The 57,671-nt window shown below is 64.9% G+C and carries 48 protein-coding genes and 1 pseudogene; 28 read left to right on the plus strand and 21 right to left on the minus strand.

The features are described from left to right. On the minus strand, nt 1-484 hold a 484-nt coding region (locus WN73_RS31420), incomplete at its 3' end, for a 2-dehydropantoate 2-reductase N-terminal domain-containing protein (RefSeq protein WP_333937993.1). A 193-nt stretch (nt 485-677) separates the two neighbouring features. On the opposite strand from WN73_RS31420, the gene WN73_RS31425 reads away from it, so the two are divergent. The 3 genes from WN73_RS31425 (at nt 678) to WN73_RS31435 (ending at nt 5,947) form a co-directional block, all read left to right on the plus strand. Further along, nucleotides 678-1,745 carry an acyltransferase family protein gene (locus WN73_RS31425; protein ID WP_271556138.1) on the plus strand — a complete coding sequence of 356 codons (1,068 nt, stop codon included), beginning with the start codon at nt 678-680 and terminating at the stop codon, nt 1,743-1,745. A 216-nt stretch (nt 1,746-1,961) separates the two neighbouring features. Further along, nucleotides 1,962-5,036, plus strand: coding sequence for a DNA polymerase I (gene polA / locus WN73_RS31430; protein WP_271556140.1), 3,075 nt, complete (start codon nt 1,962-1,964; stop codon nt 5,034-5,036). A 275-nt stretch (nt 5,037-5,311) separates the two neighbouring features. Beyond that, nucleotides 5,312-5,947: a LysE family translocator gene (locus tag WN73_RS31435; protein ID WP_028176044.1), complete on the plus strand. Its 636-nt coding sequence runs from the start codon at nt 5,312-5,314 to the stop codon at nt 5,945-5,947. Between the two features lie 170 nt (nt 5,948-6,117). Here WN73_RS31435 and WN73_RS31440 read toward each other — a convergent pair whose 3' ends face one another. Further along, the gene (locus WN73_RS31440) at nt 6,118-6,744 is read right to left on the minus strand and encodes a glutathione S-transferase family protein (RefSeq protein ID WP_011090855.1); all 627 of its coding nucleotides are present in this window, start codon (nt 6,742-6,744) and stop codon (nt 6,118-6,120) included. A 184-nt stretch (nt 6,745-6,928) separates the two neighbouring features. Between WN73_RS31440 and pyrE the strand changes: the two genes are divergently transcribed. Both pyrE and WN73_RS31450 read left to right on the plus strand, forming a co-directional pair. Next, nucleotides 6,929-7,492, plus strand: coding sequence for an orotate phosphoribosyltransferase (gene pyrE / locus WN73_RS31445; protein WP_027547500.1), 564 nt, complete (start codon nt 6,929-6,931; stop codon nt 7,490-7,492). Between the two features lie 313 nt (nt 7,493-7,805). After that, entirely contained in the window at nt 7,806-8,582 is a 777-nt protein-coding gene (locus WN73_RS31450) for a DUF2865 domain-containing protein (RefSeq protein WP_162185897.1), read from the plus strand. A gap of 118 nt (nt 8,583-8,700) precedes the next feature. On the opposite strand, the gene WN73_RS31455 is transcribed toward WN73_RS31450, so the two are convergent. Further along, entirely contained in the window at nt 8,701-9,132 is a 432-nt protein-coding gene (locus WN73_RS31455; RefSeq protein WP_271556143.1) for a hypothetical protein, read from the minus strand. A gap of 190 nt (nt 9,133-9,322) precedes the next feature. On the opposite strand from WN73_RS31455, the gene WN73_RS31460 reads away from it, so the two are divergent. Continuing rightward, entirely contained in the window at nt 9,323-9,613 is a 291-nt protein-coding gene (locus WN73_RS31460) for a GIY-YIG nuclease family protein (RefSeq protein WP_271556145.1), read from the plus strand. A gap of 126 nt (nt 9,614-9,739) precedes the next feature. Here WN73_RS31460 and WN73_RS31465 read toward each other — a convergent pair whose 3' ends face one another. Next, nucleotides 9,740-9,970 (minus strand): hypothetical protein, encoded by a 231-nt coding sequence (locus tag WN73_RS31465; protein WP_271556147.1) that lies wholly within the window; start codon nt 9,968-9,970, stop codon nt 9,740-9,742. 206 nt (nt 9,971-10,176) lie between these two features. Between WN73_RS31465 and WN73_RS31470 the strand changes: the two genes are divergently transcribed. Both WN73_RS31470 and WN73_RS31475 read left to right on the plus strand, forming a co-directional pair. After that, on the plus strand, nt 10,177-12,693 hold the full coding sequence (locus tag WN73_RS31470) for a glycogen/starch/alpha-glucan phosphorylase (RefSeq protein ID WP_271556148.1): 2,517 nt from the start codon (nt 10,177-10,179) through the stop codon (nt 12,691-12,693). Nucleotides 12,694-12,860: 167 nt separating this feature from the next. Continuing rightward, nucleotides 12,861-13,676: an acyl-CoA thioesterase gene (locus WN73_RS31475; RefSeq protein ID WP_271556150.1), complete on the plus strand. Its 816-nt coding sequence runs from the start codon at nt 12,861-12,863 to the stop codon at nt 13,674-13,676. A 169-nt stretch (nt 13,677-13,845) separates the two neighbouring features. Here WN73_RS31475 and WN73_RS31480 read toward each other — a convergent pair whose 3' ends face one another. The 3 genes from WN73_RS31480 to WN73_RS31490 all read right to left on the minus strand — a co-directional run bounded on the left by WN73_RS31480 (nt 13,846) and on the right by WN73_RS31490 (nt 19,155). After that, nucleotides 13,846-15,462: a phosphoenolpyruvate carboxykinase gene (locus WN73_RS31480; protein WP_011090863.1), complete on the minus strand. Its 1,617-nt coding sequence runs from the start codon at nt 15,460-15,462 to the stop codon at nt 13,846-13,848. A gap of 284 nt (nt 15,463-15,746) precedes the next feature. Then, nucleotides 15,747-18,341 (minus strand): CHAT domain-containing tetratricopeptide repeat protein, encoded by a 2,595-nt coding sequence (locus WN73_RS31485; protein ID WP_271556153.1) that lies wholly within the window; start codon nt 18,339-18,341, stop codon nt 15,747-15,749. Between the two features lie 64 nt (nt 18,342-18,405). Continuing rightward, the gene (locus WN73_RS31490; RefSeq protein WP_271556154.1) at nt 18,406-19,155 is read right to left on the minus strand and encodes a HugZ family pyridoxamine 5'-phosphate oxidase; all 750 of its coding nucleotides are present in this window, start codon (nt 19,153-19,155) and stop codon (nt 18,406-18,408) included. A 241-nt stretch (nt 19,156-19,396) separates the two neighbouring features. On the opposite strand from WN73_RS31490, the gene WN73_RS31495 reads away from it, so the two are divergent. The 5 genes from WN73_RS31495 to WN73_RS31515 all read left to right on the plus strand — a co-directional run bounded on the left by WN73_RS31495 (nt 19,397) and on the right by WN73_RS31515 (nt 23,391). Next, a complete protein-coding gene (locus tag WN73_RS31495; RefSeq protein ID WP_008542552.1) occupies nt 19,397-20,098 on the plus strand; it encodes a response regulator transcription factor in 702 nt (233 codons plus the stop codon). Nucleotides 20,099-20,215: 117 nt separating this feature from the next. Then, a complete protein-coding gene (locus tag WN73_RS31500; protein WP_028175918.1) occupies nt 20,216-22,021 on the plus strand; it encodes a sensor histidine kinase in 1,806 nt (601 codons plus the stop codon). Further along, a complete protein-coding gene (locus tag WN73_RS31505) occupies nt 22,018-22,542 on the plus strand; it encodes an HPr kinase/phosphorylase (protein ID WP_011090867.1) in 525 nt (174 codons plus the stop codon). Before WN73_RS31500 ends, WN73_RS31505 begins: the two co-directional genes overlap by 4 nt. A gap of 133 nt (nt 22,543-22,675) precedes the next feature. After that, entirely contained in the window at nt 22,676-23,077 is a 402-nt protein-coding gene (locus WN73_RS31510) for a PTS sugar transporter subunit IIA (protein ID WP_011090868.1), read from the plus strand. Beyond that, a complete protein-coding gene (locus WN73_RS31515; protein ID WP_011090869.1) occupies nt 23,074-23,391 on the plus strand; it encodes an HPr family phosphocarrier protein in 318 nt (105 codons plus the stop codon). The genes WN73_RS31510 and WN73_RS31515 overlap by 4 nt, the downstream gene beginning before the upstream one ends. A 128-nt stretch (nt 23,392-23,519) precedes the next feature. Here WN73_RS31515 and WN73_RS31520 read toward each other — a convergent pair whose 3' ends face one another. Further along, nucleotides 23,520-25,145, minus strand: coding sequence for a glycosyltransferase family 39 protein (locus WN73_RS31520; RefSeq protein ID WP_028175919.1), 1,626 nt, complete (start codon nt 25,143-25,145; stop codon nt 23,520-23,522). A 114-nt stretch (nt 25,146-25,259) separates the two neighbouring features. Here WN73_RS31520 and lepA point away from each other — a divergent pair, with 114 nt between their 5' ends. Beyond that, the gene (gene lepA / locus WN73_RS31525; RefSeq protein WP_028175920.1) at nt 25,260-27,071 is read left to right on the plus strand and encodes a translation elongation factor 4; all 1,812 of its coding nucleotides are present in this window, start codon (nt 25,260-25,262) and stop codon (nt 27,069-27,071) included. Between the two features lie 330 nt (nt 27,072-27,401). Then, a complete protein-coding gene (locus tag WN73_RS31530) occupies nt 27,402-29,264 on the plus strand; it encodes a caspase family protein (protein ID WP_028175921.1) in 1,863 nt (620 codons plus the stop codon). A gap of 337 nt (nt 29,265-29,601) precedes the next feature. Here the strand turns inward: WN73_RS31530 and WN73_RS31535 are convergent, their stop codons facing one another. The 3 genes from WN73_RS31535 to WN73_RS31545 all read right to left on the minus strand — a co-directional run bounded on the left by WN73_RS31535 (nt 29,602) and on the right by WN73_RS31545 (nt 32,341). Then, complete coding sequence (locus WN73_RS31535; protein ID WP_271556158.1) at nt 29,602-30,018, minus strand: SRPBCC family protein; 417 nt, start codon at nt 30,016-30,018, stop codon at nt 29,602-29,604. A 182-nt stretch (nt 30,019-30,200) separates the two neighbouring features. Then, a complete protein-coding gene (locus WN73_RS31540) occupies nt 30,201-31,454 on the minus strand; it encodes a serine hydrolase domain-containing protein (protein ID WP_271556160.1) in 1,254 nt (417 codons plus the stop codon). Nucleotides 31,455-31,651: 197 nt separating this feature from the next. After that, nucleotides 31,652-32,341 (minus strand): aspartate/glutamate racemase family protein, encoded by a 690-nt coding sequence (locus WN73_RS31545; RefSeq protein ID WP_271556162.1) that lies wholly within the window; start codon nt 32,339-32,341, stop codon nt 31,652-31,654. Between the two features lie 139 nt (nt 32,342-32,480). Between WN73_RS31545 and WN73_RS31550 the strand changes: the two genes are divergently transcribed. Further along, entirely contained in the window at nt 32,481-32,780 is a 300-nt protein-coding gene (locus WN73_RS31550; RefSeq protein WP_271556164.1) for a hypothetical protein, read from the plus strand. A gap of 138 nt (nt 32,781-32,918) precedes the next feature. Next, nucleotides 32,919-34,070, plus strand: a complete 1,152-nt coding sequence (locus WN73_RS31555) for an acyl-CoA dehydrogenase family protein (protein ID WP_271556166.1) — start codon at nt 32,919-32,921, stop codon at nt 34,068-34,070. 251 nt (nt 34,071-34,321) lie between these two features. Here the strand turns inward: WN73_RS31555 and WN73_RS31560 are convergent, their stop codons facing one another. Beyond that, nucleotides 34,322-36,493 carry a putative bifunctional diguanylate cyclase/phosphodiesterase gene (locus WN73_RS31560; RefSeq protein WP_271556176.1) on the minus strand — a complete coding sequence of 724 codons (2,172 nt, stop codon included), beginning with the start codon at nt 36,491-36,493 and terminating at the stop codon, nt 34,322-34,324. A gap of 389 nt (nt 36,494-36,882) precedes the next feature. Then, nucleotides 36,883-37,299 carry a L,D-transpeptidase gene (locus tag WN73_RS31565; RefSeq protein ID WP_271556350.1) on the minus strand — a complete coding sequence of 139 codons (417 nt, stop codon included), beginning with the start codon at nt 37,297-37,299 and terminating at the stop codon, nt 36,883-36,885. A 165-nt stretch (nt 37,300-37,464) separates the two neighbouring features. On the opposite strand from WN73_RS31565, the gene mepA reads away from it, so the two are divergent. From mepA to modC, 5 genes are all read left to right on the plus strand, one after another. Further along, on the plus strand, nt 37,465-38,409 hold the full coding sequence (gene mepA / locus WN73_RS31570) for a penicillin-insensitive murein endopeptidase (RefSeq protein WP_271556178.1): 945 nt from the start codon (nt 37,465-37,467) through the stop codon (nt 38,407-38,409). A gap of 520 nt (nt 38,410-38,929) precedes the next feature. Next, a complete protein-coding gene (locus WN73_RS31575; protein ID WP_271556180.1) occupies nt 38,930-39,433 on the plus strand; it encodes a hypothetical protein in 504 nt (167 codons plus the stop codon). A gap of 210 nt (nt 39,434-39,643) precedes the next feature. Continuing rightward, nucleotides 39,644-40,426, plus strand: a complete 783-nt coding sequence (modA, locus tag WN73_RS31580) for a molybdate ABC transporter substrate-binding protein (protein WP_271556181.1) — start codon at nt 39,644-39,646, stop codon at nt 40,424-40,426. A gap of 13 nt (nt 40,427-40,439) precedes the next feature. Then, a complete protein-coding gene (gene modB / locus WN73_RS31585; RefSeq protein ID WP_011090882.1) occupies nt 40,440-41,135 on the plus strand; it encodes a molybdate ABC transporter permease subunit in 696 nt (231 codons plus the stop codon). Between the two features lie 2 nt (nt 41,136-41,137). Then, on the plus strand, nt 41,138-41,800 hold the full coding sequence (gene modC / locus WN73_RS31590) for a molybdenum ABC transporter ATP-binding protein (RefSeq protein WP_028175932.1): 663 nt from the start codon (nt 41,138-41,140) through the stop codon (nt 41,798-41,800). 37 nt (nt 41,801-41,837) lie between these two features. Here the strand turns inward: modC and WN73_RS31595 are convergent, their stop codons facing one another. From WN73_RS31595 to WN73_RS31615, 5 genes are all read right to left on the minus strand, one after another. Beyond that, nucleotides 41,838-42,875 (minus strand): glycosyltransferase family 4 protein, encoded by a 1,038-nt coding sequence (locus WN73_RS31595; RefSeq protein WP_028175933.1) that lies wholly within the window; start codon nt 42,873-42,875, stop codon nt 41,838-41,840. After that, nucleotides 42,875-43,744 carry a UDP-2,3-diacylglucosamine diphosphatase gene (locus WN73_RS31600; protein WP_028175934.1) on the minus strand — a complete coding sequence of 290 codons (870 nt, stop codon included), beginning with the start codon at nt 43,742-43,744 and terminating at the stop codon, nt 42,875-42,877. Before WN73_RS31600 ends, WN73_RS31595 begins: the two co-directional genes overlap by 1 nt. 239 nt (nt 43,745-43,983) lie before the next feature. Then, nucleotides 43,984-44,643, minus strand: coding sequence for a DedA family protein (locus tag WN73_RS31605; RefSeq protein WP_011090886.1), 660 nt, complete (start codon nt 44,641-44,643; stop codon nt 43,984-43,986). 10 nt (nt 44,644-44,653) lie between these two features. Beyond that, complete coding sequence (locus tag WN73_RS31610; protein WP_028175935.1) at nt 44,654-45,232, minus strand: class I SAM-dependent methyltransferase; 579 nt, start codon at nt 45,230-45,232, stop codon at nt 44,654-44,656. A gap of 516 nt (nt 45,233-45,748) precedes the next feature. Further along, on the minus strand, nt 45,749-47,542 hold the full coding sequence (locus WN73_RS31615; RefSeq protein WP_028175936.1) for a potassium/proton antiporter: 1,794 nt from the start codon (nt 47,540-47,542) through the stop codon (nt 45,749-45,751). A gap of 208 nt (nt 47,543-47,750) precedes the next feature. Here WN73_RS31615 and WN73_RS31620 point away from each other — a divergent pair, with 208 nt between their 5' ends. After that, the gene (locus tag WN73_RS31620; RefSeq protein ID WP_028175937.1) at nt 47,751-49,067 is read left to right on the plus strand and encodes a mechanosensitive ion channel family protein; all 1,317 of its coding nucleotides are present in this window, start codon (nt 47,751-47,753) and stop codon (nt 49,065-49,067) included. 116 nt (nt 49,068-49,183) lie between these two features. Next, nucleotides 49,184-50,002 (plus strand): type I methionyl aminopeptidase, encoded by an 819-nt coding sequence (map, locus tag WN73_RS31625; protein ID WP_011090891.1) that lies wholly within the window; start codon nt 49,184-49,186, stop codon nt 50,000-50,002. Between the two features lie 130 nt (nt 50,003-50,132). Here the strand turns inward: map and WN73_RS31630 are convergent, their stop codons facing one another. After that, nucleotides 50,133-50,729 carry a bifunctional transcriptional activator/DNA repair enzyme AdaA gene (locus WN73_RS31630; RefSeq protein ID WP_028175938.1) on the minus strand — a complete coding sequence of 199 codons (597 nt, stop codon included), beginning with the start codon at nt 50,727-50,729 and terminating at the stop codon, nt 50,133-50,135. Nucleotides 50,730-50,859: 130 nt separating this feature from the next. Here WN73_RS31630 and WN73_RS31635 point away from each other — a divergent pair, with 130 nt between their 5' ends. Then, on the plus strand, nt 50,860-51,816 hold the full coding sequence (locus WN73_RS31635; protein ID WP_028175939.1) for a DMT family transporter: 957 nt from the start codon (nt 50,860-50,862) through the stop codon (nt 51,814-51,816). A gap of 40 nt (nt 51,817-51,856) precedes the next feature. Next, entirely contained in the window at nt 51,857-52,570 is a 714-nt protein-coding gene (radC, locus tag WN73_RS31640; RefSeq protein ID WP_271556188.1) for a RadC family protein, read from the plus strand. A gap of 120 nt (nt 52,571-52,690) precedes the next feature. On the opposite strand, the gene WN73_RS31645 is transcribed toward radC, so the two are convergent. Continuing rightward, nucleotides 52,691-53,719, minus strand: coding sequence for a hypothetical protein (locus tag WN73_RS31645; protein ID WP_028175098.1), 1,029 nt, complete (start codon nt 53,717-53,719; stop codon nt 52,691-52,693). A 559-nt stretch (nt 53,720-54,278) separates the two neighbouring features. Here WN73_RS31645 and WN73_RS31650 point away from each other — a divergent pair. Both WN73_RS31650 and WN73_RS44755 read left to right on the plus strand, forming a co-directional pair. Next, on the plus strand, nt 54,279-56,528 hold the full coding sequence (locus tag WN73_RS31650; RefSeq protein ID WP_028175099.1) for an ABC transporter substrate-binding protein: 2,250 nt from the start codon (nt 54,279-54,281) through the stop codon (nt 56,526-56,528). A gap of 33 nt (nt 56,529-56,561) precedes the next feature. Then, nucleotides 56,562-56,648 (plus strand): annotated as a pseudogene (locus tag WN73_RS44755) (RadC family protein); the annotation flags it as partial. A gap of 93 nt (nt 56,649-56,741) precedes the next feature. On the opposite strand, the gene WN73_RS31655 reads toward WN73_RS44755, so the two are convergent. Continuing rightward, nucleotides 56,742-57,605, minus strand: a complete 864-nt coding sequence (locus tag WN73_RS31655; protein WP_231166616.1) for a hypothetical protein — start codon at nt 57,603-57,605, stop codon at nt 56,742-56,744. Nucleotides 57,606-57,671: the final 66 nt, after the last annotated feature.

Below are 57,671 nucleotides of genomic sequence, written 5' to 3' on the forward strand. Positions count from 1 at the left end.
AGTCGCGGATCGCCGCGCCCTCGCGCAGGAATTCGGGGTTGGAGGCGACGACGACGTCGGCGTTGGGATTGGTTTCGCGGATGATGCGCTCGACCTCGTCGCCGGTGCCGACCGGCACGGTCGACTTGGTCACGACGACGGTGAAGCCCGACAGCGACTGCGCGATCTCTTTCGCGGCGGCGTAGACGTAGGACAGATCGGCGTGCCCGTCACCGCGGCGCGACGGCGTGCCGACCGCGATGAAGACGGCATCGGCGTCCGCGACCGGCTTCGACAGGTCGGTGGTGAAGTCGAGCCGCTTGGCCTTGACGTTGGTCGCGACCAGCTCGTCGAGCCCGGGCTCGTAGATCGGGATCTCGCCGCGATGGAGCGCCGCGATCTTCTTCTCGTCCTTGTCGACGCAGGTGACGTCGTGACCGAAATCCGCAAAGCAGGCTCCGGACACCAGTCCCACATAGCCCGTTCCGATCATCGCGATTCGCATGAGAAACCCTGTCTTGGCTTGGTTAACGAAACCCCAATGCGGGGCGGTTTAGCATTTTCCCGATGGAAGGGAACAGTCTGCGAGCAAAAACCGGCACGCGAATTGAACCGGTAAAGAAGTCGTAAGCCGCAAGGCCCCACACTGCATCACGCCCGCACAGAGCCGGGTGGAACACGCCTCGAAACGGGACACCATGGCACCATCAGGCACAATCCTTGGGAACGGGGGCGTTAACGCCCCTTCTGCCGCACGTGTCGACTGGGTCGACTATGCCAAGGGCATCTGCATCGTCATGGTCGTGATGATGCATTCGGTGCTGGGGGTCGAGCTCGCCGCGGGCGAGACCGGTTTCATGCATGTCGCCGTGGCCTTCGCAAAGCCGTTCCGGATGCCGGATTTCTTCCTGATTTCGGGCCTGTTCCTGTCATTGGTGATCGACCGCGACTGGCGAACCTATCTCGACCGCAAGGTGGTGCATTTCGCCTATTTCTATGTCGTCTGGGTGACAATCCAGTTCGGCTTCAAGGCGCCCGCCTTCGCGGCGGAGACGAGCTGGCGCGAGGTCGGCCTCTTGTATCTCGAATCCTTCATCGAGCCGTTCGGCACGCTCTGGTTCATCTACCTGCTGCCGGTCTTCTTCGTCGTCACAAAGCTGACACGGCGCGTCCCGCCGCTCGCGATCTGGCTGATCGCCGCGGCGCTGGAGACGGCGCGCATCGCGACCGGCTGGACCGCGATCGACGAGTTCTGCGCGCGCTTCGTCTATTTCTATTCGGGCTATCTGTTCGCGCCGTACGTGTTCGCGCTGTCGGATCGCGCGCGCAGCCAGCCTGGGCCTGCACTCGCAGCGCTCGCGACCTGGGCGCTGATCAATGCCGGCCTTGTCGCGTATGGGGCCAGCGAATGGAAGGTCGTCTCGCTCCTGCTCGGCTTTGCAGGCGCCTGCGCCATCATCACCATGGGCACGCTGCTCGCGCGCGCGCAGTGGCTGAACTTCTTCCGCTTCTGCGGCGAGCACTCGATCGTGATCTATCTCGCCTTCTTCCTGCCGATGGCGGCAACGCGCACGCTGCTGCTGCGCACCGGCGTCATTCCCGACATCGGCACGGTGTCGCTGATCGTCACTATCGCCGGCGTGCTCGGCTCGCTCGCGATCTGGCAGGCCGCCCTGCGGCTCGGTGCCGATTTCCTGTTCGAGCGGCCGGATGCGTTCTGGATCGCGCCGAAGAAGGCGGGCGTGCGGTTGCAGGCGGCGGAGTAGCTGCACTCTCGGTGTCGTCGCCCGGCTCGACCGGGCGTCCCAGTACGCCGGGACACCAGTGATTGAGCCGAGTAGCCGCGGCGTACTGGATTCCCCGCCTTCGCGGGGAATGACAGTGGGGATGCGAGGAATGACAGCGGGGGATAGTCGCGCCGTCAGCCCAAAAATCCCCCTCCAAAGGCTGTCAAAGCCCGCAAAAATTCATACATTGCGGCCATGCCCAAGACATCCCCGAAGACCACCGCCAAAGCTGACACCAAGGCTGCCGCGCCCAAGACGGCCGCCGACAGCAAATCCGCTGCTGCCACAGCTGCTGCCAAACCGGTGGCGGCGAAGGCGGCCGGCAAGGGCGACCATGTCTTCCTGGTCGACGGTTCCTCCTACATCTTCCGCGCCTATCACGCGCTGCCGCCGCTGAACCGCAAATCCGACGGTCTTCAGGTCAATGCCGTGCTCGGCTTCTGCAACATGCTGTGGAAGCTTTTGCGCGACATGCCAGCCGACAACCGGCCGACGCATCTGGCCATCGTGTTCGACAAGTCGGAGGTCACCTTCCGCAACAAGATCTACCCCGAGTACAAGGCGCACCGGCCGCCGGCGCCCGACGATCTGATCCCGCAATTCGCGCTGATCCGCGAGGCCGTGCGCGCCTTCGACCTGCCCTGCCTGGAACAAGGCGGCTTCGAGGCCGACGATCTGATCGCGACCTATGCGCGGGAGGCCAGCGACCGCGGCGCCACCACGACCATCGTGTCCTCCGACAAGGATCTGATGCAGCTCGTGAACGACAGGATCACGATGTACGACACCATGAAGGATCGCCGGATCGGCATTCCCGAGGTGATCGAGAAATTTGGCGTTCCGCCGGAGAAGGTGGTCGAGGTGCAGGCGCTCGCCGGCGATTCCACCGACAACGTGCCGGGCGTCCCCGGCATCGGCATCAAGACCGCGGCGCAGCTGATCGTCGAATATGGCGACCTCGAGCAGCTCCTGTTCCGCGCGACCGAAATCAAGCAGCCGAAGCGGCGCGAGGCGCTGATCGAGAATGCCGAAAAGGCGCGGATCTCGCGCAAGCTGGTGCTGCTCGACGACAAGGTCGAGCTGGAGGTGCCGCTCGACGACCTCGCCGTCCACGAGCCCGACGCGCGCAAGCTGATCGCCTTCCTGAAGGCGATGGAGTTCTCCACGCTGACGCGCCGCGTCGCCGACTATTCGCAGATCGATCCCGCCAATGTCGATGCCGATGTGGCGAACAGCAGCGAGGCCCGCGGCGGCGACAGCGCGGCCCGGACGACCTCGTCCGCGACGTCCGGCGATCTCTTCGCCGCCCCTGCGGTTACGGCAACGGGCGGCGACAAAGGCGGCAAGTCGGCCAGCATCAAGGGCGCGCCGATCTCGCTCGCCGCCGCGCGCGAAGAGGCGCTGCGCAAGCTTCCGGTCGACCGCGGCAAGTACCAGGCGATCAAGACGCTCGCCGAATTGAACGCCTTCATCGCGCGCATTCACGATGCCGGCCATGTCGCGATCGAGATCAGGGCGAACTCGATCGATCCGATGCAGGCCGATCTCTGTGGCGTCGCGCTGGCGCTCGCGCCGAACGATGCGTGTTACGTGCCGCTGGCGCACAAGCAGTCCGGCGGCGGCGCCGGCCTGTTCGATGCGGGCCTTGCGCCCGATCAGGTCAAGCATGCCGACGCGATCGACGCGTTGCGGCCGGTGCTGGAATCATCGGGCATCCTCAAGATCGGCTTCGACGTCAAATTCACCGCCGTCATGCTGGCGCAGCACGGCATCACCTTGCGCAACACCGACGACGCCCAGCTGATCTCTTATGTGCTCGACGCCGGCCGCGGCTCGCACGGACTGGAATCGCTCGCCGAGCGCTGGTTCGGCCACGCCATGCTGAAGGAGGGCGAGCTGCTCGGCAGCGGCAAGGGCAAGATCACCTTCGACCAGGTGCCGATCGACAAGGCCGCGCCGCTGTCGGCCGAAGGCGCCGACATGGCCTTGCGGGTCTGGCGCGTGCTGAAGCCGCGACTCGTCGCCGAGCACATGACGACGGTCTATGAGACATTGGAGCGGCCGCTGGTCGCGGTGCTCGCGCGCATGGAGCGGCGCGGCATCTCGATCGATCGCCAGGTGCTGTCGCGCCTGTCCGGCGACTTCGCCCAGACCGCAGCGCGCGTCGAGGCCGAGATCCAGGAGATCGCGGGCGAACCGATCAACGTCGGCAGCCCAAAGCAGATCGGCGACATCCTGTTCGGCAAGATGAGCCTGCCGGGCGGCACCAAGACCAAGACCGGCGCATGGTCGACCACCGCACAGGTGCTCGACGAGCTCGCCGAGCAGGGCCACGACCTTCCGAAAAAGATTCTGGAGTGGCGCCAGGTCTCGAAACTGAAATCGACCTACACCGACGCGCTGCCTGAATACGTCAATCCGCAGACCCATCGCGTGCATACGACTTACGCGCTGGCCGCAACCACGACGGGCCGGCTGTCGTCGAACGAGCCGAACTTGCAGAACATCCCGGTGCGCACCGAGGACGGCCGCAAGATTCGCCGCGCTTTCATCGCGACGCCCGGACACAAGCTCGTCTCCGCCGACTATTCGCAGATCGAATTGCGGCTGCTGGCCGAGATCGCCGACATCCCCGTGCTGAAGCAGGCGTTCCGCGACGGGCTCGACATTCACGCCATGACCGCGTCGGAAATGTTCGGCGTGCCGATCAAGGGCATGCCGAGCGAAATCCGCCGCCGTGCGAAAGCAATTAATTTCGGCATCATCTACGGCATCTCGGCGTTCGGCCTCGCCAACCAGCTCGGCATCGCGCGCGAGGAGGCGTCGGCCTACATCAAGAAGTACTTCGAGCGCTTCCCCGGCATCCGCGCCTATATGGACGAGACGCGCGACTTCTGCCGGAGCCACGGCTATGTCACGACGCTGTTCGGCCGCAAGTGCCATTACCCCGACATCAAGGCGTCCAACGCCTCGGTGCGCGCCTTCAACGAGCGCGCCGCGATCAACGCGCGTCTTCAGGGCACCGCAGCCGACATCATCCGCCGTGCCATGACGCGGGTGGAGGACGCACTCGCCGAGAAGAAACTCTCGGCGCAGATGCTGCTCCAGGTGCATGACGAATTGATCTTCGAGGTGCCGGACGCCGAGGTCGAGGCGACGCTGCCGGTCGTGCAGCACGTCATGCAGGACGCGCCGTTCCCGGCCGTGCTGCTGTCAGTGCCGCTGCATGTCGATGCACGCGCGGCGAAGAATTGGGACGAGGCGCATTGACGGCTCTTCACCTCGGCTCACTTGCGCTTCGCTGACGCCACAAACACGGTGTCGTCCCGGCGAAGGCCGGGACCCATAACCACAGGATCGAGTTGGGCGAAGATTGCCCACTACGATCCCGCACCACACTTCTCCCTGGGGGTATGGGTCCCGGCCTTCGCCGGGACGACGCCAGAGAGACACGCACTGTATCGAATTGTCCTCCGAGCAATTGCGCGATGGCCCGGCGGCGCGGCGCATATTAGAACCGTGCCGTCTCCTGCACCGGTTCTCCCATGCCCCACACTTCCGCGCTGCTCGGCTTCGCTCTCGTCTGCCTCGGCCTCGTGCTCACGCCGGGACCGAACATGATCTACCTGATCTCGCGCTCGATCACGCAGGGGCCGGCGGCGGGCATCGTCTCGCTCGGCGGCGTGGCGCTCGGCTTCGTGTTCTACATGCTGTGCGCGGCGTTCGGCATCACGGCGCTGCTGCTCGCCGTTCCCTTTGCCTATGACGCGCTGCGCTTTGCCGGTGCCGGCTATCTGCTGTGGCTGGCCTGGCAGGCGGTGAAGCCGGGCGGGCGCTCGCCGTTCCAGGTGAAGCAGCTTGCGATCGACAGTCCGCGCAAATTGTTCGCGATGGGCTTCGTCACCAATCTGCTCAACCCGAAGATCGCGATGCTGTATCTGGCGCTGCTGCCGCAGTTCATCGATCCCGCAGCCGGCAGCGTGCTGACGCAGTCGGTGGTGCTGGGCGCGATCCAGATCGCGATCAGCGTCAGCGTCAACGCGATGATCGCGCTCGCGGCAGGTTCGATCGCGCTGTTCCTGGCGAACCGGCCGAGCTGGATGCTGGTGCAGCGCTGGCTGATGGGCACGGTGCTGGCCGGGCTTGCGGTCAGGATGGCGGTGGAAGCGCGGAAGGTGTGATTGGCTTTCTTCCTTCTCCCCTTGTGGGAGAAGGTGGCGCGAAGCGCCGGATGAGGGGTTGCTTCCCCGAGCACAGATGCGGATGAGTTCGTGGAGACAGACCCCTCGCCCGTCTCGCCGCTACGCGGCGAGCCACCCTCCCCCACAAGGGGGGAGGGAAAAAGGCCCAATCAATCCAGCTTCGCGTCCATGCCCCGCTTCACCGCAGGCCGCGCCATCAGGGCCTCGTACCAGCGCTTGACGTTGGGGAAGTCGGCCAGCTCAACCTTGTGGCGTGGATGGCGCCAGGCCCAGCCCAGGATGGCAAAATCGGCAACCGAGAGGTCGCCGGCGACGAAGTCGCGGTCCGCCAGCCGGCGGTCGAGCACGGCGTAGAGCCGGCGGGTTTCGGCCATGAAGCGCTTCAGGCCGTAGGCGCGGTCCTGCTCGTTCTCGAGCGCGATGAAATGATGCACCTGGCCGGGCATCGGGCCGAAGCCGCCCATCTGCCACATCAGCCATTCGTAGACCGGAATACGACCCGCGAGCGATTTCGGCAGGAATTTGCCGGTCTTTTCGCCCAGGTAGAGCAGGATCGCACCGGATTCGAAGATGCTGACGGGCTTGCCGTCCGGTCCCTCGGGGTCGACGATCGCAGGGATCTTGTTGTTGGGGGAAAGCTTCAGGAACTCCGGGGCCATCTGCTCGCCCTTGGTGATGTTCACCGGGATCACCTTGTAGGGCAGCCCCATTTCCTCCAGCGCAACCGAGATCTTGCGGCCGTTCGGCGTGTTCCAGGTGTGCAGCTCGATGGTCATGCGTCGTTTCCTTCCCCAAAAGGCATGAGCCCTCACCTACTCCAGAAGGTTGCGACCCCACAACCGGCGGTCCGGGATGGCCGATCGTCGGCCGATCCCTGTTGACTGGACCTGTCCCCTCTGGAATGTCGCGGCCGTCGCGGATAAATTCCGCCACTTCCAAAAACGCTCCCGAGGGACCGCCGTGTCGAAATCAGCCTCCCGCGCCCGCCTGTTCGAAATCATCCGCCGGCGCTCCTTCGGCCGCGGCGAGGTGACGCTCGCGTCGGGCCGCAAGAGCGATTTCTACTTCAACCTCAAGCCGACCATGCTCGACCCGGAGGGCGCGACGCTGCTCGCCGAGCTGACCTATGAGGCGCTGAAGGACGACAATCTCGATTTCATCGGCGGGCTCGAGATGGGCGCGGTGCCGCTCGCCGGCGCGCTGGCGCAGATCTCCTGGATCAAGGGCCACCCGATCGCGGCGTTCTTCGTGCGCAAGAAGCCGAAGGAGCACGGCGCCAAGCTCGCGATCGAAGGCCTGCCCAGGGGCGAGACGCTCCAGGGCAAGCGCGTCGTCATCGTCGAGGACGTCACCACGACAGGTGGCTCGGCGATGAAGGCGGTGGAATCCGTGCGTGAGACCGGCGCCGAGGTGGTGCTGGTGCTGACCATGGTCGACCGCGAGGAAGGCGCCACCGACACGTTCGGTGCGGCCGGCCTGCCGTTCCGCTCGCTCTACAAGGCGTCGGAATTCTTGAAGGCGTGACGACTCTTCCCCCTCGCCCCGTTCTTACGGGGCCGCGACGAGCTTCGCTCGCGCTGAGAGGGTTGGGGTGACGGGCCTCCCTCCACGCGTGAGATGGCCGCGAGACCTGTCCCCCCTCACCCGATTTGCTTCGCAAATCGACCTCTCCCCGCAAGCGGGGCGAGGTGAAGACCAGCCCCTCAACCCCTCATTTACCATCACCCCTTATGGTGAATCAGAAGCTGAGACGAGTTGCTCTCGGCGGGTTGCGTTGCGTCGGGTGGAGTAAGCGTTGCGTACAGTCATGTCCCATGCGCGCCGGCGGCGTCGCGCGATGCTTGTGGCCGCCACCCTGGCAGCCCCGCTGCTTGCAGCTCCCGCCCCGGTTTCGGCCGAAGGCCTGTTCGACTTCTTCTTCGGCGGCATGCAGCAGCAGCGGCCGCAGCGCGAGGTGCCGCAGCAGGCGAGCTCCTACGCCGATCCCTTCACCGGCCAGCAGAATCCCGCAACCCCGCAATATGTGCCGCCGACACGCTCAGCGGCCGCCGGCGGCTCGGGCCCGGCCTTCTGCGTGCGCAGTTGCGACGGCAAATATTTTCCGCTGATGCGCGGCCTCGCCTCGCCGGCGCAGATGTGTCAGGCGTTCTGTCCTGCCAGCGCGACAAAGATTTATTTCGGCTCCTCGATCGACGGCGCCGCGTCGCAGACCGGCGAGCGCTACGCCGACAGCGAGAATGCGTTCGCCTATCGCAAGGCGCTGCGCGCGGACTGCACCTGCAACGGCCGCGAGCCGGTCGGCCTCGCCCCGGTCGATCTCGCGCTGGATTCTTCGCTGAAGGCCGGCGACGTGATCGCCACCTCCGACGGCCTCGTCGCCTATACCGGCATCCGCGTTGGCAACGAGCAGACCGCCGACTTCACCCCGGTCGCCTCCTATCCCGGCCTCACCGCACAGGTCCGCGCGCGCCTCGGCGAGATGAAGGTGGCCCCGGTGCGCGCAGAGACGGTGGCAGCAGATGCGCCGGCAGCGGAGATCGTGCGCGAGACGCTGCCTGATGTGACGGTGCCGAAGACGCAGGCGAAGCCGGCGAAGCGGGCAGGACTGGATTAGGACCCAACTATAACCAAGCCGTCGTTGCGAGGAGCACTTGCGACGAAGCAATTCAGAATCCCTACTCGGAAGGATTCTGGATTGCTTCGCTACGCTCGCAATGACGGAGGATGGTGAGTCACCTCCCGATAATCACCCCGATCACATTCGGCGCTGCCAGATATTTCTCCTCGATCGCCGCCCGCGCGGCGGCGCGGTTCTCCTGGGTCAGCAGGCCGCGCTTCTCGGCCAGGATCATCCAGCAGAAACCCCACCAATCGGTCAGCATGCCCTGATCGCCAACGAGGTCATAGCCCTGCTCGGCAGCGAAGATGCGCGCATGCGCTTCGTCCAGCGTGTCGAGAAACTGGTGGTCCTCGACCGAGAACAGGTCGTCGCTGATGTCGTCGATGGTGTAGCCCCAGATCGACTGGCACACCGCGTTGAACTCGCGGTCGAGCTGGTCGTCATCGATCCTCTGGCGCCGCGCCGCCTGATGCAGCCGCGACAGCGAGCGCGCGAAATCGGCGATCCGGGTGAGGGCAAACTGGTCGAAGGCAATGGTGGACATGTAGTCCTCGCAAAGTCGGACAGACGCTAGATATTGTGCCGGCAACGCGCCGAATCACAATGATATATCAAAGACTTGCTAAAGTGTTCTTAATTTGTTCTGATGCTGAAGGATTGGTTGTTGAGATCGACGTCCTGGCGAAAGCCAGGACCCATTACCCCGGTCAGCGTTGCCTTTGCGAGCTTGAGCCATGAGCGCAGGCAGCTACTACGTCTACATCCTCGCAAGCCGCCATCACGGGACGATCTATATCGGCGTGACCAACGACATCCGCACGCGGCTTGAACAACATCGCTCCGGCCGCGGCTCCAAGTTCGTGCAGAAGTACAATATCTTCCGTCTCGTTCACGTCGAAGCGTTCGCGACGCCGCAGGAAGCCATCGCGCGCGAGAAGCAGCTCAAGTTCTGGAAACGGGACTGGAAGATCAAGCTGATCGAACAAGAAAATCCCGACTGGAATGACCGCTCGGGCCTTCTCTGACAGTCGGGGTAATGGGTCCTGGCTTTCGCCAGGACGACGTTGTGGTGAAAGCTGGCGCGAAGGCGACACCGAAATCTTCGCCGGGACGACGATGGGGAAGCAGTTTCCGCTTCCCTCCCCTCCCCCTCAATTCACCGCCGACACCAACCTGTCCCCGCACGCATTCGCATAAAACTTGCCGCCGCATTGGCGCTTGATGGCGCCGCAGCGCTGTGCGGGCGACGCATTCTGTGGAACGCTGAAGCCGCAGCTCAGGCCATCAGCGTTACGGCCCTTGCCGGCGGCGAAGGCGGCGCTCGAGGTGGCGATGCAGATGACAAGGAGCGCTGCAGCAGCGATTTCAATCAGCAGTCTCATGGGGCGTCTCCTCCACACTGATGGCTGAATTAGCCGCCACACTAGCACCAAATCCACGTTCTCCGTGCTCGTCCGGGTTCCCAAATCGGCCCGTTCCTTGCATAAATTTGCGCCAGCGCAGTGCACGGCCGCACCGGCGATAGTTCCGGTGCAGAGGCAAGACGCGTAGGGTTAGTGGTGTTTCTGTCGACCAGGAAGTGACGGCCTTGCAAGATCAATCGTTCCAGCCAAACTTTCCCGCCCCCGACCAGCCCATCGACGAGCTCGCGCTGGCTGAGATCAAGGGCGCGATTCTGGCGAAGCTGCGCCTTGCCATCGGCAAGGACGCCGGCATGGCGACCAAGCACGACTGGTACCAGGCCGCGGCGCTCGCGCTGCGCGACCGCATCGTGCATCGCTGGCTCACAGCCGAGAAGCACAGCTACGACGCGGGGCGCAAGCGCGTCTATTATCTCTCGCTCGAATTCCTGATCGGCCGCCTCTTCACCGATGCGCTCAACAATATGGGGCTGCTCAAGATCTTCGAGGTCGCGCTCGGCGATCTCGGCGTCTCCCTGCCCGAACTGCGCAAATGCGAGCCGGATGCCGCGCTCGGCAATGGCGGTCTCGGGCGGCTTGCCGCCTGCTTCATGGAGAGCATGGCAACGCTCTCGATCCCGGCGATCGGCTACGGCATCCGCTACGATTACGGCCTGTTCCGCCAGATCATCAACCAGGGCTGGCAGCAGGAATATCCGGACGAGTGGCTCGGCTTCGGCAACCCCTGGGAATTGCAGCGGCCGGAAGTGATCTACAACATTCATTTCGGCGGCGGCGTCGAGCATGTCGACGACAAGGGCCGCGACCGCGCGATCTGGCATCCGGGCGAGACCGTGCAGGCGATCGCCTATGACACGCCGATCGTCGGCTGGCGCGGCCAGCACGTCAATGCGCTGCGGCTGTGGTCGGCACGCTCGCCCGATCCGCTGAAGCTCGACGCCTTCAACAAGGGCGACTACGTCAGCGCCAGCGCCGAGCAGTCGCGCGCCGAAGCGATCTGCAAATTCCTCTATCCGAACGACGAGAGCCCGGCGGGCCGCGAGCTGCGCCTGCGCCAGGAATATTTCTTCGTCTCCGCCTCGCTCCAGGATCTGGTCAAGCGGCATCTGTCGTCCGACGGCCAGCTTCGCAGCCTGTCGTCGAAGGTCGCGGTCCAGCTCAACGACACCCATCCGAGCCTCGCCGTCACCGAGCTGATGCGGATCCTGGTCGACCTGCACAATTTCCGCTGGGACGAGGCGTGGAAGATCACGGTCGCAACGCTGTCCTACACCAACCACACGCTGCTGCCCGAGGCGCTCGAGACCTGGCCGGTCGAGCTGTTCGAACGCCTGTTGCCGCGGCATCTGGAGATCATCTACCGCATCAACGTCCAGCATCTGGCGCTCGCCGAGGCGCGCGCGCCCGGCGACATCGACTTCCGCGCCTCGGTCTCGCTGATCGACGAGAAGAGCGGCCGCCGCGTGCGCATGGGCCAGCTCGCCTTCGTCGGCTCGCACCGCATCAACGGCGTCTCGGCGATGCATTCGGACTTGATGCGCGAGACCGTGTTCCACGATCTCAACCATCTCTATCCCGGCCGCATCACCAACAAGACCAACGGCATCACCTTCCGCCGCTGGCTGATGCTGGCAAACCCGAAGCTGACCGAGCTGTTGCGCGAGACCTGCGGCGACGCCGTGCTCGACGATCCGACGCAGCTTTCGCTGATCGAGGCGCGCGCCAGCGACGTCGAATTCCAGAAGAAATTCCGCGCCGTCAAGCATCACAACAAGACGGCCCTGGCGCGGCTGATCGGCGAGCGGCTCGGCATCAAGGTCGATCCGGGCGCGCTGTTCGACGTGCAGATCAAGCGCATCCACGAATACAAGCGCCAGCTGCTCAACGTCATCGAGACGGTCGCGCTGTACCAGTCGATGAAGGACGATCCCAACGGCAACTGGGTGCCGCGGGTGAAGATCTTCGCCGGCAAGGCGGCGGCGAGCTACAAATACGCCAAGCTGATCATCAAGCTGATCAACGACGTCGCCGAGGTCGTCAACAACGACCCCGCGATCGGCGGCAAGCTGAAGGTCGTCTTCCTGCCCGACTACAATGTCAGCCTCGCGGAGGTGATCATTCCCGCGGCCGACCTGTCCGAGCAGATCTCGACCGCCGGCATGGAAGCTTCCGGCACCGGCAACATGAAGCTGGCGCTGAACGGCGCCATCACCATCGGCACGCTCGACGGCGCCAATATCGAGATCCGCGACCATGTCGGCAACGAGAACATCGCGATCTTCGGCATGGAGGCCGGCGACGTCATGATCCGGCGCAAGCAGGGGCTGGATGCCTCCGACGTGATCCGCAATTCGCCAAAGCTCCAGCGCGCCATCAATGCGGTCGGCGCCGGCGAGTTCTCGCCCGGCGACCCCGGCCGCTTCGAATCCATCGCGCATGCGCTGCGCTATCTCGACCATTACATGGTCAGCGCCGATTTCGATTCCTATTACGAGGCGCAGCGCGCGGTCGATGCGCGCTGGCAGGTGGCGCCGGCCTGGACGCGCGCCTCCATCCTCAACGTCGCGCGCATGGCGTGGTTCTCCTCCGACCGCACCATCCGCGAATATGCCGAGGAGATCTGGAACGTGCCGGTCAATCCGACCACGCCGCTGCTGCCGGACCTGCGCGACGCCGCGGGCTGATTTTCCGCAGTGTGAAATCGGCGTTACCTGCGAGGTTATTGCACAGCCAGGCAATGGCTGTGGTATGACGACCGTCATTCCGGGGCGGCTCGCAGAGCCGAACCCGGAATCTCGAGATTCCGGGTTCGATGCTTCGCATCGCCCCGGAATGACAGACGGAAACACCCATGCACGCCAAGCTCCCGCACCCGTTCGACGACGCCACCCGCATCACCGCCGGTGACAGCAGCTGGCAGGGGCACACCAGCGACGATTACTGGGCCTTTGTCGGTCCGTTCGGCGGCGCCACCGCCGCGACCATTTTACGCGCATTGATCGAGCATCCCCAGCGCGCCGGCGATCCACTCGCCGTCACCGTCAATTACTGCGCCCCGATCGCCAAGGGCCCGTTTGACCTGGATGTGCGGCTGGTAAAGGCCAACCGCTCCAGCCAGCACTGGAGCGTCGAACTGTCGCAGGGCGGCGGCGAAGTCGCGACGCTCGCCACCGCGGTGTTCGCCGAGCGGCGGCCGTCCTGGGAGCACAGGGTGGCGACGGTCCCGGACGCCACGGCGTTCGAAGCAACGCTGCCGTTCCCGAAGATCTCGGCATCCTGGGCCAACCAATACGAATTCCGCTTCGTCGAGGGCGAGATGCGGATCGGCCCGCCGCAGGCCGAGCTTGCCAGCACCTATTCGAAAATCTGGATCAGCGACCGCACCCCGCGCAGGCTCGACATGCTGTCGCTGATGTCGATGTCGGACGCCTTCTTCGGCCGCATCTTCCACGCGCGGCGCGAGCTGGTGCCGTTCGGCACGGTGTCGCTGACGACCTACTTTCATACCGACAGCGAGGAGCTCGCAGCCGAGGACATCACCCGCGTGCTGGCGACGGCCGATTCGAAGATCATGCACAAGAGCTACGCCGACCAGAACGCCGAGCTGTGGTCCCCGAACGAAAGGCTGCTCGCGACGACGACGCAGATCGCGTATTTCAAGGCTTGAGCTGCCTCCACGTCATTGCGAGAAGCGTAGCGACGAAGCAATCCAGACTGTCTCCGCGGAGGGATTTCTCGATTGCTTCGCTGCGCTCGCAATGACGGTGGAGATATCTCGCCACAAACAAAAAGGGCGGCCTCGCGGCCGCCCTTTTGCATTCTCAAATGATGCGACCTTACTCCGCCGCGAGCTTCACGTCCGGCGCGGCCGCGCGCACCTCGGCGTCGACCTGGGCTTCGAACTTGGCAAAGTTCTTCTGGAACATGCCGACCAGCGCGCGGGCGGTCTTGTCGAACTCGTCCTTGTCCTTCCAGGTGTTGACCGGGTTGAGGATTTCGCTCGGCACGCCCGGCAGCGCGGTCGGAACCGCGAAGCCGAAATATTTGTCGGTGCGGAATTCGACGTTGCGAAGCGAACCGTCGAGCGCCGCGGTGAGCAGCGCGCGCGTCACCTTGATCGGCATGCGCGAGCCCGTGCCATACTTGCCGCCGGTCCAGCCGGTGTTGACCAGCCAGCAGTCGACATTGTGCTGGGCGATCAGGTCGCGCAGCATGTTGCCGTAGACGGATGGATCGAGCGGCAGGAAGGGCGAGCCGAAGCAGGTCGAGAACTCCGGCTGCGGCTCGTTGCCGAGACCGCGCTCGGTGCCCGCGACCTTGGCGGTGTAGCCGGAGAGGAAGTGATACATCGCCTGCGCCGGCGACAGCTTTGCGATCGGCGGCAGCACGCCGAAGGCGTCGGCGGCGAGCATCACCACGTTCTTCGGCTGCGGCGCGCGGCCGGTGCGCGAAGCGTTCGGGATGAAGTCGAGCGGATAGGCCGACCGGGTGTTCTCGGTCTTGGAGCCGTCGTCGAAGTCCACCACGCGGGTGTCCTCGTCCAGCACGCAGTTCTCGAGCACCGCGCCGAAGCGCGTGCTTGCGGCATAAATCTGCGGCTCGGCTTCCTGCGAAAGCTTGATGCACTTGGCATAGCAGCCGCCTTCGAAATTGAAGACGCCGTTCGGGCCCCAGCCGTGCTCGTCGTCACCGATCAGGGTGCGGTTCGGGTCGGCCGACAGCGTGGTCTTGCCGGTGCCGGAGAGGCCGAAGAAGATCGCGGCATCGTCCTTGGCGCCGACATTGGCCGAGCAGTGCATCGGCATCACGCCGCGCTCGGGCAGATAGTAGTTCAGCGTGGTGAAGACCGACTTCTTCATCTCGCCGGCATAGTAGGAGCCGCCGATCAGCACGATCTTGCGGGCGAAGTCGATCGCGACGACGTTCTCCGACTTGCAGCCGTGGCGCTTCGGATCGGCGCGGAAGCTCGGCATGTCGATGATGGTGAGCTCGGGCGTGAAGGTCGACAGCTCGATCGCCTCGGGGCGGATCAGCAGCGTGCGGATGAACAGCGAATGCCAGGCGAGCTCGGTGAACACGCGGGTCTTGATCCGGTAGGCCGGATCGGCGCCGCCGTAGAGGTCCTGCGCGAACAGGCTCTTGCCTTCGGCGTGCTTGAGGAAGTCCTGATAGAGCGTCTCGAACTGCTCCGCGGTGATCGACTGGTTGCCGGCCCACCACATCTTCTTGTCGGTGGTGGCGTCACGCACCGTGAACTTGTCCTTGGGGCTGCGGCCCGTGAACTCGCCGGTGTCGGCGCACAGCGCACCGTCGGCAGACAGCACCGCCTCGCCCGCGGAGAGCGAGTATTGATAGAGTTGCGGCGCGCCGAGGTTCCAGTGAACCTGTTTGAGATTCTTTAAGCCGAATTTGTCGGCGCCGAAGGCACCGTTGCGCACGCCCGTCTCTTGCACGAAAAAATCCTCCTAGAACCCGCGACACATAGCGCGACCAAGCTTTGGCGCCATCGCAGTCACCGTGAATAATAGGCCATCCGGCCTAGGTTGGGCGACCTAATACTGATGAACGCTGGCGTTGCCAAGCCGATCCCGCAGGATTTGGTTTATTCAAGGACCGCGCCAAACGTCGCGCATGTCTGCTCTGAGCAGGTGCATCAAAAAATCACGAATGATCGCGCAACCAAATGCGCGTTTCGACGTTATCGGGGGTTATTGCGACGCACAATTCCCTGGGCGGTCTATCGTACGTCTCCCTCGCCGATCAGTGCGAACGGTCCCCACATCGCAGGATAGGCGTTGCGCGGCGACGAGGCGTCGTCGAGATACGTCAACATGGCGCGGCGCAATGCTTGGGCACGACCGATTCTTGGTTCGTTTTTGAGCAGAGCGAATGTCGACGTGGTCAAGCGGGTGGCAGCTTCCGAATCCACTGCCCAATGCGAGACCAGGAGCGCGCGGGCACCGGCATAGAAGAACGAGCGCGCCAATCCCGACAGGGCCTCTGCGCCGGGCTTGTCGCCCGCGATAGTGTTGCAGGCCGACAGCACAACCCAATCCGCGTTGAGCTTGAGCTGGGCGACTTCGCTCGCGGTGAGAAGACCGTCGTCGAGCTCGGAGGGCTGATCGGGAATGGAGAGCGCAAGCGAAGGCTCGCCCAGTCCCTTGACGTCGCCCGCAACGAGTCCGTGGGTGGCAAAGTAGATGATGCTGTATTGAGCAAGCGCTGCACGCTTGAGCGTCGTTTCGCTGGCATCGCGGCCGAGATGGATATCGACATCGCCTGCGCCGACATCCCTGGCCACCGCGTTCAGTTCGTCGGCAGTGTCAGGCAGCTGCGGCAGCGCTTGCGCAAGCCGCGCACGATCGACGCCGGCGCCGCGCCAGAAGTCGGTATAGGCAATCGTCGCGATGCTGCGCGCGGCGACCTTGCCGCTCGCGGCGCGACGATCGGCCGGCCCTTCGGCTGCAGGGTTGAACACGGGATCGCCAAAGCCGGTCATTGGCTTGACGCCCTGATCCTTGCGCGCAAAGGCCCGCAGCGATTTCAGGCTGATCACCGACGGCAGCACCGAGACGGCCTGACGCCGCAACAGCCAGGCGGCGTTGCGATAGCCTTCGAGCTTGTCCGGGATCGCAGCTTGCGGCTTCTCGGTGACGAGCAGATGAAACGGCAGTGCGGTCAGTGCGGCCGAGGGCACCACCAGCAGGCTGCGCTTGTCTTTCGTCAGCGCTTCGACCGGGCCGAGCAGCGCGACATAGAGCTCATTGGCGAGCGCGAGGTCAAACAGGCCGGATTTGCCGGACGCATCGTGTGCCTTGCCGACGTCGAGCCCCTTGCGGAACGCAGACACTTTCTGCGCCAGCGCGTCCGCGCCGAGCGGAATCTCCTTCCAGTCGACGCCCTCGCGCGTGATCGCGATGACATAGCCCTGCTTGTCCACGACGGAATAGATCGTCATCGCCTCGTCGGCCGACAGCAACGGCTGGATGTCGTTCACACCGAGCGGCAGCGGATTGGACAGCGAGGCATAGTCGGGAAACTCGACGGCGAGTGTCTTCTGCAGGCCGGCGCGCTCGCTCGCGATCGCCGCGATCCGCGCGCGGCTGCGCTGCTCGGCCGCGACGTCGCGTTGCGCGGCTTGCTTGGACACCGCCGTAATGATCGCCTTGTCGAGCGCCTCGGCCTCGGCCGAGAGATCCTGCTCCTTGCGCACGAGCTCGGCGAGCCGGTCGCTGCCGGCCGCAAGCCGCACCGCGAGCTTGTTCACGGCGGACGCGGCGGACGATTGCGTGCCGCGCTGGATCGCGGCCAGCGCTTCGTCGAGGGCCTTGTCGTCGGAGAGGAGATGCTGCTGCCGCGCGGAAAACAGGATCGGCAGCACCACACGCAGCTGCGCGCGGCCGCTGCGAAGCGTCCTTTCCGCCAGCGGCAAGGCATCGGCAGTGCGCCCGGAGACATAAAGGAAATAAGCGAGATTGCTGGTCGAGGTCACGACGTCAGGATGATCCGGCCCAAGCGCGCGCTCGCGGATCGCAAGGGCGCGCCGGTAGAGCGGCTCGGCATCGGCATAACGCTGCTGGTGGTCGTAGAGCCCGGCGAGATTGTTCAGCGAACGCGCGACGTCGGGATGATCCGGACCCAGCACCTTTTCGCGGATCGCGAGCGAGCGCTTGATCGGCGCCTCGGCATCCGCATCGCGGTTGAGGTCGCGATCGACCTGACCGATGTTGTTCAGAACCGTGGCGACCGCGGGATGCTCGGGCCCGGCGGCCTTCTGATAGATCGCGAGCGCTCGCTGGAACAGCGGCTCGGCGTCCGCAAAATGCTCCTGCTTCACGTAGAGCGTGGCGAGATTGTTGAGGGCCTGGCCGACATCGGGATGCTCGCGCGACAGCGCCTTTTCGCGAATCGCCAGCGCACGCTTGAACAGCGGCTCGGCTTCAGTGAAGCGGCCCTGCCGCTGATACAGCGCGGCGAGATTGTTCAGCTCGGGCGCGATCAAGGCGGTGTCGAGGCCGAGCGACTTTTCCATCAGCGCGATCGCGCGCTTGTAGATCGGCTCGGCGAGGTCGTCGCGGCCCTGGCCGGCATAGACCTGGCCGAGATTGTTGAGCGCGGCGGAGAGTTCGCGGCCGTCGTTGCCCTTCTCCAGGCTCGCCACCATGGCCTGCGCCAGGGGCAGCGCCTCCGCATATTTGCCGGCCTGGTTGAGCGCGTTGATCCGCGCGCCCTGTGCGGCGAGATCGGCCTTCTGGGCAAGACCGGGGGTGGCAAGCGACGTGGTGATCGCGAGCGCCAGACCCGCGGCCAACGCCAAACGACGATGCGTCATGAACCCTCTCGCTGCCAATCCCGAACCGCTCACGGTGTTGGGTCGCAGCGATCGGCAGCGGCGTTCAATTTTGGCGCGGCTCCTCCGCCTTCGCGCGCGCCTCGCCGGCAAGGCGGACCAGCATCTTGCGCAGCGCCGTGCCGCTGGTCACCCGCTCCGGGAAGTCCAGCCGCAGCGCGGTCTGGCCGTCCTGCATGTCGAGGCCCTCAGGGTCACAGCCGGTGCAGCGCCAGTCGCCGGCGGCGGCGCCGAGCAGCCTGGTGGCGTAGAGGCCCATGGCGTCGCGGTGGTCGGCATTCATGTGCTCCACGGCCCCCTCTTCCGCCGCCATCAGGTCCTCGGCGCCGCTGAGGTCGGTCAGGAACTGCTCCGGCTTGAGGTCGACGATCCGTCCGAAGCCGGCCACCAGATGGGTTCCCGTGGGCCGGATCCTGAAGAACGAGAAGTCCTTAAACGAAACAAAGGCTTCCGCCGACGGGTGCGCATTCAGATACCGCCGTTCGAGAAGATCCTTCTCGGCGCCGGCCTGCTCCGCCAGGCCGGACAACATGATCCGGGCGCCTTCGAGCGGATCGCCGGCGGCGCGCTCATCCAGCATCAAGGAGACCCGGCTATCGGCCAGGATGTTCCTGGTGTGCACGGCCAATGCGGAGATGAGCAGGATCGGCGAGCCATCCGGGTGGCTCGCCAGATTGACCAGGGAACAATAGGGATCGCCGCTGCCCGCCATCAACGTTGCGAGAGCGCCCTGCCGCGACCGCCTGAGCAGCGACTTGGCGAGCTTTCCGGGGTCGAAATCGGGGGTCGGTTGCATGGGCTTTCTCGGCTCAGGTGGTTGCAAGGGGGGTCTTTTTTCGGCTAAACGGGGGTCTGGTTATGGGTCGGGATGCGGCGAATCTGCCGTGTTTCGTGGAACTTGGTCACACTTCAGCCCAGCTTGCATTGCTCGGTGACAAAGTTCGAACGCCAAGTTCGGGACCCATGTATGCGGCGCATCACTGGATTGCTCGCCGTTTCAAGCCACGACCCAAACGGAAAGCAGAAAGCAGAGGCTCATGCCCACAATCGCTTTGGTCGACGACGACCGCAACATTCTCACATCCGTCTCGATCGCGCTGGAAGCCGAAGGCTACCGCATCATGACCTACACCGACGGCGCTTCCGCGCTTGACGGTTTCCGCACCACCCAACCCGACCTCGCCATCCTCGACATCAAGATGCCGCGCATGGACGGCATGGAGACGCTGCGCCGCCTGCGGCAGAAGTCCGACCTGCCGGTGATCTTCCTGACCTCCAAGGACGAAGAGATCGACGAGCTGTTCGGCCTCAAGATGGGCGCCGACGATTTCATTCGCAAACCGTTCTCGCAGCGGCTGCTGGTCGAGCGCGTCAAGGCAGTGCTGCGCCGCTCGGCGCCGAAGGACCCGACCGTAGCGCCGAAGGAGAACGACGCCAAGGCGCTCGACCGCGGTCTTTTGCGCATGGATCCGGAACGCCATACCTGCACCTGGAAGAACGAGCCGGTGACGTTGACCGTCACCGAATTCCTGATCCTGCAGGCGCTCGCGACCCGGCCCGGCGTGGTGAAGAGCCGCAACGCGCTGATGGACGCCGCCTACGACGACCAGGTCTATGTCGACGACCGCACCATCGACAGCCACATCAAGCGGCTGCGCAAGAAGTTCAAGGTGGTCGACAACGAGTTCGAGATGATCGAGACGCTGTACGGCGTCGGCTACCGATTCAAGGAAGCCTGAGGCGGCAGGGCACCTTCGCGAATGTCCGGAGCATTGCCGGTTCTGGTTCCATCGGAACCGGGATGACTCTAGAATGCGGGGACCGTCGCACGAGCTGTCCTAACGCGGGCGTAAGCATTGCTGGACCGAACGCAGCCTGACCCGAACCAGAGCGCCGAGGATATCGCATCCGACGGCGTTCCGGTGCACGTCGCCGAGGACAAGCCGGCGGCGCAGGGCTGGCGGCCGCTGAACTGGCTCAAGCGCGCCGGGCAATTCTTCTTCGCGCTGTCCTTCTCGAGCCTGACCCGCCGCATCGTCTCGCTCAACCTCGCCGGCCTCGTCGCGCTGGTGGCGAGCATCCTCTATCTGTCGCAATTCCGCGCCGGCCTGATCGACGCGCGCGCGCAGAGCCTGCTGGTGCAGGCTGAGATCATCGCCGGTGCGATCGCGGCCTCCGCGACGGTGCAGACCAACGCCATCACGATCGACCCCGACCGGCTGCTCGACCTCAAGCCGGGCGAGACCTATGGCGGGTCGGACGACTATTCGCCGCTGGATTTTCCGATCAATCCGGAGCGCGTCGCGCCGGTGCTGCGCACGCTGATCTCGCCGACCAAGACGCGCGCCCGCATCTACGATCCGAACGGCAGCCTGCTGCTCGACAGCCGCAACCTCGAGAACGTGCTGCGCTTCCCCCTGCCGCCGCTGTCCGCCGAGAAGCCCGGCGTGGTCGAGCGCGGCATGGTCGCGGTGCGCACCTGGCTGAACCGCGGCGACCTGCCGCTCTATCGCGAGCTCGGGCCCGAGAACGGCAATGGCTATGCTGAAGTGGGCGACGCGCTCCAGGGCCAGAAGCGCTCGATGGTTCGGGTCAATGCGCGCGGCGAGGTGATCGTCTCGGTCGCGGTCCCCGTGCTGCGCTCGCGCGCCATCCACGGCGCGCTGATGCTGTCCACCCAGGGCGACGACATCGACCAGATGGTCACCGCCGAGCGCCTCGCCATCCTGAAAGTCGGTGGCGTCGCCGCCGCGGTCATGATCATGTTGTCGCTGCTGCTGGCCAGCACGATCGCAGGTCCCGTGCGCCGGCTCGCGGACAGCGCCGAGCGCGTCCGCCGCCGCATCAAGACCCGCGTCGAGATTCCCGACTTCACCCGTCGCCGCGACGAGATCGGCCATCTGTCCGGCGCGCTGCGCGACATGACCAACGCGCTCTACAGCCGCATCGAGGCGATCGAGATGTTCGCCGCCGACGTCGCGCACGAATTGAAGAACCCGCTGACCTCGCTGCGCTCCGCGGTCGAGACGCTGCCGCTGGCGCGCAACGAGAACAGCCGCGCCCGCCTGCTCGAGGTGATCGAGCACGACGTCAAGCGGCTCGACCGCCTGATCTCTGATATCTCCGACGCCAGCCGGCTCGATGCCGAATTGCAGCGGCAGGACGCGATTCCGGTCGATCTGCGCCGCCTGCTCGGCACGCTGGTCTCGGTCGCCAACGAAACCAAGCTCGGCCACGACGTCGCGGTCGAGGCGCGCTTCGAGGGGCGCGGGCCGACCGACACGTTCGCCGTGACCGGCCACGATTCACGGCTCGGGCAGGTGGTCTCGAACCTGCTCTCCAACGCGCAATCCTTCTCGGAGGCCGGCAGCAAGGTGCGCCTCACCTGCCGCCGCGTGCGCGGTGAAATCGAGATCGTGGTCGACGACGACGGCCCCGGCATCCGCGATGACGCGCTGGAGCGCATCTTCGAGCGCTTCTACACCGACCGTCCGCATCAGGGCTTTGGCCAGAACTCCGGCCTCGGGCTCTCGATCTCCAAGCAGATCGTCGACGCGCATGGCGGGCGCATCTGGGCGGAGAACCGCCCCGGCCCAGCGGACGAGGACGGCGCGCCGACGGTTGCCGGCGCGCGCTTCGTGGTGAGGCTGCCCGCGCTATGAGCGACGGCGGGCCCAGCGTGCACGCCTCCGCGGTCAAGGTCGGGAATCTGGCAGTGCTGATCCGCGGACCGTCGGGCTCCGGCAAGTCGCGCCTTGCCTTCGATTTGATCATGGCGGGGCGCGCCGGCGTGGTCGAAAGGGCCGTTCTGGTCGGTGATGACCGTGTCCATCTGGCGACAGTCGGCGACGAAATTGAAGTCCGCCCCGCGCCGCCGCTCGCCGGCCTGATCGAGATCCGGGGCCTCGGAATCCGCCGCTGCGACTTCGTGGAGCATGCGACCGTCGGCCTCGTGGTCGATCTGGCCGCCGCGGACGCGGAACGCCTGCCGCCGGCCGAATCCCTGAAAACAAGCATTTTAGGTGTCGAAATACCGCGAATCCCTGTTAGCCGCGATTATTCGCCCCTCCCACTGGTTGTTGCGGCCTTGACCACTACCAAGAGTTCATCTTCCGTTAATCCCTCAGGCGATTGTTTGAAGGGAAATGGTAACCATATGAACCCCACTATCGCGACCGAATAGACCGGCGCAGCTCCCCTCATCCATCCGTCTAAGTTCAGGGAGATACGCAACATCCCCTCTTGCGCAGGGGCTCTGGATGGTCAAAGTGGCGCGTTCGTGCGGTGCACCAAAAGCGCCCGCGAGGAGTTTTCCGATGATTGGTCTAGTACTTGTGACCCACGGGCGCCTTGCCGACGAATTCAAGGCAGCGCTTGAACATGTCATGGGCCCACAAAAGCAAATCGAAGCGATTACGATCGGCGCTGAAGATGATTCCGATCTGTGCCGAAGCGACATCATCGAGGCGGTTAACCGCGTCGATTCCGGCGACGGCGTTGCGATCCTCACCGACATGTTCGGCGGCACGCCATCCAACCTGGCAATATCCTGTATGAGCCGGCCGAAGGTCGAGGTGCTCGCGGGCATCAACCTTCCGATGCTGGTGAAGCTCGCCAAGGTGCGTGAGGAACGCGCGCTGCCCGACGCGATCGCGATGGCCCAGGAAGCGGGTCGCAAATACGTCACCATCGCCAGCCGCGTGCTCGCCGGCAAATGAGCGACGACGCGCCGCAAGCCGGGTCGGGCGTGCCCGCGGGCGCGATCTCCAAGGAGCTCCTCATCATCAACAAGCGCGGCCTGCACGCCCGCGCCTCGGCGAAATTCGTCCAGGCGGTCGAGCGCTTCAACGCGCAAGTGTGGGTGACGCGCGGCGGCGAGACCGTCGGCGGCACCTCGATCATGGGTCTGATGATGCTCGCTGCGGGACCCGGCACGACGATCACGGTCGCTGCGGCCGGTGCGGATGCCGATGCCGCGCTCGCGGCGATCACGGAGCTCGTTGAAAGCAAGTTCAACGAGGAAGGGATTTAGCGCCCTCCCGCCATGCGCTCAGCGCCGTAGGGTGGGCAAAGGCGCGACGCGCCGTGCCCACCATCTCTCGACAATCGCGACAGAAGTGGTGGGCACGCTTCGCTTTGCCCACCCTACGGCACCTTCGGTCACTTCGCGGGCGGCGCGATGTAGATGTTCCAGCTCATCGACGGGCCGGCCTTGCCATGGGTGAAGCGGCGCGTCGTCATCACGATGCGCTCGGCGTTCGGCGCAGTCTCCGACACCCATTTCTCGAACGCCGGCAGACGGCCGTCGGTCGGATCGAACACGCCGATGAAGCCGTAGGTCTTGACGTCATCGCGCGAGGTCAGCCCGGAATCCCAGGCCTCTAACGGCAGCAATGCGGACGGATGGTCCGGGCTGTAGAACACCAGCGGCTGGATCTGTTCCATCGTGCCGGCAACGACGGCCCAGCGCGAACCGAAGCGGGTGTGCCAGGCCTGGGTCAATTCGCGCGCGAGCTCCGAGCGCGCGCCATAGATCGCCGCGTTGCCGGCATTGGCCGCCATCTCGCGCGCGGCGATCCAGGGCGAGGCGGCAAGCGTCGCAACGCTGAGCACGAGCCAGATCGCGACGATGTTGAACAGGGTCGCGCTCTGCACCCGCAGCGCGGGGATCGCGACCAGCGCCAAGGGCACCAGGAAGAACAGCGAGATGCCCCAATCGGTCTTCATGTAGATGCTGAAAACCAGTGCGCCGAGCGGCGGGCCGACCGCGACGATGATCTGGATGATCCAGACATTCCGCGCCTGCGAGACATTGACACCCGGATTGGCGCCGCGCGCCCAGGCGCGGGTGATAATGCGCGAGGGCGTACGCAGCAGCAGCTTGCGCCACGGCGGCACCCACGCCATGGCGAGCGCGGCCAGCACCACCGGCAGCGCCAGCAGCGCGACATTATGCAGGGCATAGCCGGCCACGAGCTGATGCACGAGACGGCTGTCCTCGAGGCTGTAGGTGTCGCCGGCATAGGTCAGCGGCACGAAATGCACCTCCGCCAGCCAGACGATGTGCGGGATCATCGCCACCACCATCGTCGCGATCGCCACCCACGGCGCCGGCGACAGCAGGAATTTCAAGCGGTCGGGGTGGATCAGCGCGGCAAGGCCGATGGCGCCGATCATGGTCAGCACCCAGTACTTGGTCATCAGTGCCAGCGCGCCGGCGAGCCCGAACCAGATCCCGGACTGCCAGCTCCGCTTCTCGAAGGCGTTGAGATAGGCGAGCACCAGCAGCGGCAGCGTGACGAGCTGGAGCAGGTCCGGGTTGTACTTGAAGCCCTTGAAATTGAAGATCGGGTAGAGCGCGACCATCACCACGACCAGGAACGCACGCCGTGCATCCACGACGCGCAAGCTCAGCAACCAGCAGATCACCATGCCGATGCCGACGATCGCCATTGCCAGCGCATAGGTCGCCCAGTCCGCCGCCGGGAACACCTTGAACCAGAGGCCGGCGACCCAGCCCGACAACGGCGGGTGCTTGCCGTAGCCCCACAGGAATTTCTGGCCCCAGCCCCAGGCTTCCGCGACGTCCATGTGAACGTCCTGCGCTGCCTTGAGATTGATCAGGATGAAGGTCCAGAGCACCGCATGCAGGATCGCGAGCTGGATCACCAGCCACAGGCGGGCCTCCGGCCGGACCGCGCTGGCAACCAGCCAGGCCCGGAAGCGGTTGAAACTCACCCGGGTCTTCGCGCGGGCTCGGGCAGATGGGATTGAGGTCGTCGACATCAGCCGTTGCGTAGCGCGTTTTGGCCCGTCGTGGAATCAGCTTGGCGTGAAGAAAGGCCCTGAAAATACAGCAATATGGTTGCCGCACGGGGATGTGAGTGGTATCCCGCGCCCATGACGACCGTCCCCATTTCCAACATCCGCAATTTCTCCATCGTCGCCCATATCGACCATGGCAAATCGACGCTGGCCGACCGCCTGATCCAGATGACCGGCGGCCTCACCGACCGCGAAATGGCGGGCAAGGAGCAGGTGCTCGATTCCATGGATATCGAGCGCGAGCGCGGCATCACCATCAAGGCGCAGACGGTCCGGCTCGCCTACCGCGCCAAGGACGGCAAGGACTACATCTTCAACCTGATGGACACGCCCGGCCATGTCGACTTCGCCTACGAAGTCTCGCGGTCGCTGGCGGCCTGCGAGGGTTCCCTGCTGGTGGTCGACGCCAGCCAGGGCGTCGAAGCGCAGACGCTCGCCAACGTCTACCAGGCGCTCGACAACAATCACGAGATCGTTCCGGTCCTGAACAAGGTCGACCTGCCGGCCGCCGAGCCCGAGAAGGTCAAGCAGCAGATCGAGGACGTCATCGGCATCGACGCCTCGGACGCGGTGATGATCTCGGCCAAGACCGGCCTCGGCGTGCCCGACGTGCTGGAAGCCATCGTCACCCGCCTGCCGCCGCCGAAGGGCGACCGCGATGCGACCTTGAAGGCGCTGCTGGTCGACAGCTGGTACGACGTCTATCTCGGCGTCGTCGTTCTGATCCGCGTCGTCGACGGCGTCATGAAGAAGGGTAGCCGCGTGCGCATGATGGGCACGGGCGCTGCCTACGACGTCGAGCGCGTCGGCTTCTTCACGCCGAAGATGACGCAGGTCGACGAGCTCGGCCCCGGCGAGATCGGCTTCATCACCGCCGCGATCAAGGAAGTCGCCGACACCCGCGTCGGCGACACCATCACCGACGACAGGAAGCCGGTCACGGAAATGCTGCCGGGCTTCAAGCCGGCGATCCCGGTGGTGTTCTGCGGCCTGTTCCCGGTCGACGCCGACGATTTCGAGACGCTGCGCGCCGCGATGGGCAAGCTGCGCCTCAACGACGCCAGCTTCTCCTTCGAGATGGAGACCTCCGCGGCGCTCGGCTTCGGCTTCCGCTGCGGCTTCCTCGGCCTGCTGCACCTCGAGATCATCCAGGAGCGGCTGTCGCGCGAATTCGATCTCAACCTGATCGCGACCGCGCCGAGCGTCATCTACAAGATGAAGCTGACCGACGGCACCGAGCTCGAGATCCACAATCCCGTCGACATGCCCGACGTGGTCAAGATCGAGGAGATCCAGGAGCCCTGGATCGAGGCGACGATCCTCACCCCGGACGAATATCTCGGCAGCGTGCTGAAGCTGTGCCAGGACCGCCGCGGCGCGCAGAAGGAGCTGACCTATGTCGGCGCCCGCGCGATGGTGAAATACGATCTGCCGCTCAACGAAGTGGTGTTCGACTTCTACGATCGCCTCAAATCGGTCTCCAAGGGCTACGCCTCGTTCGACTATCATCTCACCGACTACAAGCCGGCCGACCTCGTCAAGATGCAGATCCTGGTCAATGCCGAGCCGGTCGACGCACTCTCGATGCTGGTCCACCGCACCCGCGCCGAGGGGCGCGGCCGCGCCATGGTCGAGAAGATGAAGGAGTTGATCCCGCCGCACATGTTCCAGATCCCGATCCAGGCGGCGATCGGCGGCAAGGTGATCGCCCGCGAGACCGTCCGCGCGCTGCGCAAGGACGTCACCGCGAAGTGCTACGGCGGCGACATCACGCGCAAGCGCAAGCTTCTGGAGAAGCAGAAGGAAGGCAAGAAGAAGATGCGGCAGTTCGGCAAGGTCGACATCCCGCAGGAAGCCTTCATCGCCGCGCTGAAGGTGGATAGCTGAGGCTGCTGCCCGGACCAGTTCTGACGTAACGAGACTGGTCAGGCCCGGCCATCCGTGGCCGGAAAACAAAAAACGCGAAAACAACCCCATGCACAGTAGCCGGCCCCTTGTCGGCATTGCGCTTTTTCGAATTTTCGATTTTACGAAATCGATTTGACCCGTCGGGCAAAACAGGGGCATGATGGCATCATGGCAGCGGGTGCGACGCGGGCGCCCCTCAGGAGGCACCGGAGGCAACATGCCGAAGGCCTGAGTGACTAACATCACAGATCCAAGACTTGCCTTTCGACAGGCTCTGCATACGCTGCGCACGTGATGTTCGGGGCTGTGATGGGCGCATTTCGCTGGTTTTCATTGCTATTCGTCGTCTGGCTAACCTGCGGTTCGGCGCACGCCGAGCGCCGCGTCGCGCTCGTTATTGGCAATTCGGCCTACAAGAGCGTGCCGAGGCTTGCGAACCCGGTGAATGATGCCGCTCTGGTCGGTGGCATGTTCAAGAAGGCCGGATTCGACAGCGTCGACATCAAGCTCGACCTCACCGTGGTCGATATGCGCAAGGCGCTTCGCGAGTTTGCAGGCAAGGCTCGCGAGGCGGAAGTCGCCGTCATCTATTACGCCGGCCACGGGATCGAGTTGGACGGCAACAACTATCTGATCCCGACCGATGCTGCCCTGGAGACGGACAACGACGTGTTCGACGAGGCGTTTCCGCTCGACCGAGTGTTGTTTGCCATCGAACCGGCCAAACAGCTCCGCCTCGTCATTCTCGACGCCTGCCGCGACAATCCCTTTGCCAAGACAATGAAGCGCACGGTTGCCGCCCGCGCTATCGGACGTGGTCTTGCCAAGGTCGAGCCGACCAGTTCGAACACCATGATCGCCTACGCCGCGAAGGCGGGCTCGACCGCCTCCGATGGCGACTCGAAGAACAGCCCGTTCGCGGCCGCGCTCGTCGAGCGTCTGCCCACACCGGGACTCGACCTGCGCAAGGCCTTCGGCTTCGTGCGCGACGATGTCCTCAAGAACACCGGCTACAAGCAGGAGCCGTATGTCTATGGCTCGCTGGGCGGTGACGACGTCCCCCTGGTCCAGGCCAAGCCGGCAGCCGCATCCGGGCCTCAGGCGAGTCCCGATGACGCCGTCCGTCGGGATTATGAGCTCGCGCTGCAGATCGGCACGAGAGAGGTTTGGACGGCTTTCCTCGCGAAGTATGCCGACGGGTTCTACGCCAGCCTGGCCAAGGGGCAATTGAACCGAATCGCAGCAGAGGAGACGCGCGCCGCCGCCGCCGATAAGGCGCGGCAGGCCGAAGACGAGAAAGCGCGGCTTGCGGCGGAGCGGGCCAGGAAGGCGGAGCAAGATAGGGCGGCGGCAGCCGCCAAGGCCGCCGAAGATGCGCGGATTGCGGCTGAGAAGGCCAAGCAGGTCGAAGAGGCCAAGGCCGCCGCGGCCGAGCAGCGCAGGAAAGAGGCCGAGGCCGCAGCAGCCAAAGCGCTCGCCGACAAAGCCGCTGCCGAGAAGGCTCTTGCGGACAAACAGGCCGCCGACAAAGCCGCTGCCGAGAAAGCCGCCGCAGAGCTGGCGGCGAAAAAGGCTGCCGAGAAGCCGGAAGGCGCGGGTGGCGAACAGAAGGTCGCGGCGCTCGCGCCGCCGTCGGCGCAGCCTGCCATGTCACCCCAGGAGGTCGCGAAATCGGTGCAGTCGGAATTGCGCCGGGTCGGGTGCCTGACTGCGTCGGCTGACGGTGACTGGAATGCGACGTCGCAGCGCTCGCTGACGCTGTTCAACAAGTATGCAGGAACGAAACTCGACGCCAAGCTCGCCAGCTTCGACGCGCTGGACGCCATCAAGGCGAAGCCGGGCCGGGTCTGCCCGCTGGTGTGCGACCATGGCTTCAGGGCCGACGGCGATGCCTGCGTCAAGATCACATGCCGTGCCGGCTCCCGCGTCAATGACGACAACGAATGCGAGAAGATCCCGGAGAGGAAACCCGCGGCCGCGCGGGAGGATGCAAAGGGCCGAGACGAGCAGCGCAAGCAGGTTGAATCGGCACCGACCAAGCCGCAGAGCACCGGCCAGATGGTTTGCAATGCGGCGGGATGCCGCCCAGTACGTCCGGGATGCAAGCTCGGCTATGCAAGGTCCGGGCAGGGCGTGACGGTCGCTGAAGGGACCCGGGAAGTCTGCAATTGAGGCGACGGGGATAGATTTGCGGCGATGAAAGAGATTTCTCCGCTGGATAGCGAGCGCTTCGTTCCGACTCTCGATGATCGGGCGTACGGAAAGCCAGTGTCCGCCTTTCCTAAAGCGGTGACACAGCGCCTCGTCGGCTCTTGGCCATCGCGCCGGCGAGCGCAACGCAGCGGCTTGTCCGGAGCCCGGCGCAAGCCGGAGGTCGCCGGCTGAGGGGTAAACCGACGCGGTTGCCCCCAAGCCGGCTATTCCCCGACTGTTCAGTTCCTGTCAGGTGCTCCGCCCGGAAAGCCGACGACGCCCGTCAGGGACCTCCATCTCGTGCCCCCGCGCGGCTTCACGACGTCTTCTGCTTCGCTTCGACGTATCGCGCGAAGTTGTCGAGGATCGCCTGCCAGCCGCCCTGCTGCTGCTCGACCGAGTGGGTCGGCTCGCTATCGAAGACAACGCGGACGACAATGCCATTCGAGCCCGGCACGAACTCAACCTCGGCCTTGCGATCGCCGAACGCGTATTCGATCCGCTTGTGTTCGACGATCTTGGTGTAGGTGCCGGCGAAGTCAAAGCCCATGCTGCCGTCCTTGGCTTCCATCCGGGACGAGAAGAGGCCGCCTTCTCGCAGGTCGACCGTTGCCTTGGTGGTATGCCAGTCGTCGGACGCCGCGTTCCACTTCACGATGTCGGCAGGCGTCGTATAGGCACGCCAGACCTGGTCGATGGGGGCTGCCACGGTGGTTTCGACGGTGATCCTCATGAATATTGCTCCTGGTTCGATTTTGACGGGTGACGGCATCACTGACGTGTGCGGGGTCCGACCAAGGACGATCGAGACCGGTCCGTGCCGACATGGTCGTGTCGTGAATGTCCAGAAAAAGCAAACCCGTCACACTGAAGGGCGAGCAAATGCGCGGTCATGAGGTCCAAGGCGCTGTCAGATCATTGCCCGAGCTGTTGAAGCACGGCGGACCACAACGCAAGCGGCTCCCTGAGGGCTCCCGGTTCGGACGGCTTCTGGCGAACGGCGGTGTGCACCATGACGAGCTTCGAGGCCGGATCGACCAGGATGACCTGACCGCGGATGCCGAGCAGGGCAAATCTGCGCTGCTCGCCGGGCAGGAGCCACACCTGATAGCCGTAGCCGAAATAGGGCGTGGCCACGCGCGGAGCGAGATGACCGTCGCCTGGCCTGACGGTCGTGGCATCCAGGAGCCATTGCCGGGGGATCAACTGACGACCTTCCCAGGCACCGTCATGCGCGAGCAGCCGGGCGAGGCGCGCATAGTCGCGCAAGGTTGCGTTGAAGCAGCAAAAGGCAATCTCCTGCCCGCTGCCGTCGATCGCCCATGAGGCATCCGCTTCGGTGCCGATGGCATCCCAGATCCGGTCGTGGAGATAGTCGGCAACCGGCGTGCCCGTCGCGGAGCGCAGGACCAGGCCCAAGATCTCGGTTTCCACACTGGCATAGTGCCATCGGGTCCCCGGCGGTGCGGTTCTTGTATTGAATTGTGCGACGACGGCGGCGGGATCTTTCGGCTCTTCAACGAACAGGGCTCGCCCAAGCCGGGCTATGTCATCGTGCCCGTCATAGACCTCGGAGAATTCGACGCCCGACGACATGTTCAGCAGGGCGCGGATGGAGGTGTTTCCATATTCCGTTCCCGCAAGGCCGGAGACGTAGGTCGAGACGGGGTCGTCGATCGACTTGATCCGTCCCTCCGAGACCGCGATCCCGACCAGCATGCCCACCAGCGTCTTGGCCATGGACTGCGAGAGAAAGCGATCGTGGTCGGTCCGCGCATATTGATAGTGCTCGTACAGGATTGTGTCGTCCCTGGCGATCAGGAGTCCCGTCACCGGGTTGCGTTTGAGGTAATCCGCGATGCTCAGCCGTTCCGTACCGAAACTGTAGGCGATCGCTGGCTCCGGCGCGCGCTTGAACTGCCAGGGCGCCGTCGCCCGACCGATCGGGCGCGAGGGATAGATCTCGCCGAAATGGCTGTAGACCCCGACGAGCTTGTCGAGCTGGGTGGTGGTCCCCCGCGTGCCGACCGGATAGCCGGACGCCGCGCCATAGAGCTCGGCATCGGGGCCACTCTCCGAAAAGACAGGTCCCGCCTCGCCGGGAGAGCTTCGGACGTCCTGCGCGCAGGCCAGGGGCGCCCAGAGCGCGGAGGCGAGAATGACAGGCAAGAAAAGCCCCCGGCAACCGCGGGGCTTGCTGAGAGCTCCCCAATTCATCGTACTTGTCTCCTCACACATTTTTGTTTGTGTGCGTTTATGAGAACAACCTCGCAAGGCGCCAATGAGAGGAATGCTATCATTACGGGTAGACGGTGTCAGCATGTGGCCCATCGCCGACGTCGGCCGATGCGCCACCGAGACGTCCATCATCCGATCGCGAAATCAGCCGCTGTCTCGGCGTGGATCGTCGTCGTGTCGAACGTCTCGACCGTCGTGTCGCCCTGCCCGACCAGCATCGTGATCTCGGTGCAGCCGAGGATGATGCACTCGGCACCACGGGCGACCAGCTCCGCCATCACCTCCTGATAGCGGCAACGCGAGGGGGCGGCGACGTTTCCAAGGCACAGCTCGTCGTAGATGATGCGGTTGACGTCGGCCCGCGCCTCGGCGGGAGGAACGAGGACGTCGAGATCATGCGCGCGCAGCCGGTCGATGTAGAAGTCTTCCTCCATCGTGAACTTCGTGCCGAGCAACCCGACGCGCCGGTATCCTCTGGACCGGATGCGCTGTGCCGTTGAGTCGCCGATATGGATGAAGGGAATGGTCAGCTTCGCCACGATCTCGGGCGCCAGCTTGTGCATCGTGTTGGTGCACAATACGATCGCCCGCGCGCCGGCGCTTTCCAGGCGCTGCGCGACCTCGGCGAGGCTGCTTGCGGCCTCCTGCCAGCGGCCGGCGTACTGCATCTCCTTGATCTCCTGAAAATCGTAGGAATACATCAGCAACGGGGCCGAGTGCAGCTTGCCCATGCGGTCGCGGACACGCTCGTTGATCAGCTTGTAATAGAGCGCGGTGCTCTCCCAGCTCATGCCTCCGATCAGGCCAATGGTTCGCATCCCGGCGTCTCCCAAAACTCGCTCGATGGATCGTAGACGAAGACGCGGAAGCTCGCCATGACGCGATTGAACCGGCCGCAAGTCCGGCTACACCAAACAAGGTCGTGCCGCTGCAATAGCCGCCGTTTCTCGCAGATGGATGCGCGATACGGATGAAGCGGGTGCCTGTATGCAGTTTTTCCTGTGTGAGATCGTCGCCCGAATCGTCGCGATCTATCTGTGCGTCGATTGCAGCCGCATGCTGCGCGACGGCTATACCGAGAGGCAAATCAGGGCCTTCAGTCCCGATCTCGTGGACTGGCTGCTGGACTGGTCGCGGCAGGTTTTCCAGAGGGACACCGCGCCGGTCCAGTACTGGATGGAAATGGGCCATCAGGCCATCTGCCTTTTGGCGTGCCTCGTCGTTGCGATCTTCGGGTGGTGGCTGCCGAACGGCTGAGCAGCAGGCGATGGCGTTCCGGGACCGCAACCGACCTCGCCCTGGGGCGAGCGAGCGCGGGCAATCTTGATCCTCCCTGCCAAATAGACCACCATCGCTTGTCTTACCGCTCACGGCAGAATGGGCGAGGAAACGCAGATGAACGCAACTCGCGGGTTTGGCCTGGTTGAGCGGGCGCGGGCCATCGCACCACTGATCGCGGGCGAGGCCGACGAGATCGAGCGGACGCGGAGGCTGACGCCGGCCGTCGTTTCAGCGCTGGTCGAGAACGGGCTCTATCGCGCGCTGCTGCCGCAGAGCCTTGGTGGCACGGAAGCTCCGATCGAAGCCTTCATGCAGATGCTGGAGGAGATCGCGAAGGCGGACGCCTCCACGGCCTGGTGTCTCGGCCAGTGCTGCGTCTGTGCGATGATCGCGGCCTCGCTCGATCACGACACCGCGCACGAGATCTTCAACACACAGCCGGGCATCCTCGCCTGGGGTGCGATCGTGCATGAGGCGCGCGCGGTCGAGGGCGGCTATCGCGTCACCGCGCGCTGGGATTTTGCTTCGGGCTCGCGGCAGGCGAGTTGGCTGGGGGCGCATGTCCGCATCATCGGGGCCGACGGCGTGCCGCGAAAAAATGCCGATGGATCGCCCGAGGTGCGCACCATCCTGTTTCCGGTCACGAGCGCCGTGCTGCACGACGTGTGGCAGGCGATCGGGCTCGCCGGCACCGGCACGGACTCATATGAAGTGAGCGACCTCTTCATCCCCGAGCGCTTCACCGCGTTCCGCGACGTGCCGTCCGCGCTGCGCGAGAAGGGGCCGCTCTACAGGATCGGCACCGGCTCGACCTTCAGCCTCGGCTTTGCCGCGGTCTCGCTCGGCGTCGCGCGCGCCACGCTGGATGCCGCAATCGCACTGGCGCGCGGCAAGCATCAGTCGCTGGCGGCCAGCGCCATGCGCGACAACCAGTCGGTTCAGGGCCTGATCGGCCGCACCGAGGGCGACCTTCGCGCCGCGCGCGCCTATCTCCATGCGACCGCAAATGCGATGTGGCGCGATCTCAGCGCGACCGGCGAATTCAGCGCGGCGCATCGCAGCGCGGTTCGCCTCGCCGCGACCTGGACCATCCACCAGTCGGCCAAGGTGGTGGACGCCGCCTACCACATGGCCGGCGCCACGGCCGTGTTCCGCAGCAATCCGTTCGAACGGCGGTTCCGCGACATGCACGCCATCGCGCAGCAGATCCAGGCGCGCGACACGCATTATGAGGATGTGGGGAAGGCGATTTTAGCGGGCAATTGAGGCGGAGTGATAGCCGCACGGCCGGTGCGCTCCCTCCCCCGCTTGCGGGGTCGCGACGAGCTTCGCTCGCGCTGAGAGGGTTGGGGAGAGGGTGGCTCCGCAATCGAGAATCCCCCCAGAGGAGAGAACCCTCACCCGCGCCTTCGGCGCGACTTCTCCCGCAAGCGGGAGAGGTTAACCGAAAGAGTGGCGCGTCCCTTACATTGGGAATTCACGGTGAGCTGCGAAGAATGGCCGGAGGAGCATGACGATCACGCCACCATCGCGGCGTCTTCCTCGTCGGCGGCATCGATGCCGCGCTGCGCGGCGAGCAGGCTGATGATCTCGATATTGGGGCGGGCCTTGCTGAACAGAAAACCCTGGCCTTCGTCGCAGCCTTCGGCCCTGAGGCAGCTCAGCTCGGCCTCGGTCTCGACGCCTTCGGCGGTGATGGTGACGCCAAGACCTTTGCCGAGGCTGACGATGGAGCGGATGATCGCCTGGGCCTCGCGGTTGGCGCCGAGATCGCGCACGAAGGACTGGTCGATCTTGATCTTGTCGAAGGGGAAGCTGCGCAGATAGCTGAGGCTGGAATAGCCGGTGCCGAAATCGTCCATCGAGATGCGTACCCCGAGCGCGCGCAGCGCATGCAGCGTCGCCAGCACCTGGGCGCTCTTCTCCAGCAGCAGCGTCTCGGTGATCTCGAGCTCCAGCCGCCGCGGCGGCAGGCCGGAATGTTTCAGCGCGTCCGTCACCATCGAGAGCAGGTTGCCGCTGCGGAACTGGAGCGGCGACAGATTGACGGCGACGCGGACGTCGTCGGGCCAGGTCGCGGCGTCGAGGCAGGCGCGGCGCAGCATCAAGCCGCCGAGCGGATTGATCAGGCCGGTTTCCTCGGCGACGGGGATGAACTCCGCCGGCGAGACCATGCCGCGCTCGGCATGCGGCCAGCGCACCAGCGCCTCGAAGCCGGTGATGCGGCCGCTCGAGAGGTCGATCAGCGGCTGGTAGTATGGCCGCAACACGTCGTTCTGGATCGCGTCGCGCAGCTCGACCTCGATCTTGCGCCGGCTCTGCGCTTTCGCATGCAGCGCCGCCTCGAAGAAGGCGAAGGTGCCGCGCGCGTCCAGCTTGGCGCGCGACAGCGCCATGTCGGCGCTCTTGAGCAGCTTTTCGGAATCGTCGCCGTCGGCCGGCGCCATCGCGATGCCGATGGAGGCACCGATCACCACGGAATGGCCGTCGAGCAAATAGGGATCGGCGATGGCCTCCAGCAGGCGCTTGGCCAGCATCACCGCGTCCTCCGGACGGGTCAGCCCGCTCTGCACGATCGCGAACTCGTCCGAATTGAGCCGCGCCAGCGCGTCCTCTTCGCGCAAGGTGGAGCGCAGCCGCTTGGCGACACCGCGCAACAGCTTGTCGCCGACGGCGTGTCCGAGCGTCTCGTTGACCGCCTTGAAATTGTCCAGCCCCAGCATCAGCACCGCGACCTTCTCGGAACTGCGGCGCGTGTGCAGCAGCATCTCGTCGACCTGCTGGCGCAGCAGGTTGCGGTTCGGCAGGCCGGTGAGCCCGTCATGCTGGGCCATGAAGGCCAGCCGCGCCTCGGCGCGCTTGCGCTCCGTGATGTCCATCAGCGCGAGCAGCACCGCGGGCCGCTCGGCATAGGTCAATTCGCGCGAATAGATCGCAAGGTCGATCAGCGCGCCGTCGGCCTTGACGTGCTTCCAGGTGCGCGCGGCCTGCTCGTCGCTGGAGCGGTCGGTGGTCCAGGGCGGCTCGCTGTCGAAGGCCTGCAAGGACCGGATCTTCAGCTTCTCGAACTCGGTGCGGCTATAGCCGTAATGGGCGACCGCGGCGTCGTTGACACCGAGGATGCGCTCGTCGTCGAGCGCGCAGACGATCATGGGGACGGGATTGCCGTCGAACAGCAGGCGGAACGAGGCCTCGCGCTGCTTCAACTCGGTGATATCGACGCGCAGGCCGACGACGCCACCGTCGTCGGTGCGGCGCTCCTCGATCAGGATGACACGGCCGTCCGACAGCGTCTGCTCGTGACGTGCGCCCGGCTGATAGAGCTTCTCCAGCCGCCGGGCGATCCACTCTTCCTCGTGGCCTGCGGCTTCCGGATAGTCGCCGCGGGCGACGCCGACGCGTAGCGTGTCTTCGAGGCGCGCACCCTCCGCGAACAGATCGGCGGTCTTGCTGTAGATCTCGGAATACTGCTTGTTCCAGAGAACGTAGCGGCCTTCGGGGTCGAGAATCACGATGCCCTGCGGCAGCAGGTCGACGGCCTGGCGCAGCCGTTCGTGCGATTTGCGCGCCTCGATGATGGCCGCTTCGGCTTCCGCGCGGCTCTGCACGAGTTCGTCGTGCCTGGCGGGCCGATGCGAGGCGCGCGCGAAACGCGGCTTGCGCGGCCGCTCGCCGGCCGCAGCACGCACGTTGCGCTTTCGCTTTCCTGGTTTTCGAGACCCCAAACTCAACTTCACATGTCCCAGTCGCGCCCTGCGGCCGCAAGTCTTGAGGCAGTCTTGGGGCAAGTGTCTGAAAAAAAAGTAATCTTCGCCCGCCCCGCGGTTCGCATGCATCCGCAGCCGTGCCTGTTTGCGAGGCGTGAAAGCCTCGGCGGGCGCAGCAAACCCGTTTCGCCGTCGCAATCGGACGGCGCGCTGGCGCAAAATTGCGCGCGCGCTTGAATCATTTCCGAAATCGCGCGCGATTGCATGCCGACCGCGGTTATTCCGCGCGCCGAGCACGAATTTTGGTCAATGCAGGATACGGTTATCGGGCCGTTAAGAATCGGCTGGCCGGCATGCGACTTTGTGATGGTCTAATTGGAAATACGGATCGTGGTGTTGCGCGCACCCTCGCGCTGGACCAGCGCGAACAGGGCGGCCGCATGCGCGGGATGCAGGCGGACACAGCCATGCGAGGCCGGCCCGCCCAGGCGGTAAATGTCGGTCGTGCCGTGAATGGCGAAGCCGTAATGGAAGAAGATCGCGTGCGGCATCGGCGAATTGTAGTACCTGTGCGAGAAGTAGCGCCGCATCATCGCCTGCGGATGGAAGGTGCCGCTCGGCGTGCCGTAGCCGCTGCGGCCCGTCGACACCGGCCAGCTGTAGCGCGGCGCGCCGTCGACACGCACCGACATGCGCTGTGACGATTTGTCGATGTCCACCCTGAGGTCGGCCCGCGCCGGCGTCACGCAATATCCCGCCAGCACAAGCGCCGCAGTCACGCCCCGCATCGCGAGCCGTGCACATTGCCGGTTCATGACCAAAGCCCCGCAGCTTTTTGTCCGGTCAGCATGATGTCGGGGCCGGACTGCGGCTGTAAAGACACCGTGAGGCGGCGGCCGGTCGAAAGCCTAATTCTTAACCCTGACGCAGCGTTGGGCTATAAGGTGATCAGCATGAGTCCCCGCCGCCTCGTCCCTCTCCTGCTTTTCGCGACACTCCTGACCGCCGGCGGCGCGCTGGCCCAGGACAAGGGCAGCGTGAACCCAAAGCCGCTGCCGCCGCTCGCCAACCCCAACGATCCCAGCATCGGCGCCAAGGAGCTGTTCGCGCGAAAGCTGCTGCCCTCGAAGGGGCCGGCGCATGTCATCGGCTCCTACACCAAGGGCTGCATCGGCGGCGCCGAACGGATGCCGCTGAACGGCGACAATTGGCAGGTGATGCGGCTGTCGCGCAATCGCAATTTCGGCCACCCCGAGATGATCGCGCTGATCAAGCGGCTCGCGGCAAGGGCGCACAAGGACGCGGGCTGGCCGGGCATCCTGGTCGGCGACATCGCCCAGCCGCGCGGCGGGCCGGCGCTGTCGGGCCATGCCAGCCATCAGATCGGCCTCGATGCCGACATCTGGCTGACGCCGATGCCCGACCATCGGCTCTCGCGCGAGGAGCGCGAGGAAATGTCCGCGGTGATGATGGTGCGGCAGGACCGGCTCGACATCGACCCGAAGGTGTTCACGCCGTCCCACGTGCTGGTGCTGCGCGACGCCGCGCAGGAGCCGGCGGTGCAGCGCATCTTCGTCAATGCCGCGATCAAGAAGGCGCTGTGCCGCGAGGCCAAGGGCGACCGCTCCTGGCTGTCGAAGATCCGGCCATGGTGGGGCCATGACTATCACTTCCACATCCGCATGCGCTGCCCGCCGGGCGCCGGCGAATGCGAGGGCCAGCCGTCGCAGTCCGAGGACGAAGGCTGCAAGGAGGCCGATCTCGCCTACTGGTTCTCTGATGCCGTGCTGCACCCCAAGCCGCCGCCGGAGCCGCCAAAACCGAACCCGCCGATGACGCTGGCGCAGATGCCGGCCGCCTGCAAGGCGGTGCTGCACGCGGCGGATGCGAAACCGTAACGCTCTCCGCCGTCGTCCTGGCGAAAGCCAGGACCCATTACCCCAGGGAGGAGTTGTTGGGCGAAGTGGCAACTGCGAGTCTTCGCAAAACACAATCCTGGGGGTATGGGTCCTGGATCAGCGCTCGCTCTGCTCGCTTGTCCAGGACGACGAGCTGATATTGACGCTGCCGCCTCCTCACCGCCGTCGTCCTGGGGCGCGAAGCGAGCACGGGACTCATAACCACAGGGAGTGGTTGCGGCGCGAGCTGGCAACTCAGAATCCCCGTGACCACACCCGCCTGTGGCTATGGATCCCGGATCTGCGCTCCGCTTCGCTGCGCTTGTCCGGGACGACAGTGGTGATTGGGGCGCGCGGCCCGGGCTGACGAACGAGTTGATTGGTTCGCACCAGCCAAATGCGCTAGTATCGGCCTGCCGCCGCGCCGTAAGCCCGCGGCATCTCGGGACGCGCATCCCGTTCTTCAACAAGCCTGACCGCAAGCCCCGCGTCTTTCGCGTGGCCAACGATGAGATTTGACATGCGCATCCTCACCTTCCTCGCCGCGCTCACGCTCGGTGCGACCTCCGCGCCGGCCGCCGAAGAGCCGAGCGGCTGCGACAAGTTCAAATGGCCGATCGAGCGCGAGCGCGCCGCGCTGACGGCGCCGGACCGTGCGAAGCTCGCTTCGGGGAGCGAACAGGCTGCGCTGCCGTCATCGGCCATTACGCTGGGGCTGGTCGCCCCGAGCGAAGCAAAGCTGCCCACGCCGCCGGAGCGGGCGCCGAAGGACGGCACCTTTGCCGGCTTCACCGGCATCAAGACAACGAAAGCCGGGCTCTACACGATCAGCCTGTCGGCCGGCGCCTGGGTCGACGTGGTGCAGGACGGGCATGTCCTCAAGCCCGTGGCCTTCAGCGGCGCGACCGATTGCGACGGCATCCGCAAGACCATGAAATACGAGCTGTCGGCGCAGCCCTTGGTGCTCCAGGTCAGCGGCGCCAGGGACAATTTTATCTCGATCGCGATCCTGCCGAGCGAGTAGGCAAGGGTCGGACCAAAGGTCGCCTTTGACCTCAAAGGTCGCCTTTGACCTGTTCCGCCAGCCTGTTATGGTCGCGCCCAGCGATATCCCGAGGGACCGTAAGTCCGTCGGGCTCCCCGGAACAGCGCGTCCGCCGATCGCACCCCTGACTCAACCAACGCCGTCTTGCGTGCGCTATTGGCGCGCGCAGGCGCGCATGGAGCGCTCCCGATGTCCCGCCCTTCCGTACTTTTTTCCGCCTTCATCGTTTTGCTCGCGGCTTTGTCGCCCGCCGCCGCCGAGGACAAGACCATCACCGTGTTCGCCGCCGCCTCGATGAAGAACGCGCTCGACGAGATCGACGCGGCCTACACCGCGAAGACCGGCGTCAAGTTCAGCGTCAGCTATGCCGCAAGCTCGGTGCTCGCCAAGCAGATCGAGCAGGGCGCGCCGGCCGACGTGTTCGTCTCCGCCGACACCGACTGGATGGACTACGCGATCTCCAGGAAGACCATCAACGAGCCTTCCAGAGTCAACCTGCTCGGCAACACCATCGTGCTGATCGCGCCGAAGGATTCCAAGATCGACAACGTCACCATCGCGCAGGGCTTCGACCTCGCCAAGCTCGCCGGCGACGGCAGGATCGCGACCGGCGACGTCAAGTCGGTGCCAGCAGGCAAATATGCGAAGGCGGCGCTCGAGAAGCTCGGCGCGTGGCAGGCGGCCGAGCCGAAATTCGCCATGGCCGAGAGCGTGCGCGCCGCGCTGACGCTGGTCGCCCGCGGCGAGGCCGATCTCGGCATCGTCTATTCGACCGACGCCAAGGTCGAGCCGGGCGTGAAGATCGTCGGCACCTTCCCGGCGGATTCGCATCCCGCGATCATCTATCCCGTTGCCGCGACCGTGACCGCGAAGGGCGAGACCGGCGACTATCTCGCCTTCCTGCGCTCGACCGCGGCCAAGACGATCCTGGAAAAATACGGCTTCAAGTTCCTGATCAGCCCCACGACGTGATATCTGCGACTTGATGTCCGAGATCTCACCTGCCGAATGGACTGCGATCCTGCTCTCGCTCAGGGTCGCCGTGATCGCAACGCTGGTGGCGACGCCGTTCGGCATTGCGCTGGCATGGCTGCTCGCGCGACGCGATTTCTGGGGCAAGTCGCTGCTCGATGCGCTGGTGCACCTGCCGCTGGTGCTGCCGCCGGTCGTGACCGGCTATCTGCTGCTTCTCACCTTCGGCCGCCGCGGCCTCGTCGGCGGCTTCCTCGCCGACCATCTCGGCATCGTCTTCGCGTTCCGCTGGACCGGCGCGGCGCTCGCCTGCGGCGTGATGTCGTTTCCGCTGCTGGTACGCCCGATGCGGCTGTCGATCGAGGCGATCGACCGCAAGCTGGAGCAGGCCGCGGAGACGCTTGGCGCGGCACCGTGGAAAGTGTTCTTCACCGTGACGCTGCCGCTGGCGCTGCCCGGCGTGCTCGCCGGCATGGTGCTCGGCTTCGCGAAAGCGATCGGCGAGTTCGGCGCGACCATCACCTTCGTCTCCAACATTCCCGGCGAGACCCAGACGATTTCCTCGGCGATCTATTCGTTGATCCAGACGCCCGATGGCGATGCCGCGGCGGGCCGCCTCGTGATCGTCTCGGTCATCCTGGCGCTGGGTGCGCTGATTGCCGCCGAGTGGTTCGCCCGCCGCGCCACCGCGCGATTGCACGGGAATTGACCATGCTGCGGGTCGATGTCGAAAAGCAGCTCGGCGAGTTCTCGCTTCACGCATCGTTCATCGGCGAAGGGCGCGTCATCGGCCTGTTCGGTGCATCAGGCGCCGGCAAGACCTCGCTGGTCAACATGATCGCCGGGCTCTTGCGGCCCGACCGCGGCACCATCGTGATTGACGGCGAGACCGTGGACGACACCGCGGCTGGCATTCATGTGCCGCCCTGGCGCCGCCGCATCGGCTATGTGTTCCAGGACGCGCGGCTGTTCCCGCATCTCAACGTTGCGCAGAATCTCGACTATGGACGACGGATGAACCGCCTTGCACCCGATCCTGCCCAGCACAGGCGCGTCATCGACCTGCTCGACATCGGTGCCTTGCTTGACCGCCGTCCCGGAAAACTCTCCGGCGGCGAGCGCCAGCGCGTCGCGCTCGGCCGCGCGCTGTTGTCCAAACCGCGCCTGCTGCTGCTCGACGAGCCGCTCGGCGCGCTCGACGAAGGCCGCAAGCTCGAGATCCTGCCCTATCTGGTGCGGCTGCGGGATGAGGCCAACGTCCCGATGGTCTATGTCAGCCACGACGTCGCCGAGTTGCGCCAGCTCGCGACGCAAATCGTGATGCTGAAAGAGGGGCGCGTGACGTCGTTCGGCGGGGTGAAGGTGCTGACGTGAGGGGCTTGTGACGTTGCCGCTCTTTTGCTTGTCGTCCTCAGCTCGCGAATAGCGGCCGCGCGGCGTCGGTCAGCATGCCATGCGCCCGCTTGACGTTGTCGAGAAACTGCCGCACGCTTTCCTGCCAAGTGAAGGTCAGGGCATAGGCCCGGCATTTTTCGCGCGGCACCTGCAGGGCGGCGAGCGCCGCGCGGCGCAGGTCGGCATCGAGACAGCCGCATCCGGACTCTCCGATCACATCGAGCGGCCCCATCACCGGGAAGGCCGCAACCGGCAGGCCGCACGCCAACGCTTCGAGGATCACCAACCCGAACGTATCGGTCAGGCTCGGAAAGACGAAGACATCGGCTGACGCGTAGACATCGGCGAGTGCTCGCCCGGTTCGCGTGCCGAGAAAATGGACCTGCGGAAACCGCGCCTGCAGGCTCGCACGCAACGGCCCGTCGCCGACCACGACCTTCGAGCCCGGCAGGTCCAAGGCAAGGAAAGCCTCGAGGTTCTTCTCGACCGCGATGCGGCCGACATACAGGAACACCGGCGCCGGAAAGGCGAGCGGCTGCACGCTGCGCGGACGAAACAGCACGGCATCGACGCCGCGCGACCAAGGCATCAGGTTGCGGAAGCCATGCGCCTTCAGGGCCTGTTCCAGCGTCGGCGAGCCGACCATGATGCCGTCGCCGCCGTTGTGGAAACGGCGCAGTACCGCATAGCTCCACCTCAGCGGCACCGGCAGCCGCTCCGCCAGATATTCAGGAAAGCGGGTGTGATAGCTCGTCGTGAACGGATAGCCGCGGGTCTGGCAGACATGGCGAGTGATCCACCCGATCGGCCCCTCGGTCGCGATGTGCACGGAATCCGGACCCATGCCTTTGATCGCGCGCTCGATTCGCCCCACCGAGGCCAGCGCGAGGCGGATCTCCCGGTAGCCGGGCAGCGGCACGGTGGGGAAATCGCCCGGCGTGAGGAAGCCGATACTGGCGCCGAACGAAGGCGCTTCGCTGGCGAGATATTCGAGCGAGCGCACCACGCCGTTGATCTGTGGGCGCCAGGCGTCGGTCGCCACCAGCACGCGCATCAGGCGACCGCCCGTGCGAACGGCACCACGCTCGACGGCCCCGGCATCTGCTGGGGCCGCGCCTCGACCCAGCGGATGATCTCGAACCGGCCGTCATGGTGCTCGACGACACCGGTGCAGGATTCCACCCAGTCGCCGGTGTTGATGTAGCGAATGCCGAACTCGTCATGCATCGCCGCGTGATGGATGTGGCCGCAGATCACGCCCTGCGCAGCGTGCCGCCTTGCCTCCGACGACAGGATCTCCTCGAAGCGGCCGATGTGATTGACCGCATTCTTGACCCGCAGCTTCGCCCAGGACGAGAACGACCAATAGGCGAGCCCGAACCGACTCCGGATCCAGTTGAGCCAGACGTTGGAGGCAAGCGCCGTGCGGTAGCCGACATCGCCGAGCAGCGCCAGCCAGCGGGCGTGGCGTACGACGAGATCGAAGTGATCGCCATGGACGACGAGATAAGCGCGGCCGTCGACGCCCCGGTGGATCGCGTGCTCAACCACCTCGACGCTGCCAAAGGTCGAGCCGACATAGTCGCGCACGAACTCGTCGTGATTGCCGGCTACATAGACGATCCGCTTGCCGCGCCGCGCGATATCTACGAGCGCCTGCACCACTGCATTGTGCGTGCCTGGCCAGTACCAGCTCGACCGCAGGTACCAGCCATCGACGATGTCGCCGACCAGGAACACAGTGTCGGCGTCATGGTGATGGAGAAAGTCGATCAGCCGCTCGGCCTGGCATCCCCTCGTCCCAAGATGGACATCGGAGATGAACAAGCTCCTGACCTTGACGACGTCGGACGGCAAAGCCGCATCCCTGTCCGGACTCTGCGCCGGCCGGTCGCCGCGATTGTCATCGCGCAGGAATGCCATCGCGGCAGCTTCCGTCAATCCCGCGACCGCCTTCGTCACATCGCGGTTGGCGCGGCGCCGGAAGATCGAGCGATGCCAATAGACGCCGACGGCAAGAACCAGGAGCGCGAACTGGGCGCCGCGATGCCGCCCGTCGGACGCCGCGACACCGAACTGAAGGCCGGCGAGCAGGATCAGCACCGCGGCGGTGAGATGCTCAAGCGTGTGCGAGCCGGACCGAAACCGGGACAACAGGGGTCTCATGCGATCTCCTCCACGGCCTTGGGGGCGGCGATGGCGCGCGACGACGCGAGGCGCGGCCGCGCGATCGCGTGCGTGTAAAGGCGAAGTCCGAGAATGATCGCGACCTCCACAGCGACGAGGATGGCGACCACCCAGAAGCCGATGCTGACGGGATCCTGACCGCTGTCGCGCAGCACATAGCCGAGGCTCAGGAACGGCATGTTCCAGATCACGGTGCCGATTGCGGTGGCGGTGACGAAGGCGCGCGGCTCCAGTTGCAGCACGCCGGCCGGCAACGCCAGATAGATCCGCACGGTCGGCAGCGTCTGGCCGATCAGCGTGACCCAGAAATGGTTGCCGCGATAGGCATCGGTGAGCTGCTGATAGAACGAGGGCCGCAGCAGCACGTATTTGCCGTAAGTCCTCACCAGTCGCTCGATCCGCTGCGAGCCGAGCGCGCGGCCAAGCCCGTACCAGCCGAGCGCGCCGACGACCGATCCAACACTTGTCGCCACGATGGTCATGGCCAGCGATGCGCCGTCGGACACGGTGAGACCGAGCAGCATCAACAGAACGTAGGACGGAAACAGCGGAATGAATTTCTCGGCGATCGCCAGGCAACCAATGCCCAGCAGGCCGAAGTGCAGAAACATTGCGATCGTGCTCGACGTGTCCATGGTGCCTCGATCACGCGCAGGGGGGACGGCGGCTGATCCGGTACACCGAGGCCGGAGGCAGGTTGCGATAGGTCTGCCCGATGCAACTTGCCTGCAGATCGAGATGATCGAGGATCGCATCAGGGACGGGACAGCGCGGGCCGTACGTGATCTGGAAAAACGCGCCGCCCGGACGGAGATAGGCAAACGCGCCATCGAGAATCGCCAGCACTTTTCCTGGCGGCATCGTGAGCAATCCGAGGCCGCTGACGACGGCGCCGACCGGCGCCCCTTCAAACAGTTTTTCTCTCACCAGCCAGGCCGCATCCATCCACAGCACGCGCGCGCCGGGGAAGCGCTGCTGCAGCAACGGGATGAAATCGGAGCCGTATTCGACCAGCGTCAGATTCTGCTGCCGGACGCCGCGATCGAGCAATGCGCGGGTGAACACGCCGGTGCCGGGGCCGAGTTCGATGACGGGGCCAGTCTCGGCCGTAATCTCCTGCGCCATCAGCGACGACGCTGCGGGTCCCGACGGCGCAACCGCTGCGACACGCAAAGGATCGCGAATCCAGGCGCGGAAGAACGGCAGGATGTCAGCAGACGACATGCGAGATCTCCCTCGCGATGCAGTCGGTCTCGCAGGTGCGGTTCAGTACCAAGGTCATTCAAATGTCTTTCCGCTTGCGCGTGTCCGCATCGAACGCGGAGCGTCGCGCAGGTGAGCCATGTCGGGCCTGGCAGGATGATCAAGCCCGACCCAATAGTGGCTTCAGTCTCACGCCTACATTGCGAGAGTCTGTCGCGAATGCGCATCTTGCAAAAAAACATCCGCGACGTTCGCGCTGGATGGAGCCGCAAGGTTGCCGCAATGAATTGGACAAAAAGCCGGCAGCGAGCGCGAAGGAGAGACTCCTCGATGCGGGCACTGTTGGTGGAACCACACCCTCCGCCGTCGTCCCGGCGAAGGCCGGGACCCATTACCCCACGGAGGAGTCGCTGGGACAGATGGTCACCACGTGTCTTCGCAAAACTGCCGCCGGTGGTAATGGGTCCTGGCTTTCGCCAGGACGACGTTGGGGAGGCATTTCGCTTCAACAACTCTCACAGCCACGCGCGAAGCCCCCTAAACCCCCGCCACCGAGGTCCACAGCTCCGCCAGCTTGCGCCGCAGCGCCTGCCAGCGCGTCAATGGCGCGGGCGTTTCCTCGTCTTCCGGCAGACGCAGGCCCACGACGTTGACGCGGCCGCCGGAGATGCTGCGTGCGACCAGCACGATCTCGTCCAGCGCAAGCTCAGCGCCCTCTTTCGGCGCGCGGTCGAGATGGACGTCGAAATAGTCGGCCAAGGTCAGCTTGCCTTCGTCCTCGCTCACCTTCACGCCATAGATCTCGGCGAGCTCGGCGAGCGTGTGCTCGCCGGAGACCATGAAGTCGCCGAGCAGATGCGGGTCCGGCGCGGTGCTCGGCTGCATGTCGACGAAGAAGCGGTCGAGCGACTCGGCCTTTTCCGGCGGCGCCAGCAGATAGATGTAGTCGCCGGGCGCGATCGGATCGGCCTCCGTCGGCGTCAGAATGTTCTCGTTGCGGATCACCAGCGTCGGCTTCGACCAGGACGGGATCAGGCCGCGGCGGAAGTACAGGCTCTTGGATCGCACCGGATAGCCGACGAGCTGCTGCTCGAGCTGGCCGGGCAGATCCAGTTCGACACGCCTCGGGCCGCGCTCGGCGCGCGGCAGCGCGACGTGCAGCTTGCGTGCGGCCGGCGCCAGGGTCCAGCCTTGCAAGAGCAGCGAGATGATGACGACGACGAAGGCGACGTCGAAATAGAGATAGGCCTTGGACAGGCCGACCAGCATCGGGATCGACGCCAGGAAGATAGCGACGGCACCGCGCAGGCCCGTCCAGGCGATGAAGATCCTTTCGCGCCAGTTGAAGCGGAATGGCGCCAGGCAGACGAACACCGCGAGCGGCCGTGCGACCAGCATCAGCACGAGCGCGACGGCGACAGCCGGCAAAACGCTGGCGCCGAGCCGGCTCGGCGAGACCAGGAGACCGAGCAGCACGAACATCACGATCTGCGCCAGCCAGGTCGCGGCATCGAGGAAGGTCACCACCGAATTATGCGCGCGCGTAGGCCGGTTACCGATGATGATGCCGGCGAGATAGACCGCGAGGAAGCCCGAGGCATGCATGATCTGCGAGCCGCCGAAGATCACGAGCGCGCCTGTGGTCACGAACGGCGCATGCAGGCCCTGCGGGAGCGCCACCTGGTTGAGCGCGATGACGACGAGACGTCCGCCGAAGAAGCCGACGACGGCGCCCAGCACCGCCTCCTGCAGGAACTCCATCAGCACGTGCCCCGCCGAGCTCGATCCCAGCGAGATGTATTCGACCAGCATCAGGGTGAGGAAGATCGCGAAGGGGTCGTTGGTGCCGGACTCGGCCTCCAGCGTCGCACCGACGCGCGGACGCAGGCGCAGGCCCTGGGTATGGACCAGCAGGAACACGGCGGCCGCATCGGTCGAGGCCACCACGGCGCCGACCAGCAGCGACTCCGTCCAGTTGAGGTCGAGCGCGTATTTGGCGAACGGCGCCGTGATCAGCGCGGTCAGCAGCACGCCGACGGTCGCGAGCACCACGGATGGCGCAAGCACGGTGCGGATGCTGGCAAAGCGCGTCTTCAGGCCGCCGTCGAACAGGATCAGGGCCAGCGCCACCGAGCCGACCAGATAGGTGGTGCGGACGTCGTCAAACTGGATCTGCCCGGGACCGGAATCGCCGGCGAGCATGCCGATCACAAGGAAGACGAGCAGCAAGGGCGCGCCGAAGCGCAGCGCAAGCAGGCTCGACAGGATACCCGCCATCACCAGGACGGCGCCGAGCAATATGGCGAGGCTGACAGAGTCGAGAGAGGCCATCCACCTTCCGGGTAAAAATAGCTGGATTTGCATCCTTATCGTCGCTGCACCGGCGCGCCAACCCATTTTCTCCCGCTCGCGGCAATCTGCCCGTATTTTGCGGCCTTAACGCGCTTCACATAGCGGTGTATCGATGGCCGGACCGCACCCTTTGTGGGATTCTGCGGCGCCCTCGAATCAATTCCTCCCCCGCTTCCCGACGAGACCGATGGACATGGACCTCAAAGACTTCATGGAGTTCGTGCAGACGACCGCACGCAGCGTCGGGGCGGAGATTTCCTCACCCTGGTTCTACCTGCAATTTGGTCTCATTCTCGCGGCAGCCGGCATCGCCTATGCCGCGGAAGCCGGCGTTCGCAATCGCGTCGACATGACGTCGCTGGCGATGGGCTGGCCGCTGCCGCTCCGGCACTTCTCCCGCGTCATGGTCTCCAGTGCCTCGACGGCGGTGTTCACCCTGCTCGTGATCATCTCCCGCTTCGTGATGTACCATGCGACCTGGCCGAGCCGCAGCTATCTCTTGATGGTCGCCGCCAAGATGGGGTTGGCCTGGCTGGCGATCCGGCTGGTGACCTCGGTGCTACGCAACGCCTTCATCGTCAAGCTGGTGTCGATCACGGCGTGGTTCGTCGCCGCGCTCTCCATCCTCGGCCAGCTCGACGCGACGATCGATCTGCTCGATTCCTTCGCGATCGTGCTCGGCGGCCTGCGGCTGACCCCGCTGCTGGTGATCAAGGCCGGCGCGCTGCTGCTCATCGCGCTGTGGGCCACCAACATCGCCAGCAATTTCGCCGAGAGCCGGATCAACTCGACCACCGATCTGACGCCGTCGGTGCAGGTGCTGCTGGTCAAGATCATCCGCATCGGACTTCTGGCCATCGCAATCGTCATTGCGCTCGGCGCGGTCGGCATCGACCTCTCGGCGCTCGCGGTGTTCTCCGGCGCGGTCGGCGTCGGCATCGGTATCGGCCTGCAGAAGATCGTCGCCAATTTCATCTCGGGGATCATCCTGCTCGCCGACAAGTCGGTGAAGCCCGGCGATCTCGTCACCATCGGCGACAACACCGGGCGCATCAGCGCGATGAAGACGCGTTATATTTCCGTCGCCGCCGGCGACGGCCGCGAGTTCCTGGTGCCGAACGAGGACCTGGTGACGCAGAAGGTCGTCAACTGGACCTATACCGACAAGAACACGCTGGTGAAGATCGCCTTCGGCACCAATTACGACGCCGACCCCAGGCTGGTCTGCAAGCTCGCAATCGAGACGGCCATAGCCCATCCCCGCGCGCAGAAAGCCAAGCCACCGAACTGCATCCTGACCGAGTTCGCGGAGGCCGGGATGAAGTTCTCGCTGACCCTCTGGCTCGCCGACCCCGACGGCATGGACAATGTCAAAAGCGACGTGATGCTGGCGCTATGGGAGGCCTTCAAGCGAGAGGGCATCCGGGTTCCCTATCCGGTCCGCGAAATCCGCGTCCGCGGCGGCGCCCTGCCGGTGGAAACCACCGTAGAAGTCCCGAATTAGGCCCGCTTTCGGGCGCAAGGCCCACGCTCGGCTTGCATGAAGGCCCGCGATCATTAGATTAGGGCCTGAAATCAAGCCCTTTCCACCGCATCGAGCCCCGCAAAGACCATACAAGCATGAGCTACGTCGAAGCCACCGATACCTCCCTGCGCAAGACCGGACAGATCAAGCTGCATGGACCGAGCGCCTTTGCCGGCATGCGCAAGGCGGGCGCGCTGGTAGCCAAGTGCCTCGACGAGCTCACCGACATCGTCGGGCCGGGCGTGCCGACCGAGCGCATCGACCAGTTCGTCCGCGACTTCGCTTTCAGCCATGGCGCCTATCCGGCGACGCTGATGTATCGCGGCTATCGCTACTCGACCTGCACCTCACTCAACCACGTGGTCTGCCACGGCATGCCCGGCGACCGTCCGCTGAAAGAGGGCGACATCGTCAACATCGACGTCACCTTCATCGTCGACGGCTGGTACGGCGATTCCAGCCGGATGTATGCGATCGGCCCGATTGCGCGCAAGGCGGAGCGGCTGATCGAGGTGACGTATGAAGCCATGATGCGCGGCATCGCGGCGGTGAAGCCCGGCGCCACCACCGGCGACATCGGCCACGCCATCCAGAGTTTCGTGGAGCCGCAAGGCATGAGCGTGGTGCGCGATTTCTGCGGCCATGGCCTCGGGCGCATGTTCCACGACGAGCCGAACATCATCCATATCGGCCGTCCCGGCGAAGGCGTCCAGCTCAAGCCCGGCATGTTCTTCACCATCGAGCCGATGATCAATCTCGGCAAGCCGCATGTGAAGATCCTCTCCGACGGCTGGACCGCGGTGACCCGCGACCGTTCGCTGTCCGCGCAGTTCGAGCATTCGGTGGGCGTGACCGCGACCGGCGTCGAGATCTTCACGCTGTCGGAGCGGCACGGCGAGAAGCAGATCGGGTGATCCCCAAAGTGTCATTCCGGGACGCTCGCATCAGCGAGCGAACCCGGAATCTCGAGATTCTCAGGTGCGCAAATGCGCACCATAGTTCGGTGCTTCGCGCCGCCCCGGAATGACAGCGAAGTAGCGCCGTCTATCGCCGGCGGCGGAATGACGACGGCGGCCGCCTGTAGGTCGCGGCAAAAGCATCGTTGAAGCGGCGGACGCTGCCGAAGCCCGCCGCAAACGCAATCTCCGCCAACGTCATCTCAGTCTGGTCGATCAGACGCTTGGCTCCCTGCACCCGGCGGGTCGCCGCGATCTCGCTCGGGCTCGCGCCGGCGTGGCGCATGAACAGGCGCAAGAGATGGCGCGGCCCGACCCCAAGCGCTTCTGCAAGCTCCACCATCGACGCGCGATCCAGAAAACCGTCGTTGATCAGGCGCATGCCGCGCGCAACGGTGGTGGCGGTCCCCATCCAGGCCGGCGACCCCGGCGCCGTTTCCGGCCGGCAACGCAGGCATGGGCGGAAGCCGGCGCGCTCCGCAGCCGCAGCGGTCGGATAGAAGGTCACGTTCTCGGAGCGCGCGGGGCGAACCGGACAGACCGGCCGGCAATAGATCCGCGTCGAGCGGACGCCGGAGAAGAACAGGCCGTCGAACGCGCGCGCACGCGCCAGCCGCGCCCGGTCGCATGTGTCCCAGTCGAGATGCGGTGGCAGCGTTTGCCGATGTGCCGAACCTGTCGCCATCGCGGAAGAATAATGGCCGCGCGGCTCGCCGAGTAGCTGAAATCGGACTCGGTCGGGCGATGAGGTCCGAATTCAGCCAGCCCGCGCCGTCGCTCCGGATCATGGTGCCGACACATCCGGAGCACATCGCATGAGCACGCAGGCGCAACAAACGACGTCAGGACAAACCACGCTCGCATTCGAGGTCGGGCTCCTGCTGCTGCTGGCGCTGATCTGGGGCAGCTCGTTCACGCTGATCAAGGTCGCGATCCCCTCGATTCCGCCCGTCACGATGGTCGCGGCGCGGGTGACCATCGCGGCCATTCTCCTGCTCCTGATCGCTCGCGCGCAGGGACACGCCCTTCCCCGCCGGGGATCGGTGTGGGCTGCGTTCCTCGTGCAGGGCCTGCTGCAAAGCGCGCTGCCGTTCACCCTGATCAGCTGGGGCGAGGCGCATATCGCCAGCGGCCTCGCCGGCGTGCTCAATGCGACTCCGCCGATGTTCGTGCTCGCAATCGCGATGATGAGCGGGCGCGGACGGCAGACCGTCAGCGGCCGGAAGATCCTCGGCGTCGCTCTTGGCCTTGCGGGCGTTGCCGTGACCATGGGCGGCGACGCGCTCTCGGGGATCGGCACGACCGCTCCGCTGGCGCAAGCGGCCGTGCTGTGCGCGAGCCTCTGCTACGCGGTCGCGCCGATATGGGGACAGCGCTTCTCGGGCCTTCCCGCGATCGTCACGGCCGCCGGAGCCATGAGCTGCGCAGCGGTTCTGATGCTCCCCGCGGCCGCCGTTCTCGAACAGCCATGGACGCTGGCGCCGACGGCGCAGGCGATCGCAGCGGTGATCGCGCTCGCGGTGATCTGCACGGCGTTCGCGATGGTGATCTATTTCCGGCTGATCCACACGCTTGGCCCGCTCGGCACGACCAGCGGCAGCTATCTGCGCGCGGGCTTCGCCGTGGCGCTCGGCACCGCGTGGCTCGGCGAGCGTTTTAGCTGGTCCAGTCTTGCCGGAATGGCGCTCATTCTCGCAGGCGTGGTGGCGGTCACGGTGCCCGCTCCTGCACGGACCGGCAAGACAGCGACCGGCGCACCGTCCCGCAATTGACGGTTGCAAAAGCGCAGGTCCCCGGCGATGCTGGCGGCCGATGCCCGCCAAAGCCGACCACGACAAGAGCAAGCCGGAGGACGCGCCGCACTATCACGGCCATCGCGAGCGGTTGCGCGAGCGCTTCTACAGCGCCGGGGCGGATGCGCTCAACGACTACGAGCTGTTGGAGATGGCGCTGTTTCCGGCGCTGCCGCGGCGCGACACCAAGCCGCTCGCCAAGACGCTGATCAAGATTTTCGGCTCGTTCGCCGAGGTCGTGCACGCGCCGGTGGCGCGCTTGCGCGAAGTCGACGGCATCGGCGAATCCGCGATCCACCAGCTCAAGCTGATCGCAGCCGCCGCGCATCGCGTCGCCAAGGGCGAGGTCAACAGCCGCAACGCGCTGTCGTCCTGGAACGAGGTGATCGACTATTGCCGCACCAGCATGGCCTTTGCCGACAAGGAGCAATTCCGCCTGCTCTTCCTCGACAAGCGCAACCAGCTCATCGCCGACGAGGTGCAGCAGACCGGCACCGTCGACCACACCCCGGTCTATCCGCGCGAGGTGATCAAGCGCGCGCTGGAGCTGTCGGCAACCGCCTTGATCCTGGTGCACAACCACCCTAGCGGCGATCCCTCGCCCTCGCAGGCCGACATCCAGATGACGAAAGCGATCATCGACATCGCCAGGCCGCTCGGCATCGCCGTGCACGACCACATCATCGTCGGCAAGAACGGGCATTCCAGCTTGAAGGGGATGAAGCTGATCTAACGACGTCGGCTCTTGGGGCTAAAGCGGACCTTACCGCGAACTTCGCAAAACGACGCGACTGACCCAAAGGCGACATTCAACGTCTGGAGTGATTTCCAGCTTCTGTCTGATCTTCGGATGCTAGCCGGGGAAGTCGCGGAACTCCTTGACGAGATTAAACGGAATTTTCCACCCGGCGCCTCCCCCGCGCATCAGCATCTTGATGTCTTCCGCCCTGTTTTCTTTTCCGGTTTTCGGATCGGTCTCCAGCGTGTGGCCTTGGCTGTCCCAAGGTTTGCTCGCGCTCTTCGAGTAGTAGCCGAGAAAATGGCCGGATTCATGGGCAGACGTGTTAGGCCCGCGTTGCGAGCTGATGAAGGCAAGGTCCAGCGATCGAGCAAATGAGCCATTGGCGGGGCCGCCGTTGGACCAAACCTTATCGACGCAAAAAATGGTTAGATGGGCGCCCTGAACTTTGTGTTTGACGAAGAAGCCCTTCAGTTTTTCGACGTCGATCACATCGGGAAAGGTCGCTAGGCTCGCATCCTTCATGCCAGTCGCACTGGCGAGGTCCTGTTTGACGGCAGCCTGCGAGTCGTCGATGACCAGCCAGTCGCTTGGCACCCGCTCGAAGCGGATGTTGGCCTGCGGCCTCCATATATTGTTCATCGTCAGCAATTCATCTTGCTCGTTGCAAGGCTTCTTGGCGTGAAACGCCGGAGCGCCGCCACTCCCCGGAACCATGACGTTACGGAACGCCACCTTGATCTTGATTTCCGGCAGCACGACGACATGGAGCTTGGCTTCGATCTTCCGGCCGGCCGACCGGGCCACCACCTCCAGGCCGGGAAAGCCAATCGGCTTAATCCGGCCATTGATTTCGAAAAACCGTGCATCGCCATTGAAGGTGGTGGGAAGTGACGCCGCCCTGAGCTGCGGATCGATATCGGGTTCGGAGAAGGTGTCTCTGGCTTGCATTACGCGTCTGAGGGTATCGGCGCCATCGATCTCCTTGATCCCGAGGGCATGGGCGTTAGGATCGACTTTGAGCTTTCTTCCGGGATCGATCAGCGCCACGATGTTGGAGCCGCCGAGCGGCACCACCATGCCCGGCGGGCTGCGGCGCTCATCGATGCCGGAGCGGCGGAAAACCTCTTGAAAAGCGGCCATGTCTGGTTCTCCTGTCTTAGTTCGGTCCGTCAACGCGAAATTTTGCGCGCGGAATGAGAGCCTCCTTCGGCGGCGGGAACACCAACTGGCCGGCCCCCGCGGCGAGATGCAGAAAATTTCGGCGGCGAAGTTTCATGGCAGTCCCTCCGCAACAATTGGGCACGGACGGCAGTAGGCGTAGCCTACTCCGCTTTGCGGAGAACGCGGAAGGCCAATCAATGTCCGCTTCTGGCCCATCAGAGAAGTGGCGGAACGCTTCATTGAGGTCCGTTCAATCAAACGCCTCATCGGCCGCGCTCCACGGCCAGAACGAAAGCCGTTCCGAGCCATCCGGCGAATGCGCGCGGTGTCAGGCCGGGTATGTGAATGACCGAGGCCACGGCCGACGGCCCGGACTTCCGGCACCACGCACTTTCCTTCATCCGCCTTGAATGGTCGTAGATCTTGCCGGTGGCGATGGGGCGGGCTTGAAAAACGCTCTCAGCGGCGGCAATCTCGGCCTGATTGAGGCCTCGATCTGGAGAATCTCGGCTTATGCCGATCGATGCGAGGATCGACGATGAAGCAGCGGCTTATAATGTGGCTTGCCGTTGTTGCGGGCGTCGCCCTGGTGCTCGCCGTCGCCTGGGCCGCCATCCTGTGGACTCGCCCGGAGCCTATTCGCATCGCGTTCGCCAATTCGCTCTCTGGACCGTCGGCCCCGGCCGGGACGGAAAGCCTGGTCGCGACGCAGCTTGCAATCGACGAGGTGAACGCCAAGGGTGGCGTCAACGGACGGCTAATTGAACTCGTTCTGTTCGACGACGCAAGCGATCCAGCCGTGGCGCGCGCGAACGCGCAGGCGATCGCCGAAAGCCCATGCGTCGCTGTGCTCGGCCATTATCTCAGCTCCGCTTCGCTCGCGGCAGCGCCGGTATATAAGGATGCGCGGATTCCGGCGCTCACGGGAAGCGCGGCTGCCGACGATCTGACATCCACCAATGATTACTATTTTCGTGCGTTGGCGCCGGTCTCCGCGCAGGCGCGCTCGATCGCGGAACATCTGCGCGCCGTGATGAAGGAGCCAAAAGTCCGTCTTGTTCACACGCGCGATTCCTACGGCAAGAATTTTGAGCATGGATTTGCCGCGGCCTATCCGGCGGAGCAGTTGCACGTGTTCGGACTGGACGTCGCAGCCGGTCAGATCGGATCGATGGATGGGACGCTAGCCGCTGCCGCGCAGGAGCCCGGACCCGGCGTTATCGTCGTCGGCGCGGCACCCGATTTTAGCCCAGACATCGTCAAGGCGCTGCGCCGCCACGGCATCAAGGGAACGATCATCGCATCCCAAGGCGCGGCCCGCGAAAGCTATTTGCAGAATTTCGCCAACGAGCCCGAGGAAAAATCGCATCCGGGTTTCTTCAGCGAGAATCTGTATGCCGCTTCATCGCTGATGTTCGACAGCGCAGGCGTGGCGGCGCAGGCCTTTGCCGTCGACTACAAGGCGAAAGCCGCTACCTCGCCAAGCTGGGTTGCCGGCGGCGCGTATGACGCCGCGCGCCTGATGATCGATGCGCTGAAACGAGCTGCCGTACATCACCGGTTTATGGGGCAGGGGATTCAGAAACGATCCGACAGCAAGGTTGCGGATCGCGACCGGGTGCGCGCCGCACTGGCCGCGATCGACAGTCCGAAATCGGCGGTCGTCGGGCTGACGGGGCGGCTCTATTTCAACGCGAACCGCGACATTCCGCGCCCGATCCGAATGGGTTTCTTCCATTACGGTCGGTTCGTCACGGCGCCGCAGCAACTCGTGCGCATCGATCAGCCTGATGGAATCGATCTCGCCGCGGAACAGGAGAAGGGCCATGTCATCGCGTTCGAGGATCGGCGCTACTGGATTCAGCGCGTCGTCTATACCGGCATCGACATCATTCGCGTCAGCCGGATCGACGTGAAGCAAAATTCGTTCAACGTCGACTTCTATCTCTGGATGCGATTCGCTGGCGACGATGAGGCGCAGACGCACGTCGAATTCCCGGCATTGCTGGATCGCGGGGCGTTCGATCCAGCTCGGCCGATTCAGGCTGGACACGAAGACGGCCTGAGTTACCGGCTCTATCGCATCACCGGCGATTTCAAGGCCCATTTCGATCTCCATGATTATCCATTCGACACGCAGCAATTGCATCTACTTTTTCAGAACACGGAACAGCGGCGGGAGCTCATCACCTATGTCATCGATCGGTTCGGCTTGCGCCTCGCCGACGACGGAAGCTCGCGGGCCGAGGACGGGGCCTATTCCGGGCTTCCGCTCTGGCGATTTCTCGGGCTGAACTATTTCGTCGAATCCCTGTCCAGCGGATCGACGCTCGGAAAGGCGCCTTTGTTTGGTGCCGAGGCAAGGACGGAATTCGCAGGCTTCGATGCGGCCATCATGCTGCGCCGCAGCTCCGCCATCTACATGCTGAAGAACCTACTGCCGCTGTTTCTGCTCGTGCTCGTCGTATTCGCCACGCTGTTCTTTCCCGAAACCATGTTTCGTGAACGCGTGACGATCCCAGTGACCTCGATCCTGGCGAGCGCGGTGCTGCTCGTAGCGGTGAACAGTCAGATCGGCGATGTCGGATACACGGTGGTGGTCGAAGAGATGTTCTACATCTTCTTCGTACTATGCCTGATGGCGATGTTGGCGGGCTACAGACATGAAAAACTTCGGGACGCGGGCCGAAAGCGCGTCGCTGTTGTTTCGGATCACGTAGCACAGATCATTTATGCCGGGACGGTGCTCGCTATCATCGTCGTGCTCTACCGGCGTTATGCCGTGTGAGGCAGGCGTGGATACCTCGCCGGCCCGCCACACATCACCAGGTCGCTCGGCATCGCCGTGCACGACCACATCACCGTCGGCAGAAGTGGCCACGCCAGCTTGCGCGGGATGCGGTTGATCCAGGGCTCCAAATCGTGGCGGCGGATTGAGAGGAAGTCCCGCCTATCTTATCAGTGCCTGCCGCTGAATCGGCCGCATGGCTCTCAGGCCATCTCACCGAACCAGTTGCCACCCTTTCGGCGTCCAGCGCAGCAGCGCGGCGGAAAGCGGCTTCGGCGCGCGCGCCATGACGTTCCTGGCGAGCGTCCGCAGCGCGTCGAGCGCGGCGCCGCTGTCTTCGCTTGCATAGAGCACGAGATCGGCCGACGGCGCCGCCACGATCAGGACGCCACCCTGGGCCTGCGCGAGCGGCGCCCAGCTGTCGATCAGCGCAAGCCGGCTGGTCTGATAGTAGTCTCCCTTCAGCGTACCGAATTGTCCTGATGGGACCGCCTTTGCGGCGGTCGCGAGCGGCTTCATGCTGCTGCGCAGATTGGCGATGGCGATGTCGAAGACCTGGTCCGGCGTCAGGCCGAGCGCAGCACGATCCTTGTCATTGAACACCCGTATCGTCCGCGGCGAATCCAGCACCGGGACGATCACCAGCCCCTCTGCCAGAGGCCGCGTCAGGGCCGGACCGCGCGCATCGACCTCCCGAAGCGCCTGCCGCATGTAATCGGCCGAGCGCACGACCACGCGCAGCGCTGCTCTGGTGGGAGGATCATTCCGATTGCTTGTCGTTGCCACGACGCCGCTGACATAGGTGCCGATCTCCTTGCTGCAGGCGCCCGTGTTGGTCTTGCAGAAGGCGTAGATGCGATCGAGGTTGGCTTGCAGAGGGCCGATCGAAAGCGTCAGCGGCCCCTTGATCACGACAGGGGTGTCACGAATCTCGGCGCGGATGCGCTCGGCCACGAAAGCCGTAAACGCGGGTTCGTCGGCTGGAATCTGTTGCGCGCGGGCGGACCCGGCTCCGACGAGATCGCCCGCTGCGATGACGGCGATCAGAAGCCGGCACATGCGAGATCGGATAGTCATGCGATCCACCACCCCGGGATGGCGGCCCGCGGCCGATGCTCACCCCTCCCCGCCAAGTCAACCGCC

Origin of the sequence: Bradyrhizobium sp. CCBAU 45394, from assembly GCF_028128655.1 — a bacterium.
In the GTDB taxonomy this organism is placed as follows: domain Bacteria; phylum Pseudomonadota; class Alphaproteobacteria; order Rhizobiales; family Xanthobacteraceae; genus Bradyrhizobium; species Bradyrhizobium diazoefficiens.

Coding starts and splice junctions, on each gene's coding strand:
- WN73_RS31515 (WP_011090869.1), top strand. CDS start 23,074: ATGAGCGACGACGCGCCGCAAGCCGGGTCGGGCGTGCCCGCGGGCGCG.
- WN73_RS31630 (WP_028175938.1), bottom strand. CDS start 50,729: ATGGCGACAGGTTCGGCACATCGGCAAACGCTGCCACCGCATCTCGAC.
- map (WP_011090891.1), top strand. CDS start 49,184: ATGAGCTACGTCGAAGCCACCGATACCTCCCTGCGCAAGACCGGACAG.
- WN73_RS31535 (WP_271556158.1), bottom strand. CDS start 30,018: ATGAGGATCACCGTCGAAACCACCGTGGCAGCCCCCATCGACCAGGTC.
- WN73_RS31425 (WP_271556138.1), top strand. CDS start 678: ATGGCACCATCAGGCACAATCCTTGGGAACGGGGGCGTTAACGCCCCT.
- WN73_RS31490 (WP_271556154.1), bottom strand. CDS start 19,155: ATGCAACCGACCCCCGATTTCGACCCCGGAAAGCTCGCCAAGTCGCTG.
- WN73_RS31545 (WP_271556162.1), bottom strand. CDS start 32,341: ATGCGAACCATTGGCCTGATCGGAGGCATGAGCTGGGAGAGCACCGCG.
- modC (WP_028175932.1), top strand. CDS start 41,138: ATGCTGCGGGTCGATGTCGAAAAGCAGCTCGGCGAGTTCTCGCTTCAC.
- WN73_RS31615 (WP_028175936.1), bottom strand. CDS start 47,542: ATGGCCTCTCTCGACTCTGTCAGCCTCGCCATATTGCTCGGCGCCGTC.
- WN73_RS31605 (WP_011090886.1), bottom strand. CDS start 44,643: ATGGACACGTCGAGCACGATCGCAATGTTTCTGCACTTCGGCCTGCTG.
- WN73_RS31465 (WP_271556147.1), bottom strand. CDS start 9,970: ATGAGACTGCTGATTGAAATCGCTGCTGCAGCGCTCCTTGTCATCTGC.
- WN73_RS31440 (WP_011090855.1), bottom strand. CDS start 6,744: ATGACCATCGAGCTGCACACCTGGAACACGCCGAACGGCCGCAAGATC.
- WN73_RS31645 (WP_028175098.1), bottom strand. CDS start 53,719: ATGGCCGCTTTTCAAGAGGTTTTCCGCCGCTCCGGCATCGATGAGCGC.
- WN73_RS31485 (WP_271556153.1), bottom strand. CDS start 18,341: ATGACGCATCGTCGTTTGGCGTTGGCCGCGGGTCTGGCGCTCGCGATC.
- WN73_RS31510 (WP_011090868.1), top strand. CDS start 22,676: ATGATTGGTCTAGTACTTGTGACCCACGGGCGCCTTGCCGACGAATTC.
- WN73_RS31450 (WP_162185897.1), top strand. CDS start 7,806: ATGCTTGTGGCCGCCACCCTGGCAGCCCCGCTGCTTGCAGCTCCCGCC.
- radC (WP_271556188.1), top strand. CDS start 51,857: ATGCCCGCCAAAGCCGACCACGACAAGAGCAAGCCGGAGGACGCGCCG.
- WN73_RS31575 (WP_271556180.1), top strand. CDS start 38,930: ATGCGCATCCTCACCTTCCTCGCCGCGCTCACGCTCGGTGCGACCTCC.
- modA (WP_271556181.1), top strand. CDS start 39,644: ATGTCCCGCCCTTCCGTACTTTTTTCCGCCTTCATCGTTTTGCTCGCG.
- WN73_RS31475 (WP_271556150.1), top strand. CDS start 12,861: ATGCACGCCAAGCTCCCGCACCCGTTCGACGACGCCACCCGCATCACC.
- WN73_RS31650 (WP_028175099.1), top strand. CDS start 54,279: ATGAAGCAGCGGCTTATAATGTGGCTTGCCGTTGTTGCGGGCGTCGCC.
- WN73_RS31495 (WP_008542552.1), top strand. CDS start 19,397: ATGCCCACAATCGCTTTGGTCGACGACGACCGCAACATTCTCACATCC.
- WN73_RS31565 (WP_271556350.1), bottom strand. CDS start 37,299: ATGCGGGGCGTGACTGCGGCGCTTGTGCTGGCGGGATATTGCGTGACG.
- WN73_RS31435 (WP_028176044.1), top strand. CDS start 5,312: ATGCCCCACACTTCCGCGCTGCTCGGCTTCGCTCTCGTCTGCCTCGGC.
- lepA (WP_028175920.1), top strand. CDS start 25,260: ATGACGACCGTCCCCATTTCCAACATCCGCAATTTCTCCATCGTCGCC.
- WN73_RS31600 (WP_028175934.1), bottom strand. CDS start 43,744: ATGGCATTCCTGCGCGATGACAATCGCGGCGACCGGCCGGCGCAGAGT.
- WN73_RS31455 (WP_271556143.1), bottom strand. CDS start 9,132: ATGTCCACCATTGCCTTCGACCAGTTTGCCCTCACCCGGATCGCCGAT.
- WN73_RS31520 (WP_028175919.1), bottom strand. CDS start 25,145: ATGTCGACGACCTCAATCCCATCTGCCCGAGCCCGCGCGAAGACCCGG.
- WN73_RS31550 (WP_271556164.1), top strand. CDS start 32,481: ATGCGCGATACGGATGAAGCGGGTGCCTGTATGCAGTTTTTCCTGTGT.
- WN73_RS31530 (WP_028175921.1), top strand. CDS start 27,402: ATGGGCGCATTTCGCTGGTTTTCATTGCTATTCGTCGTCTGGCTAACC.
- modB (WP_011090882.1), top strand. CDS start 40,440: ATGTCCGAGATCTCACCTGCCGAATGGACTGCGATCCTGCTCTCGCTC.
- WN73_RS31460 (WP_271556145.1), top strand. CDS start 9,323: ATGAGCGCAGGCAGCTACTACGTCTACATCCTCGCAAGCCGCCATCAC.
- WN73_RS31555 (WP_271556166.1), top strand. CDS start 32,919: ATGAACGCAACTCGCGGGTTTGGCCTGGTTGAGCGGGCGCGGGCCATC.
- WN73_RS31620 (WP_028175937.1), top strand. CDS start 47,751: ATGGACATGGACCTCAAAGACTTCATGGAGTTCGTGCAGACGACCGCA.
- WN73_RS31635 (WP_028175939.1), top strand. CDS start 50,860: ATGAGCACGCAGGCGCAACAAACGACGTCAGGACAAACCACGCTCGCA.
- WN73_RS31505 (WP_011090867.1), top strand. CDS start 22,018: ATGAGCGACGGCGGGCCCAGCGTGCACGCCTCCGCGGTCAAGGTCGGG.
- WN73_RS31655 (WP_231166616.1), bottom strand. CDS start 57,605: ATGACTATCCGATCTCGCATGTGCCGGCTTCTGATCGCCGTCATCGCA.
- WN73_RS31610 (WP_028175935.1), bottom strand. CDS start 45,232: ATGTCGTCTGCTGACATCCTGCCGTTCTTCCGCGCCTGGATTCGCGAT.
- WN73_RS31595 (WP_028175933.1), bottom strand. CDS start 42,875: ATGCGCGTGCTGGTGGCGACCGACGCCTGGCGCCCACAGATCAACGGC.
- polA (WP_271556140.1), top strand. CDS start 1,962: ATGCCCAAGACATCCCCGAAGACCACCGCCAAAGCTGACACCAAGGCT.
- mepA (WP_271556178.1), top strand. CDS start 37,465: ATGAGTCCCCGCCGCCTCGTCCCTCTCCTGCTTTTCGCGACACTCCTG.